Annotated in this window: 59 protein-coding genes (1 of these 59 running past the window's edge); 10 read left to right on the top strand and 49 right to left on the bottom strand. The window is 67.1% G+C overall.

What is annotated here, in order from left to right; translation table 11 throughout:
• Positions 1-173 precede the first annotated feature (173 nt).
• Positions 174-1673, bottom strand: a complete 1500-nt coding sequence (locus A5651_RS23125; RefSeq protein WP_066986581.1) for a GMC family oxidoreductase — start codon at positions 1671-1673, stop codon at positions 174-176.
• Positions 1674-1729: 56 nt separating this feature from the next.
• The gene (locus A5651_RS23120; RefSeq protein ID WP_066986578.1) at positions 1730-2377 is read right to left on the bottom strand and encodes an aquaporin; all 648 of its coding nucleotides are present in this window, start codon (positions 2375-2377) and stop codon (positions 1730-1732) included.
• 211 nt (positions 2378-2588) lie between these two features.
• On the opposite strand from A5651_RS23120, the gene A5651_RS23115 reads away from it, so the two are divergent.
• A complete protein-coding gene (locus A5651_RS23115; RefSeq protein ID WP_066986681.1) occupies positions 2589-3242 on the top strand; it encodes a response regulator transcription factor in 654 nt (217 codons plus the stop codon).
• Here A5651_RS23115 and A5651_RS23110 read toward each other — a convergent pair.
• Positions 3220-3669, bottom strand: coding sequence for a response regulator (locus A5651_RS23110; protein WP_231988797.1), 450 nt, complete (start codon positions 3667-3669; stop codon positions 3220-3222). The genes A5651_RS23115 and A5651_RS23110 overlap by 23 nt on opposite strands.
• Before the next feature lie 52 nt (positions 3670-3721).
• Here A5651_RS23110 and A5651_RS23105 point away from each other — a divergent pair, with 52 nt between their 5' ends.
• Positions 3722-5329, top strand: coding sequence for a DUF4118 domain-containing protein (locus A5651_RS23105; protein ID WP_082943934.1), 1608 nt, complete (start codon positions 3722-3724; stop codon positions 5327-5329).
• 192 nt (positions 5330-5521) lie between these two features.
• Entirely contained in the window at positions 5522-5710 is a 189-nt protein-coding gene (locus A5651_RS23100) for a hypothetical protein (protein WP_156663121.1), read from the top strand.
• Between the two features lie 7 nt (positions 5711-5717).
• On the opposite strand, the gene A5651_RS23095 is transcribed toward A5651_RS23100, so the two are convergent.
• Positions 5718-6026: a DUF4229 domain-containing protein gene (locus A5651_RS23095; protein WP_066986572.1), complete on the bottom strand. Its 309-nt coding sequence runs from the start codon at positions 6024-6026 to the stop codon at positions 5718-5720.
• A 52-nt stretch (positions 6027-6078) separates the two neighbouring features.
• Between A5651_RS23095 and A5651_RS25580 the strand changes: the two genes are divergently transcribed.
• Positions 6079-6243, top strand: a complete 165-nt coding sequence (locus A5651_RS25580; RefSeq protein WP_156663120.1) for a hypothetical protein — start codon at positions 6079-6081, stop codon at positions 6241-6243.
• Positions 6244-6252: 9 nt separating this feature from the next.
• Here A5651_RS25580 and A5651_RS23090 read toward each other — a convergent pair whose 3' ends face one another.
• From A5651_RS23090 to A5651_RS22995, 20 genes are all read right to left on the bottom strand, one after another.
• On the bottom strand, positions 6253-7332 hold the full coding sequence (locus A5651_RS23090; protein WP_066986569.1) for a MinD/ParA family protein: 1080 nt from the start codon (positions 7330-7332) through the stop codon (positions 6253-6255).
• 94 nt (positions 7333-7426) lie between these two features.
• Positions 7427-8461, bottom strand: a complete 1035-nt coding sequence (ccsB, locus tag A5651_RS23085; protein WP_066986566.1) for a c-type cytochrome biogenesis protein CcsB — start codon at positions 8459-8461, stop codon at positions 7427-7429.
• Positions 8462-8608: 147 nt separating this feature from the next.
• On the bottom strand, positions 8609-10207 hold the full coding sequence (locus tag A5651_RS23080; RefSeq protein ID WP_066986563.1) for a cytochrome c biogenesis protein ResB: 1599 nt from the start codon (positions 10205-10207) through the stop codon (positions 8609-8611).
• Positions 10204-11031 carry a cytochrome c biogenesis CcdA family protein gene (locus A5651_RS23075; protein WP_066986560.1) on the bottom strand — a complete coding sequence of 276 codons (828 nt, stop codon included), beginning with the start codon at positions 11029-11031 and terminating at the stop codon, positions 10204-10206. Before A5651_RS23075 ends, A5651_RS23080 begins: the two co-directional genes overlap by 4 nt.
• Positions 11028-11624: a TlpA disulfide reductase family protein gene (locus A5651_RS23070; protein WP_066986557.1), complete on the bottom strand. Its 597-nt coding sequence runs from the start codon at positions 11622-11624 to the stop codon at positions 11028-11030. The genes A5651_RS23075 and A5651_RS23070 overlap by 4 nt, the downstream gene beginning before the upstream one ends.
• Positions 11621-12229, bottom strand: a complete 609-nt coding sequence (locus A5651_RS23065) for a histidine phosphatase family protein (protein WP_066986554.1) — start codon at positions 12227-12229, stop codon at positions 11621-11623. The genes A5651_RS23070 and A5651_RS23065 overlap by 4 nt, the downstream gene beginning before the upstream one ends.
• On the bottom strand, positions 12226-13527 hold the full coding sequence (gene hemL, locus A5651_RS23060) for a glutamate-1-semialdehyde 2,1-aminomutase (protein ID WP_066986676.1): 1302 nt from the start codon (positions 13525-13527) through the stop codon (positions 12226-12228). Before hemL ends, A5651_RS23065 begins: the two co-directional genes overlap by 4 nt.
• 136 nt (positions 13528-13663) lie before the next feature.
• On the bottom strand, positions 13664-14047 hold the full coding sequence (locus tag A5651_RS23055; RefSeq protein ID WP_066986551.1) for a nitroreductase/quinone reductase family protein: 384 nt from the start codon (positions 14045-14047) through the stop codon (positions 13664-13666).
• A gap of 38 nt (positions 14048-14085) precedes the next feature.
• On the bottom strand, positions 14086-15465 hold the full coding sequence (locus A5651_RS23050; RefSeq protein WP_066986548.1) for a cytochrome P450: 1380 nt from the start codon (positions 15463-15465) through the stop codon (positions 14086-14088).
• A 101-nt stretch (positions 15466-15566) separates the two neighbouring features.
• Positions 15567-16172 carry a TetR/AcrR family transcriptional regulator gene (locus A5651_RS23045; RefSeq protein WP_066986545.1) on the bottom strand — a complete coding sequence of 202 codons (606 nt, stop codon included), beginning with the start codon at positions 16170-16172 and terminating at the stop codon, positions 15567-15569.
• Positions 16147-17013 carry an oxygenase MpaB family protein gene (locus A5651_RS23040; RefSeq protein ID WP_066986542.1) on the bottom strand — a complete coding sequence of 289 codons (867 nt, stop codon included), beginning with the start codon at positions 17011-17013 and terminating at the stop codon, positions 16147-16149. Before A5651_RS23040 ends, A5651_RS23045 begins: the two co-directional genes overlap by 26 nt.
• 64 nt (positions 17014-17077) lie before the next feature.
• Positions 17078-17317 carry a hypothetical protein gene (locus tag A5651_RS23035; RefSeq protein WP_066986539.1) on the bottom strand — a complete coding sequence of 80 codons (240 nt, stop codon included), beginning with the start codon at positions 17315-17317 and terminating at the stop codon, positions 17078-17080.
• Positions 17314-17805 carry a DUF3093 family protein gene (locus tag A5651_RS23030; RefSeq protein WP_066986537.1) on the bottom strand — a complete coding sequence of 164 codons (492 nt, stop codon included), beginning with the start codon at positions 17803-17805 and terminating at the stop codon, positions 17314-17316. The genes A5651_RS23035 and A5651_RS23030 overlap by 4 nt, the downstream gene beginning before the upstream one ends.
• Positions 17802-18176 carry a hypothetical protein gene (locus A5651_RS23025; RefSeq protein WP_066986534.1) on the bottom strand — a complete coding sequence of 125 codons (375 nt, stop codon included), beginning with the start codon at positions 18174-18176 and terminating at the stop codon, positions 17802-17804. Before A5651_RS23025 ends, A5651_RS23030 begins: the two co-directional genes overlap by 4 nt.
• A 22-nt stretch (positions 18177-18198) precedes the next feature.
• Entirely contained in the window at positions 18199-18606 is a 408-nt protein-coding gene (locus tag A5651_RS23020) for a hypothetical protein (RefSeq protein WP_066986531.1), read from the bottom strand.
• 61 nt (positions 18607-18667) lie between these two features.
• Positions 18668-19648, bottom strand: a complete 981-nt coding sequence (hemB, locus tag A5651_RS23015) for a porphobilinogen synthase (protein ID WP_066986529.1) — start codon at positions 19646-19648, stop codon at positions 18668-18670.
• A 47-nt stretch (positions 19649-19695) separates the two neighbouring features.
• Positions 19696-21357 (bottom strand): bifunctional uroporphyrinogen-III C-methyltransferase/uroporphyrinogen-III synthase, encoded by a 1662-nt coding sequence (locus A5651_RS23010; RefSeq protein ID WP_066986526.1) that lies wholly within the window; start codon positions 21355-21357, stop codon positions 19696-19698.
• Complete coding sequence (gene hemC, locus A5651_RS23005) at positions 21354-22310, bottom strand: hydroxymethylbilane synthase (protein ID WP_066986523.1); 957 nt, start codon at positions 22308-22310, stop codon at positions 21354-21356. Before hemC ends, A5651_RS23010 begins: the two co-directional genes overlap by 4 nt.
• Positions 22311-22313: 3 nt before the next feature.
• Positions 22314-23714: a glutamyl-tRNA reductase gene (locus A5651_RS23000; RefSeq protein WP_066986520.1), complete on the bottom strand. Its 1401-nt coding sequence runs from the start codon at positions 23712-23714 to the stop codon at positions 22314-22316.
• Positions 23715-23778: 64 nt separating this feature from the next.
• A complete protein-coding gene (locus A5651_RS22995; RefSeq protein ID WP_066986673.1) occupies positions 23779-24030 on the bottom strand; it encodes a glutaredoxin family protein in 252 nt (83 codons plus the stop codon).
• A gap of 60 nt (positions 24031-24090) precedes the next feature.
• Between A5651_RS22995 and A5651_RS22990 the strand changes: the two genes are divergently transcribed.
• On the top strand, positions 24091-24978 hold the full coding sequence (locus tag A5651_RS22990; protein WP_066986519.1) for an HAD family phosphatase: 888 nt from the start codon (positions 24091-24093) through the stop codon (positions 24976-24978).
• A gap of 36 nt (positions 24979-25014) precedes the next feature.
• A complete protein-coding gene (locus A5651_RS22985; protein ID WP_066986517.1) occupies positions 25015-25551 on the top strand; it encodes a MaoC family dehydratase N-terminal domain-containing protein in 537 nt (178 codons plus the stop codon).
• A 30-nt stretch (positions 25552-25581) separates the two neighbouring features.
• Here A5651_RS22985 and A5651_RS22980 read toward each other — a convergent pair whose 3' ends face one another.
• From A5651_RS22980 to A5651_RS22945, 9 genes are all read right to left on the bottom strand, one after another.
• Positions 25582-26652, bottom strand: a complete 1071-nt coding sequence (locus tag A5651_RS22980) for a lysophospholipid acyltransferase family protein (protein WP_066986669.1) — start codon at positions 26650-26652, stop codon at positions 25582-25584.
• 39 nt (positions 26653-26691) lie between these two features.
• Positions 26692-27789, bottom strand: a complete 1098-nt coding sequence (locus A5651_RS22975) for an SDR family oxidoreductase (protein ID WP_066986514.1) — start codon at positions 27787-27789, stop codon at positions 26692-26694.
• Between the two features lie 31 nt (positions 27790-27820).
• A complete protein-coding gene (locus A5651_RS25085; RefSeq protein WP_003402602.1) occupies positions 27821-27922 on the bottom strand; it encodes a 30S ribosomal protein bS22 in 102 nt (33 codons plus the stop codon).
• A gap of 153 nt (positions 27923-28075) precedes the next feature.
• Positions 28076-28336 carry a helix-turn-helix domain-containing protein gene (locus A5651_RS22970; RefSeq protein ID WP_066986511.1) on the bottom strand — a complete coding sequence of 87 codons (261 nt, stop codon included), beginning with the start codon at positions 28334-28336 and terminating at the stop codon, positions 28076-28078.
• 139 nt (positions 28337-28475) lie between these two features.
• On the bottom strand, positions 28476-29348 hold the full coding sequence (gene proC / locus A5651_RS22965; RefSeq protein ID WP_066986508.1) for a pyrroline-5-carboxylate reductase: 873 nt from the start codon (positions 29346-29348) through the stop codon (positions 28476-28478).
• Positions 29349-29377: 29 nt separating this feature from the next.
• Positions 29378-30220 (bottom strand): thioesterase family protein, encoded by an 843-nt coding sequence (locus A5651_RS22960; protein ID WP_066986505.1) that lies wholly within the window; start codon positions 30218-30220, stop codon positions 29378-29380.
• 13 nt (positions 30221-30233) lie between these two features.
• Positions 30234-31079, bottom strand: coding sequence for a sugar phosphate isomerase/epimerase (locus A5651_RS22955; RefSeq protein WP_066986501.1), 846 nt, complete (start codon positions 31077-31079; stop codon positions 30234-30236).
• A gap of 14 nt (positions 31080-31093) precedes the next feature.
• The gene (locus A5651_RS22950) at positions 31094-32074 is read right to left on the bottom strand and encodes a hypothetical protein (RefSeq protein WP_066986498.1); all 981 of its coding nucleotides are present in this window, start codon (positions 32072-32074) and stop codon (positions 31094-31096) included.
• Positions 32071-33072: a Ppx/GppA phosphatase family protein gene (locus tag A5651_RS22945; RefSeq protein WP_066986495.1), complete on the bottom strand. Its 1002-nt coding sequence runs from the start codon at positions 33070-33072 to the stop codon at positions 32071-32073. The genes A5651_RS22950 and A5651_RS22945 overlap by 4 nt, the downstream gene beginning before the upstream one ends.
• Before the next feature lie 132 nt (positions 33073-33204).
• Here A5651_RS22945 and A5651_RS22940 point away from each other — a divergent pair, with 132 nt between their 5' ends.
• Positions 33205-33981: a hypothetical protein gene (locus A5651_RS22940; RefSeq protein ID WP_066986492.1), complete on the top strand. Its 777-nt coding sequence runs from the start codon at positions 33205-33207 to the stop codon at positions 33979-33981.
• A gap of 5 nt (positions 33982-33986) precedes the next feature.
• Here A5651_RS22940 and regX read toward each other — a convergent pair whose 3' ends face one another.
• From regX to A5651_RS22910, 6 genes are all read right to left on the bottom strand, one after another.
• On the bottom strand, positions 33987-34673 hold the full coding sequence (gene regX / locus A5651_RS22935; RefSeq protein WP_066986489.1) for a two-component sensory transduction protein RegX: 687 nt from the start codon (positions 34671-34673) through the stop codon (positions 33987-33989).
• A 17-nt stretch (positions 34674-34690) separates the two neighbouring features.
• Positions 34691-35869: a cell wall metabolism sensor histidine kinase WalK gene (locus A5651_RS22930; protein WP_066986487.1), complete on the bottom strand. Its 1179-nt coding sequence runs from the start codon at positions 35867-35869 to the stop codon at positions 34691-34693.
• A 130-nt stretch (positions 35870-35999) separates the two neighbouring features.
• The gene (locus tag A5651_RS22925) at positions 36000-36749 is read right to left on the bottom strand and encodes a phosphoglyceromutase (protein ID WP_066986484.1); all 750 of its coding nucleotides are present in this window, start codon (positions 36747-36749) and stop codon (positions 36000-36002) included.
• A gap of 61 nt (positions 36750-36810) precedes the next feature.
• On the bottom strand, positions 36811-37314 hold the full coding sequence (locus A5651_RS22920) for a YbjN domain-containing protein (RefSeq protein ID WP_066986482.1): 504 nt from the start codon (positions 37312-37314) through the stop codon (positions 36811-36813).
• The gene (gene mshA / locus A5651_RS22915) at positions 37311-38645 is read right to left on the bottom strand and encodes a D-inositol-3-phosphate glycosyltransferase (protein ID WP_066986480.1); all 1335 of its coding nucleotides are present in this window, start codon (positions 38643-38645) and stop codon (positions 37311-37313) included. Before mshA ends, A5651_RS22920 begins: the two co-directional genes overlap by 4 nt.
• A 36-nt stretch (positions 38646-38681) precedes the next feature.
• Positions 38682-39971, bottom strand: coding sequence for an ROK family protein (locus A5651_RS22910; RefSeq protein ID WP_066986477.1), 1290 nt, complete (start codon positions 39969-39971; stop codon positions 38682-38684).
• A gap of 234 nt (positions 39972-40205) precedes the next feature.
• Between A5651_RS22910 and A5651_RS22905 the strand changes: the two genes are divergently transcribed.
• Positions 40206-40952 (top strand): SDR family oxidoreductase, encoded by a 747-nt coding sequence (locus A5651_RS22905; RefSeq protein ID WP_066986473.1) that lies wholly within the window; start codon positions 40206-40208, stop codon positions 40950-40952.
• Positions 40953-40954: 2 nt separating this feature from the next.
• Here A5651_RS22905 and A5651_RS22900 read toward each other — a convergent pair whose 3' ends face one another.
• Entirely contained in the window at positions 40955-42262 is a 1308-nt protein-coding gene (locus A5651_RS22900) for an Ig-like domain-containing protein (protein WP_066986666.1), read from the bottom strand.
• A 15-nt stretch (positions 42263-42277) separates the two neighbouring features.
• A complete protein-coding gene (locus A5651_RS22895) occupies positions 42278-43330 on the bottom strand; it encodes a UDP-N-acetylmuramate dehydrogenase (RefSeq protein WP_066986470.1) in 1053 nt (350 codons plus the stop codon).
• Positions 43331-43356: 26 nt separating this feature from the next.
• On the opposite strand from A5651_RS22895, the gene A5651_RS22890 reads away from it, so the two are divergent.
• Both A5651_RS22890 and A5651_RS22885 read left to right on the top strand, forming a co-directional pair.
• Positions 43357-43866 (top strand): DUF2505 domain-containing protein, encoded by a 510-nt coding sequence (locus tag A5651_RS22890; protein ID WP_066986467.1) that lies wholly within the window; start codon positions 43357-43359, stop codon positions 43864-43866.
• Positions 43867-43886: 20 nt separating this feature from the next.
• A complete protein-coding gene (locus A5651_RS22885; RefSeq protein WP_082943927.1) occupies positions 43887-44402 on the top strand; it encodes a DUF2505 domain-containing protein in 516 nt (171 codons plus the stop codon).
• Here the strand turns inward: A5651_RS22885 and A5651_RS22880 are convergent.
• From A5651_RS22880 to A5651_RS22845, 8 genes are all read right to left on the bottom strand, one after another.
• A complete protein-coding gene (locus A5651_RS22880) occupies positions 44399-44806 on the bottom strand; it encodes a hypothetical protein (protein ID WP_082943926.1) in 408 nt (135 codons plus the stop codon). The genes A5651_RS22885 and A5651_RS22880 overlap by 4 nt on opposite strands.
• Positions 44807-44821: 15 nt before the next feature.
• Positions 44822-45310, bottom strand: a complete 489-nt coding sequence (locus A5651_RS22875) for a hypothetical protein (RefSeq protein WP_066986459.1) — start codon at positions 45308-45310, stop codon at positions 44822-44824.
• Positions 45307-46581, bottom strand: a complete 1275-nt coding sequence (locus A5651_RS22870; protein ID WP_066986456.1) for a cytochrome P450 — start codon at positions 46579-46581, stop codon at positions 45307-45309. Before A5651_RS22870 ends, A5651_RS22875 begins: the two co-directional genes overlap by 4 nt.
• Before the next feature lie 58 nt (positions 46582-46639).
• Positions 46640-47236 carry a TetR/AcrR family transcriptional regulator gene (locus tag A5651_RS22865; RefSeq protein WP_066986663.1) on the bottom strand — a complete coding sequence of 199 codons (597 nt, stop codon included), beginning with the start codon at positions 47234-47236 and terminating at the stop codon, positions 46640-46642.
• A gap of 74 nt (positions 47237-47310) precedes the next feature.
• The gene (locus tag A5651_RS22860; protein WP_066986454.1) at positions 47311-47745 is read right to left on the bottom strand and encodes a nitroreductase family deazaflavin-dependent oxidoreductase; all 435 of its coding nucleotides are present in this window, start codon (positions 47743-47745) and stop codon (positions 47311-47313) included.
• 21 nt (positions 47746-47766) lie between these two features.
• Positions 47767-49017, bottom strand: coding sequence for a cytochrome P450 (locus A5651_RS22855; RefSeq protein ID WP_066986451.1), 1251 nt, complete (start codon positions 49015-49017; stop codon positions 47767-47769).
• The gene (locus A5651_RS22850) at positions 49014-49799 is read right to left on the bottom strand and encodes an SDR family NAD(P)-dependent oxidoreductase (RefSeq protein ID WP_066986449.1); all 786 of its coding nucleotides are present in this window, start codon (positions 49797-49799) and stop codon (positions 49014-49016) included. Before A5651_RS22850 ends, A5651_RS22855 begins: the two co-directional genes overlap by 4 nt.
• 3 nt (positions 49800-49802) lie before the next feature.
• Positions 49803-50002, bottom strand: the end of a protein-coding gene (locus tag A5651_RS22845) for an amidohydrolase family protein (protein ID WP_066986446.1). 1057 nt of this gene lie beyond the right edge of the window; 200 of the gene's 1257 nt are visible here — the last part of the coding sequence; its start codon lies beyond the right edge, outside the window — the gene reads right to left on this strand; the stop codon is at positions 49803-49805.

Raw genomic sequence — 50002 nt, 5'->3', positions numbered from 1 at the left:
GTCTTGCCAGCCGAGTGCGCCGGACATCGCGGATGCTGGCGAACAGCTCGAACAGCAGCAGCACCGCAGCGTCGAGCCCCGAGGGTGAGCAGGGAGACCTTCGGCTCGATCCGGGTGGTGGCGATCCGGTCGACAAACTGAGGCAGATCCTGCAGGACGCTGCCGGCTGAGTGTCACTCGCTTCTGATCAGGTCCGCGGCACGTTCGGCGATCGCGTAGACCGTCGCCACCGTGTTGTTCGACGGAATCGAGGGCATCACCGAGGCGTCGACCACACGAAGACCGTCGAGCCCATGCACGCGTAACCGGCTGTCCACCACCGATTCCGGCCTTCCGCCCATTGCGCAGGTGCCGACAGGATGGAAGTACGACGCGAACGTGTCCCGCACGAACTCGCGAAGTTCCTTCTCAGCCGTCACCGACGGCCCCGGCGCGATCTCGGTGTCCCGCCACGCGCTCAGCGCCGATGCCATACCGATCTCGCGGGCGATGCGAAGGCCCTCGATCATTGTCTTCATGTCGCGGTCGTCACCGAAGTAGTTAGGATCGACGACGGGGGCGTAATCCGTTGTGGGACCAGATAACCGGACTGTCCCGCGGCTTTCCGGCTGCAGGACCGACACGGCGAGCACATAGCCGTTGGTTCCGCCGAGCCCGGGCACGTCCGCCGAGTCGACACCGAAGATCTGGATGTCAGGCGCACCGTAATCACCGTGGCTGCGAATCAGCCCAAGCAGCTCGCCGTGGTTGTGCCGTCCCGGCGGCACCGGCCGCGCAGATCGGTAGACGACCGGTGTCAACGGGTGATCATGCAGATTGGCGCCGACTCCGGGCAGGTCGAGCACAACGTCGACGCCGACCTCGCGCAGATGGGCCTGCGGTCCGATGCCGGAGGCCATCAGCAAGTGCGGCGATCCGATCGCGCCTGCGGCCAGGATGACCTCACCGCCCATGACGCAGCTGGGAGCGTCAGAGCCGACGGTGTATTCCACTGCGCGACAACGGCCGCCGCTGATGCACAATCGATGAACCTTGACGTCGGTCATCACATCGAGATTCGGCCTCTTCAGTGCAGGAACCAAATAGGCGTCGGCGGCGCTCTGGCGTCGCCCATCGACGATATTCAGGTCGGAGAAGCCGAAACCGGTCTCGAGTCCGGCGCTCACGTCGCCGGCATGACTGTACCCGCATTGGATCGCCGCACAGAGGCACGCGGTGAGCACCGGATTGGGCGGATCAGCCGGCGTCACGACAAGCGGGCCGTCGGTTCCGCGTAGCGCAGGATCACCCTTGAGTGCGGTCTCACTGCGCTTGAAGTAGGGCAGCAGATCGTCGAAGCACCAACCTTTCGGCCAGGACGCGTAACTGTCGCGGTGCCCCCGAGCGAAAACCATCGCGTTGATCGACGAGGATCCGCCTAGCCCGCGGCCCCGGGCGACCGGAGCGGTCCTTCCCGTCGCCTGCTGAACTGCGGTCACGTCACCCCAATCCAACGGGGTGCGAACCAGGCTGGGCCAAGCGGGCGGATTGGTGACGGCGTCGGGCAATTCGCGGCCGCCGGCCTCCAGCACCAGGACCCGCACCCGCTCATCCTCCGAGAGACGCGCTGCCAGAACGCATCCCGCTGTCCCTGCGCCGACGATGACGTAGTCATAGCCGCTGGTGTGTGGCATAGGCATTTCTTGGTATTCCTTCCTTTTCGATTGACCCGGCCGTCGCACTGCCCGCATCAGCCCTCCAGATGAGCCAATGAGCCGAAGGTCAGGAAAGTGACGCCGGCCAACAGGCCGGCGACGACCTGGCCGACCAGATAGACCCACACGGTCACCCACGAGAACAGTCCCGCCGTCAGCTGGTGGATCACGGCCGCGGCGTTGAGTGCGCCGGACGATAGCGCGGCCACGCTCAGCGCACCGATGATGGCGCCCACGCCGGCCGCGAGATCGTAGGCCGCCGACGGCTTGGGTACGGCGGTTGCGGTCAGGCCGAGCACGGCATAGCTCAGCAGGAAGGCCGACGCAAACTCCGTGACGAAACCTGCGACCAGCGCGTGATCTGTCAGCAAGAGGCTCACGATCGACATGCGGTCGGCGTCGACGATCACCCGCACCACGACCGCGGCCAGCAATCCGCCGCCGACCTGCGCCAGCCAATGCATTGTCGCTGCGCGCAGGCCGATCCTGCCCCGCATGAACATCGCCAGCGTGACGGCGGCGTTGAACTGCCCTCCGGCGAGATGTCCGGCGGCATAGATGACCACCATCAAGACCGCAGCGACACCGATGGAGACCAGCGGGTAGGCGCTCAAGACGGCCACCCCGGCGGTCGCCACCAGAATGAACGTGCCGATCGCCTCGACGACGGTGGTCGTGGCCACCCTCGCGCCCGTCCGCTCCGCGGACCCCTCTACAGGGTGCGAATGGGAAAAGTTCATGGTTGAGTACTTTGGCGGCTCTGGGCCCCCTCGTCGCCATGGCTGGCGGCCATCCTGGCTACCTACTCACCCCAATCCCGAATACCGGCTAGCTGGGTTGACCGCATTCTGTGAACCGGCTGTGCTCGGTGCCGTGGCGTTACAAGATTTCCTTGTGGCAGAGGCGCGGGTCATCATCGCCGACGACGATGTGCTGTTGCGTGAGGGGCTGGCGAGCCTGCTCGACCGTTCGGACTTCGACGTGGTCGGGGTGGCCGGCGACAGCGCCGAACTTCTGACGTTGGTGCGTGAACACCAACCAGATCTGGTGATTGTCGACATTCGGATGCCGCCGACCCACACGACTGAAGGGCTCGACGCGGCCCGGGTGATCCGCACCGAACTGCCCGGTACCGGAATCCTGGTGTTGTCGGCGCATGTCGAGGTGGAGCATGCGATGGAGCTGCTGCACGGAGAGCACGCCATCGGGTACCTGCTCAAGAGCCGCGTCACCGACGTCGGCGACTTCCTCGACACGCTGCAGCGGATCGCCAGAGGAGCATCGGTTGTCGACCCCGCGGTGGTTCAGGAGCTGCTGTCTGCCCGTCGCCGCGACGATCCGCTGGCCGTTCTCAGCGCACGCGAGCTCGAGGTGCTGGCACAGATGGCCGAGGGACGGTCTAATGCGGGTATTGCCCGCCGCTTGTGGGTCACCGAAGGCACCGTCGAAAAGCACGTCCGCAGCATCCTGGCCAAGCTGGGACTCCCCGAGACCGCTGACGACCACCGCCGGGTGCGGGCCGTGATCACGTACCTGGAGGCTCGTTGACATGACCGAGAGAATCGCTTTGGCTACACACCAGCTCGGCGATCGAGCACGGCGTCAGGTCGAACTTCGACAGAAACCCGACCGCGGGGCTGGAATCGATCAGCTCCAGGAAATCTTGTTCGGCGTGGCTTGAAATCAGAATCACCGCCGGGGGTTTCGACCAGCCGATTCGGCAGAGTCGCTCGGCCAGATCGAAGCCGCTCTCGACGCCGAGGTCGATATCGACAAGCGTGATGTCGGGGCGGAGTTTCGCGAACGACTTCAACGCCTCTGCGCTGTTGGAGACGGCGTCGACGACGGCGGCGCCCGCGCGTAGCAGCATGGTCCGCGCGGCGTCACGGAAGCCGGCACTGTCGTCGACGATGAGGCAGCGCGCGGCCTGACACCCCATGGCACCAGCATCGGTGAACATGGCGCTGCGGCGCATTCCAGCTGACCGGAATTTTGTGCGCCCGACCGTGGTTAGGGACTGTGAGCTGATGGGCAAGGCACGGGAGGCACTAGCGCCTGACCAACGAGATCCAGCGTCGTCGTCACCTCGAGGACCGCTGGCGAGGTTGCTACGCCCGACGCCCGCACCGCTGCACCTCGGCATTGCCGTGGCGGCCGCGTTCATCGCCCTCGAGACGCTTCTGGTCTACTGGCTCAAACAGGTCGCCCCGGAGACCGCTTACGGGGCACTGTTTCTGCTCGGCGTGCTGGTGATCTCGGCCGGCTGGGGCTTCGGATTGTCGGTCGTCACTTCGGTATTGAGCGCTGTTGTGTATTTCTACTTCCACCTGGAGCAGAGCGGCTCGATCGTGGTCAGCGATGCTCGCGACTTCGTCGCTCCACTGGTGTTCCTTCCCGTCGCACTGGCGGCGAACGTCCTTGGCAGGCAGGCGCGGTTGCGGGCCACCGAATCCGAGCAGCGCCGACACGAGGCCGACGTCGCGGCGTCACTGGCCCACGCGCTGGCAGAGCAACAGGCTTCGCTGCGCCGCGTCGCCACGCTGGTGGCGCGGGGACTGCCTCCGGCTCAAGTCTTTTCGGCAGCGGTACTGGAGCTGTCCGATTCTCTCGGGGTCGCGAACGTCGCGCTGCTGCGCTATACACCTGACGGCGCATACATCGTCGTCGGCGCCCGCGACGAGCGGGGCAACCCGATAATCGCGAAAGGCGAACGGCTTTCGCTTGACGGCGACACTGTCGCAAGCAGAATCCGACGAGAACGTCGGCCGGCACGACTCGACAGCTTCGACGGCGTGGAAGGGACGACTGCGGCACGGATTCGAGGGGGCGGCCTGCGGTCCGCCGTCGGCGCACCGGTGATCGTCGACGACAAGATCTGGGGTGCCTTGATCGTTGGCTGCACCAGCCGTGAACCACTTCCCCCCGGCACCGAGGAAAGCATCGGAGACTTCGCCGATCTGGTTTCCACGGCCATCGCCAACGCCGAAACGCGGGCAGAACTCACCGCGTCGCGCGCTCGGATCGTCGCCGCAAGCGATCAGGCTCGGCGTCGTTTCGAACGCGACCTCCACGATGGGGCTCAACAGCGGGTCGTGTCGCTGGGACTGGAACTTCGGGGCGTCGAAGCGTCGGTGCCGCCCGATCTTCCGCAACTGCGAGAGCAGATCTCGAACGCCGTCTGCGGCCTGGCCGCCGTCGCGGCTGATCTTCGGGAGATTTCGCGAGGCATTCACCCGGCGATTCTGTCGCGGGGTGGTCTGTGTCCGGCCATCCATGCCCTGGCTCGACGGTGTCCTGTGCCGGTAACCGTCGATATGAATGTTCACGAAAGAATGCCCGAACCGGTCGAGGTCGCAGCCTATTACGTGGTGGCCGAAGCCCTGACCAACGCGGCAAAACATGCCGGGGCCTCCGAGATACGGGTGCATGCCAGCGCCCGAAGCGGAAACCTCCACCTCGTTATCGGTGATGACGGGGTCGGAGGGGCCACCGTCGGCGGCGGTTCTGGGCTGATCGGCCTCAAGGACCGCGTCGAAGCGCTCGCGGGTCGGCTCGATGTGGTCAGTCCATTCGGCTCGGGCACCATGGTGACCGCAAGCATTCCCCTCAGCTGCTCGGGAGTCGAAACGGCGTAGTTCCGGTGCCGCGCATGTCAGCGTCGATGGTTGCGATGAAGCAACACATCGTACGGACCAACGAAGGGATTCTCGGCGTGCGGTGGCGCGGCAGTGATTTGAGCACTTCCGCTGGTTTGGCACTGCGTCGTCCGTTGGGCAACCTGAACGCACGCCGGACCCGCCGGGGCGGCCGCCGCGATCGGTGCGGGCGTGATGGCAAGTGCCGTCACCGCTGAGGTCAAGAGCATTGCGATCGAGCGCTTTGGTGTCGTCATGAGATCACTGCTTCCGGTGGTGGCGGATCTGACGCCCTCAAACATCGCGCACGACGATTGCGATGTCGTCACCGCTAACCACCAGATGCACTGTCCGCCAGCGGGAGTCCTCGATTACCGCTAGCCTCCGGTCACTCTTTGGACGGGTCCTCGCCACGCAATCGCGCCTGAAGCTGTTCTCGGTCCTGACGCCGTCGCTCGTCGACCGCGGCGATGCTCGCCGTCGCACGCCGACGCAGCGGAGCGAACAGCCAGATGCCGAGCGGCAGCGCGATCACGATGGCGAACAGCAAAGCGATCACGAGTGGAAATTCGCGCACGCCCAGCAGATGCGCGCCGCCGAAGATCACTGCGGTTAAAACAGCGACGAGCAGAATTCGGGCCAGCGTGTAGGCCAGCACATCGAAGACGAGACGGGATCCGGGGCGCGACTCAGACACGGCCCGAGCCTACCGACGGCGCGTATATTCAGACCAAGGAGGTTTTTCTGCGTTGGCTTATCTGCTCCTCGTTCTCGTCTTGGCCGTGCTGATTTATGCCGGCTGGCGGCTGACGCGCGCCGCGGCCAGCCGGCCTCGGACGCGCACGATCGGCCCCGATGACGACCCCGACTTCCTGCGCCGGCTCGGGCACGGTGACAATCCCCGCCCCAAGTAAGCGCGCTCGTCAGTAGAGGTCGTTGGACCGCCGGGTGCTCGGAAAACCGTCGGCCACCACCGCGGCCAGCTCGATGAGCGCCTCGCGGGTGTCTCGCCGTAGGCGTTCCAGGCTGATCTCGGCGCCCTCTTCCAGATGCGGGTCGAACGGCACCAGCCGCACGGCGCGGCACCGGCGGGAGAAGTGGTCGATGACCTTGCTCATATCGACCTTGCCCGACCGCGGACGCACGGCGTTGATGACCGCGATCGAGTTCTTCACCATGTCCTCGTGGCCGTGCGCGTCGAGCCAGTCCAGTGTCGCCGACGCGCTGCGGGCGCCGTCGACGGAGCCGGAGCTGATGACGATCAGCACGTCGGCCTTGGCCAGCACCGCCGACATCGCCGAATGCATCAGCCCCGTTCCGCAATCGGTGAGCACCAGGCTGTAGAAGCGCTCCAGCACCTCCAGCGTCCTCGTGTAATCGTCGGCGCTGAATGCCTCGGACACCGCCGGGTCGCTCTCGGAGGCCAGTACCTCCAGCCGGCTGGGCCCCTGCGACGTGTAGCGGCGGATGTCGCTGTAGCGCTCGATGCCTTCGGCGTCGCGCAGCAGATGGCGCACGGTGGCCGGCGTCTCAAGCGGCACTTTCTGGCTCAACGTCCCGCGGTCGGGGTTGGCGTCGACGGCGACGACACGATCACCGCGGACGGTCGCGAACGTCGCGCCCAGCGTCGCGGTGATGGTCGTCTTGCCGACGCCACCTTTCAGCGACAGCAGCGCGATCCGGTAGCACCCCTCCAGCGGCCGGTTCACCTGGGCGAGAAGGTTGTTGTGATGGACGGCCTTCGGGCCTTCGCCCAGGTTGATCGTCTTGCCGGAGGCCAGGTAAAGCCACCGCCGCCAGCCCGCCGAGGGCGGCCGCTTGTTCTGCCGGAGCAGCGCGGACGTCGACAGCTCGGGGTAAGGCTGGTGTGCGACCGCGGGCCGGCTCACCGGGATACCCGTCGGTGGCGTCGGGTCGGTCCACTCCTTCGGCGGCGACTCGTCGTTGGCCGGATCGGTGAACCGCTGTTGCGATCGGAAGGCGGGCGATGAATGGTCAGACAACGGCTAGCCCCTTCTCATTGGACGGATCAGCGGTGCTTATTCAGCCGACGCTTATCTGATTGTCGGCTCAGCCGACGCTTATCTGATTGTCGGCTCAGCCGACGCCGGCATACGAATGCAATCCGACAGTGACGAGGTTGATGAAGAACAGGTTGAACACCATCGCGACGAACCCGGCGACGTTGATCCACGCCGCCTTCTTGTCCCGCCAGCCCGCAGTCGACCGGGCGTGCAGGTAGGCGGCATAGACCACCCACGCGATGAACGACACGGTCTCCTTGGGGTCCCAGCCCCAGTAGCGGCCCCAGGCCTCCTCGGCCCAGATCGCGCCGAAGATGACGCCAAAGCCGAACACGGGGAACGCGAAAATCGTTGTGCGGTACGCAATCTGGTCGAGTGTCTGGGCGTCGGGCAGCCGGTTGACGATACGGGCGACGGCGCCGTCGGCGTCGGCAGCGCCCAGCGGGGACATCTTGACCAGGAACAGGATGCTCACCACGCCCGCGACGAGGAACACCCCCGAGCCGAGGCTGACCACCGACACGTGGATGGGCAGCCAGTAGGACTGCAGTGCGGGCATCACGGGTGCGGCGTTGGTGTACAGCCAGCGGCCCGACACGGTGAGCAGGATCAGCACCGGCACCAAGACGAACACCCACAGCGTGCGGTACTGCGGCCGGCGCAACACGATCGCGCCCGCCACCAGTCCCGAGAAGCAGGTCAAGTTGATGAACTCGTACATGTTGCCCCAGGGCACCCGTTCGGTTGCGAGGCCGCGCAGCACGATGCAGCCGAACAGCAGCGCGATACCGGCGTAGACCAGGACCAGCCCCGACCGCCCGATGCGCTCGTCGAACGGGCGCCGCGGCACGTCGTCGACGACGCCGGGGATGGCGCTGTCGGCGCTCACCCTGGACCCATCTGCTCTCCCCCTGTCCTCGGGGTAGGAGGTGCCCCCGCGCGTGCGCGCCGCGACGCTGACGAGTTCTTTCTGGACGACATTTCTGGTGCGGGCGTACGCCAGTTCGACGGCCAGGAACAACAGCGCGATCACCAGCACGATGATCGATGACGTGAAGGCCCAGTCCGAGTAACGGGCCAGCCCAATATCGATGTGCTCGGTATTCATGCGCGATCCGCCTTCGCTTCCCGCTCGGTATTCATGCGCGATCCGCCTTCGCTTCTCGCTCGGTATTCATGCGCGATCCGCCTTCGCTTCTCGCTCGGTATTCATGCGCGATCCGCCTTCGCTTCCCGCTGGGTATTCATGCGCTTCCTAGACCTTCTCTTTTGACGGCTCTGCGGTATCGAGACCGTCGAGCAGCCGATGCGTCAACCGCTCGAACTCGTCACCCCAACCGGAGTTGTCGGTGCGCGCCAGCCCGCCCAGCTCGACGCTTACCGTACCCGGACCACTCAGATGTTCCACGCTCCTCGCGTCCGCGGGTGTGATCCGAACCCAGACCCGTCGCCGACGCACGATCAGGGAGACCAGCAGTCCCGCCATCATCGTGAGCGCGGAAACCAGCACCCACACCTGCGCCGGATCGTGGGAGACCTGCACGTTGATGAACGGCACCGCCCCGTCGAACCGCACCTGCGTGCCGTCGTCGAGCAGGGTCTGCTCGCCGGCGCGCAGGTTCACCCGCGCCACCTTGTTGAGCCGCTTCTGCTCGATCAGCCGCGGGTCGAGGTCGAACAGCGACTGCGGGCGCCCGGTGTCCAGCCCGGCGTCGCCGCGATAGATGTCGATCGCCACCGCGGGATCTTTGAGCGCCGGGAAGCTCGACGACAGAAGCTTGCCGTGAAGGAACTCTGTCGGCGCGAACAATCCTTGAATCGCGATCTGGTGCTTGCGGCGTTCGTCGGCATCGGGATACGTCCCGCCCGGCGGGTCGAATCGCATCACCCCCGAAGACAGCAGCGTGACCGGGTCGTCGGGTCGCCACTGCAGTGTCTGCGTGCGGGTCTGCCCGCCGGGGAAAGTGACGGTGAACGTCGGCGCGTAACCGTGGCCCTGCAGATAGATCCGATCGCCCCCGATTCGCAGCGGCTCGTTGACCTTGAGCCGGTAGGGTCGCCAGGTGTCGCTGTCGAGGTCGGTGCCGGCCTGATAGTCGATGTTCGCGGCGAACGACAGCGCCTGGCCAGACGGCAGATAGTGCGCGTCGAAGTCGTTGACGCGCAGGCAGATCGGGCTCAGCGAGGTACCGTCGACGGTGTTGCCGGCCCGGAAGGAGTCGAAGACCGCAGGCGACGCCGAACAGAAGCCGGGCCCGCCGTCGGCGATCACGATGACGTTGCCCTCGTAACCGAACAGCTTGCCGACGGCCACCGCGATGAGCAGTCCGAGCAGCGCAAAGTGGAAGACGATGTTGCCGAACTCGCGCAAATAGCCTTTCTCGGCGGAGATTTCGGTTGCGTCGCCGTCGGTTCGGGTGATGCGTCGCCATCCCGTCAGCCGGTGCGACACCGCTTCCACGACGGTGTCGGGTTCGCCCGCAACCACGGCGTGGTGATGCTTGGGCAGCCGGCCCAGATTGCGGGGGGCCGCGACGGGTGTGGCCCGCAGGCTCTTGATGTGCTCGGCGAGCCGCGGCGTCAGGCAGCCGACGAGCGAGACGAACAGCAGCGCGTAGATCGCGGTGAACCAGAAGCTGGAGAACACCTCGAAGGCCTGCAGACGATCCAGCCACGGCCCGATCGTCGGATGCTCGGCGATGTACTGCTCCACCTTGGCTTCGTTGAGGCTGCGCTGTGGCAACAGCGCGCCGGGGATCGCTGCGAGCGCCAGCAGGAACAACAGCACCAGGGCGGTGCCCATGGACGTCAGGGTGCGCCACGTGTTGCGCGCCAGTGCGAACGCGCGCCTCATATCGGCAGCCTGACGTCGCTGACGAACGCGTCACGTACCCAGGAGACGAAGTCGTTCCAGACGCCTGTCACCAGCGCGGTTCCGACCAGGATCAACAGCACGCCGCCGAAAATCTGGATCTGCCGGGTGTGGCGCCGCAGCCAGCCCAGACCTTCGACGGCCCACGACGAACCAAAGGCCAAGAGCACGAAAGGAATTCCGAGCCCGAGGCAGTATGCGACGACGAGCAGCACACCGCGGACGACGTTGGCACCGTCGGTGGCCGATGCGACCGCGATGACGCCCGTCAGCGTCGGGCCGAGGCACGGCGTCCAGCCCAGCGCGAACACCGCGCCCAGCAGCGGTGCACCGCCGATCGTCGACAGCTGCCTGGGGGCGAAACGCGTGTCCCGCTGCAGCAGCGGAATGAACCCGACGAAGACCAGGCCCATCAGGATGGTGACCACACCGCCGATGCGTTGCAGCAGTAGCTGATTGCTGATCAGCGCGCCGGTCATGCCGAGCACGGCGACAGTGCCGAGGATGAACACCGCAGTGAAGCCGGCGACGAAGAGCAGCGCCGCCCCGGCAACTCGCAGACGTGCCGCCCGCGCCGAGATCGACGTTTTTGCGGATTCTTCTCGCACTTCTTCGCCCATGTGTAGGTCTGGGCGTATGTGAGCGGGGCGTTCCTCGACGCCGACGACCGCGGCGAGATAGGACAGATACCCGGGCACCAGCGGCACGACGCACGGCGAGGCAAACGACACCAGCCCGGCAAGCAACGAGACACCAATTGCCGCCAGAAGCGGTCCGGCGGAGGCGATTTCACCGAAACCGGTCATGTCTTCGCGGCCGGTTCGGCGGCCACCCGCTCCACGACCGGTTGCAAATCCGACGCGAGCAGTTCCCGCAGGAACACCGCCGCGACCCGATGCTGGCGGTCCAGCACGACCGTCGACGGGATGACCGTGGTCGGATACTTGCCGCCGAAGGCCATCATGGTGCGCATCGACGGGTCGTATATCGACGGGTAGGTGACATTGCGGTCGGTCACGAAGTCGCGGGCGGCGTCACGGTTGTTGTCCCGGACGTCGATTCCCAGAAATGCCACGCCGTCGGCTTTGGTGGCGTCGTACACCTTCTGCAGCTGACCGATCTCCGCGCGGCACGGGCCGCACCACTGACCCCAGACGTTGACGACGACGGCCTTGCCCGCGAAGTCGTCGAGCGAGACGGTCTTGGCGGGGTCGGTCAAGCCGGGACCGGCTAACTTTCCTGGGCGACCGCGGCTTTCAGGCGGATCATAGAAGATGTCGGTTTTGCCGCCGGGGGCCACGAACTCGAAGGTGCCGCCTTGGGCGACGGCGTCGTCACCGGTAGAGCAGCCAGCGAGTGCGACCAGCGCCGCACCCGCGATGACCGCCCACCACTTCACTGCCCTGCCAGCTCCGAATATCCCCAGCCGACGTAGGTGTCTCCGTGGAAGTAGAACGACGTCAACGAGGCAAGGTTGCACAACCGACGGGTCGGAAAGTGGTGCAACGGCTTTCCCGTCACCGCCCGCCGCAGGGTCTCGACAGGAAGCTGATGGCTGACGCACACTGCTTCGTGGCCGGCCGCCTTGATGCGAGCGCGGTGCAGCGCCGCTGTCATGCGTGCGGCGATCTCCTTGTACGGCTCACCCCACGACGGCGTGCGCGGGTTGCGCAGATGCCACCAGTTGCGGGGATCGCGGAGGGCGCCGTCGCCGGGCGAAACCCTCTGGCCCTGAAAGATGTTGGTCGACTCGATCAGGTCGTCATCGGTGTCGATCGGCAAGCCAAGCCGCTCGGCGATCGGGGTCGCGGTCTCTTGCGCGCGCTCCAGCGGCGAGGCGACGACGTAGACGATGTCGCGGTCGCCCAGCCAGCCTGCAACCGCGCGCGCCTGGTCCCTGCCCCGCTCCGACAGGTGGTAATCGGGCAGGCGGCCGTAGAGGATCTTGTCCGGGTTGTACACCTCGCCGTGCCGCATCACGTGCACGACCGTCTTCGCCGTCATTGCTGCCGGGCCTCTGCTGCGGCACGCGCTGCGCCCGGCAACGCTGCGGCGATCCGCTCGAACGCCGCGTCGTCGAGTGCGGCCGAGACGAACCACGTCTCGAATGCACTGCACGGCGGGTAAATGCCCGCGTCGAGCAATGCGTGGAAGAAGGGCGGATACCGCCAGGTCTCGGTGGCCTTGGCCGAGGCGAAGTCTGTCACCGGATCGTCGGTGAAGAACAAGCTAAGCATGTTGCCTGCGCGCGAAATACGGTGTGCCACACCGGCATCAGCGAGTGCACCCGACAACAGATCGGTCAGCCGGTCGGCGTTGGTGTCCAGCTTGGCGTACACGTCGTCGTCGGCGGCGCGCAATGTCGCCAGGCCTGCGGCCATCGCGACGGGATTACCCGACAGTGTGCCCGCCTGATACACCGGCCCGAGCGGGGCCAGTCGCTCCATCACCTCAGCGCGGCCGCCGAACGCCGCCGCGGGCAGGCCGCCGCTCATCACCTTGCCGAACGTGAACAGGTCCGCGTCGACGGCATCGATGCCGTACCAACCGCATCGGCTGACCCGAAAGCCCGTCATCACCTCGTCCATGATGAGCAACGCCCCGTGCTCGGCGGTAATGCGGCGCAGCCCGGCGTTGAAGCCGGGCAGCGGTGGGACGGTGCCCATATTGCCTGCACTGGCCTCGGTGATGACGGCGGCGACCTCGTCGCCGAAGCGCGCGAACGCGTCCTCGACCGCCGCGGCATCGTTGTACGGCAGGACGATGGTGTCCGCGGTTGCCGCGCCGGTGACGCCGGGCGAGGCGGGCAGACCGAGTGTCGCGACACCTGATCCGGCGTCGGCGAGCAGCGCGTCGCTGTGGCCGTGGTAGCACCCGGAGAACTTGACTATCTTGGCGCGGCCGGTGAACCCGCGGGCCAGCCGGATGGCGCTCATCGTCGACTCGGTTCCGGAGTTGACGAACCGCAGCCGCTCGACGGGCGCGACCCGGCCGATGATCTCGGCGGCGAGCTCGCTCTCGGCCGGAGTGGGGGCTCCGAACGACAGGCCGCCTTGTGCGGCGCGCTGGACGGCCTCGACGACGGCGGGATGGGCGTGGCCGAGGATCATTGGCCCCCACGAGCACACCAGGTCGATGTAGCGGTTGTCGTCGGCGTCGGTCAGCCAGTAGCCCTCGGCCGAGGTGATGAACCGCGGCGTGCCGCCGACCGCGGAGAAGGCGCGCACGGGCGAGTTCACGCCGCCGGGGATGAGGGCGCACGCGTCGGCGAACAGCTTCGCAGAGACGTCAGTGCCGGACATGGCCACCAGTGTCCCAGCTGGCTCGAAAGCGTCAACTACAGGGTGTAGGAGCGGCGGCTCCACCCATTTCTGCAGGAGGGTCGTGATCGCGCAGCGGGAACTGCCACTGCGCAGAACCCGGCGCGAGAAGTCCGACTCAGGCCGGCGTCAGCGCGAACGTCGGGTGGTCGGCGTCCGAGGGCAGCTGCTTCCAGTAGCCCTCGACGACCTTGCCCGCCAACGGCCGGTAGGCGGCGATGACGGGGCCGCGCTCCTCGACAGGCACCTCTGTGGCCACGTACTTCGAGCCATCGAGCGTCACGGTGGGGTTGGCGCGGATGTTTTTCACCCATTCGGACTCGCCGCGGGTGGACACCAAGTACTTCACGCCGCCGACCTCTGGCACGACCACCGGGATGTGCTGCGGCTCCTTGCTCACGCGCTTGGTCACCGTCAGCGTCTGGCTGTTGCCGACGCCGGTGGCCATCGCGACCCGGTTAAAGATCTTGCGGACGAACCACGGAGGCTTGAGGTAGGCCATAGGTCGAGTGTGGTCGCGGCGCGCAGCGGCCGCAATGGCTATGCCCGTGCGCTCACGCGTGCGCGGATCGGGCCCTTGGCCACGGTGGTGAAGGGCACCTCGACGGGAAAGTCGTCGTCGAGCGATCGAATTTCTTTGGTCCGGATGATGGTCGCCAGCGCCAGCGTCGTCTCCAGGCGTGCGAAGTGCTCACCGATGCACGAGCGCGCGCCGCCGGCGAACGGGATGAAGTGCCAGCGGTCGCGCGCTTTTGTGGCTTCGGGCGCGAACCGGTCGGGGTCGAACTTCAGCGGGTCGGGCCACACCGACGGATCGCGGTGCAGTGCATAGATTCCCACCAGCACGAGGGTGCCTGCCTCGATACGGTAGCCATCGACGGCGATGTCCCGCACCGCCATCCGGCCGACGCCGGCGGCGGGTGGACACAGCCGCAGTGCCTCGTGCAGCACCTGCACTGTGTAGCAGAGGTGTGGCACGTCGGCAGGGGTGAGCTCGCGATCGCCGAGCCTGCGGACCTCGTCGGCTATGCGGTCCTGCGCGTCGCGGTGGTGGCCCAGCACCCACAGGGCGTAGGTGAGCGCCGTCGCGGTCGTGTCGTGGCCGGCGAGCATAAAAATCAGCAGGTCGTTGATGATGTCCTCGTCGGGGATCGACCGGCCGGTCTGGGGATCGGTGGCCCCGATCAAGGCATGCACGAGCGGCGCATCGAGGCTGGGGTCGGCCCGGCACGCCTGCAGCATGTCTTCGGTGACTCCGCGCATCGCGGTCACCGCCCGCCGTGCCTTGGCACGAGCGGGCGTCGGCAACCAGCGCGGCGCCCGCACAGGGCGCAGGGCGCGGTCGGCGGTGTACGACGACGCGACGTGCATGTGCGCGGCGATCACGTCTTCGCGGTCGTCCAGGTCGAGGCCGAGCACGCATCGGCCGAGCGATCGCATGGTCACGCGCCGGCAGTCGACGTCGAGGTCCACTTCCCCAGTCTCCGGCCATCTTTCGCACAGCGCCTGTGCGGCCCGCGACATGTGACCGCCAAACGTGCGGACGTTCGCCTTGGTGAAGACCGGCTGCAGCGCACGTTTACGGGGCAGCCACGGCTCGTTCGGCAGGACGAACAGGCTGTCGCCTGCCAGCTGCTGCACTTCCTCGTGAACGACGCACCGTTCGGCGGAGGCGTCGTTGCGGCCGAGCACGTCGCGGATTCCGGTGGCCGAGAAGACGGCGACCACTGGGGGAAACAACCATTTCGGCCCGATCTGGATGCGGGTGACGGGGCCGCCCGCTTCGCGCACCACTTCCTGTCCGGCGTCGAGATTCCTTATCGCCTTCAGCAATTGCCGGATCGACAGCGGATTCTTCGGGGCAAGTGGCAGCCCGCTGATGTCGCTCACCGCCGGTGTGGTCAGGTCCGAGGGGGTCATCACCGACTAGCTTAGGCAGTTCGCCGTTGCGAACCCCTCGCGAGCAGACGTACATGCACGCGACACGCCGACGAAAGTAGTGCGTTTGCGTCTGCTCGCGCTTAGGCAGGGACTGCCCGCAATGCCGCTGGAAGGCTGGGCAGGAAATGCTTGGTAGCAAACGCACGGATGTCGTCGGCGGTCTCCAGCGGTTGCGCGCCGGGCAGCAGTAGCGCCATCGCGGCATACCGCAGGATCGTGTCGGCCAGGTCGTTGACGGCCTCGGCGCCGATGCGATCGGCGAACCCGTCGGGGAAGATCTCGCGCAGTGCGTCGGCCATCCGCTCGATGGCGGCGCCGTAGTGAGTGCGGGCCAGCTCGAGGACGAGCGCAGGCTCATCGCTCATCATCCTGTTCAGCACGCGGTGCCTGCGGAACCGCAGAATCGACAGCGTGAATGCTTCGACATAGTAATTCGACTGCGGCCCAGCATTTTTCAGCTCCGCGGCGATGTCGGCGAACAATGCCACGTTCTCGCGTTCGACGACGGCGGCGGCCAGGTCGTCCTTGTTCGAGAACCGCCGGTAGATCGTGGTTCGGCTGACCCCGGCGCGGCGGGCGACGTCTTCGAGCGCCACCCGGCGCAGGCCGTACCGTTCGAACTCGACGACCGCCGCGTCGAGGATGGCTTCGGTGGCCGGATCAGGCAGCCGGTCGCGAGCGGGCATATCCGGCCTGGGCGAACTTGTTGTAGCGCAGCCGCATCGGCAGATGATCCCACACCCAGGTGACCGGACGCGACCGCCACATCGCCGCAAATCGCTGATAGCGCCGCTCCTGGCGCTCACTCCACGGCAGGCCGAGCAGCTCGCGGGTGCGCGGCGGCATGCCTCCGGTGGTCAGGAACGCCGCGACGGGGTCGAAGACCTTCGCGATCACTCGCCACAGGGGGGCGGGCACGCCTTTGGGGCACGGAAAGCCTTTGGTGACATAGCCGACGCCGTACTTGGCCGTAGGGTGGGCGACGACGATCTCGTCGATCATCCGGTCCCAGTACCGCTCGAATTCCGCGTAGTCGGCGGGCATCACCCGGTCGCTGACCCCGTAGCGGCGATACCAGGTCTTCGACTCGAGATAGATCTGCTCCTTCTCTTCGCGGCTGAGCCGCTTGACGAAGGTGTCGGCGAAGTACAGCACCTGGTCGACGAACGTGGCGTGCGCCCAGAAGTACGTTTCCGGAGCCAGCGCGTGATAGCGCTCGCCGTCCGGCATCGTGCCCTTGATCTCGGTGTGGAAATCGCGCACCTGCTGGCCCGGATTGTCGCCGTCGCTGCCGTACACCGTCATGAAGATCGGCGGCAGCGACCGTTTCACCCGCGCCGCGGTGTCGTCGAAGAACACCGAGTGGTCGAGCACGCCCTGGCCGAGCTCGGCGAGCATGTTCTGCAGCACCGCGGGCCGCGGACCGATCAGGTACATCCGGTTGTCACCGAAATAGCGCCATACCAGCGACTCCGGTCCCAGCGGCAGCGCGTCGAGCTGCTGCGGGGTCTCCGCCAACTCCGTCATGTGAAACAGTGTTACAAATCTTGCACTTTGTACCAAGGGTTCTGTGAGCGGCCTCACTAAAAAGTCAACGAGCGCGATGTCGCCGCAGGCGCGCGATGCCGTCTACGGCCAGGACCCCCGCGACCGTCGCCAAGATCAACATGAGAACCAGCAGCGGCGGGCTGTAGGCCACCGACGTCGTCTGCGGCTCGCCGGACAGGATCGGTGCGACGGTGACGAGCGATTGCGCAGCGAACCAGCACCACACCGCCAAGGCCAGCGCCACCGCGGCCAACACCAGCTCGACGACGGCGCGCCGCCTCATGGCCTGGTCTCCGGCGGAATGCGTTCGTCGACCAGGTGCACCAGCTGCGCCCGCAGCTGCTGGTGCTTGCGCGCCCAGGCCTGGGCGGTTCGGTCGTTGGTCAGTTTGAGGCCGATCCCGGTGCGGCCCTTCGGGACACCGGTGAGCTCCCCCAGCGCGCGCGCCGACATCCATTTGTGCTCCTCTTTGCCCGTCGGCGCCGGGTAGACCCGCACGATGTCATCGATCGAAATGCGTTCGGCGCCCTCACGCAGGGTCGTCGGCGTCAGCTCCACGGAGGTGTGAATGCGCGCCGCCTTGACCTGCACGGCGATGAAGCCGGATACCAACACGAAGAAGGCGATCGGCACCACCCACTGCACGCCCACGCCGGCAGATAGCTGAATCAGCATCATCGCCACACCCGACGCGGGCCCCGCTGCCACCCACCACCAGCTCGCGCCCTGCTCATAAAACAGGACGTCTTGCGGCTCGCTGCACTGCGTCACGGTAACTCCTGGTAGAAGTCTGCCGCGGAGGGCCGTGTGATCAGCGCGATGGCGGCGATCAATGGCAACACCGCGATCAGCGTCAGGATGTGAATGACGCCCAGCACCGAAAGCAGCGCCACCAGAACGATGATCGCCATCGACAGCGCCAGGGCGGCTCTGCGGAAGCGTGGATCACCGACGCGGCTGCGGCCGGCGAGGAAAGCGATCCCGGCACCGGCCAACGCCGTCAGAACGCCTGCGCCGCGGAAGAGGGCTGGCAGCCCAATCGAGGCGGTGATCAGGCCGCCGACGATCAACAGCAGCGACGCGGCGGCCCAACACCAGAACGCGGCGTTGACGGTGCGCGGCCGCGGCGACGGTGCTGACATGGTCGGCAAGCCTAGCCAAGCATCAGCGAACGAAGAACGCGTGGGCGTCCTTGCGATGCAGAAGGAACACTCCCCCGGCGATCAGCACGGAGCCCACGATCGCGCTGACCGCATACAGCACCGCGGCGGCGGTCGGCCGGTCGACGGAGAACAGGCTGGCTCCGGCGTACACGATCGAGGCGACGCCGCCGCCGGTGAGCACCGTGCGGGCCCACCGGTAGCCCTGCCGCATCAGGAACAGGAACGTCACCACGACGGCCGCCAGCACGACCACGAACACCGCTGAGAAGACGACGACGACCGTCGGCGGCCGCGGCTTCACGGCGCCTATTAGGTCCACGACGTAGCCGACCACCATCAACGGCACCGCCACCAGCCACAGCCAGAATCCGGTGTCGACGTCGGTTGGCCTGGGTTCCACTCCGCTCACGCGGTTGCCTCGCCCGCTCGGCCCCCGCGTGCTGTGGCGATGGTTCGCTCGCAAGCTTCGCTCACGCCAGCCAACCGGCCACGTCGGCCGCCCAGTACGTCAGCACGATGTCGGCGCCCGCGCGCCGGATGCTGGTCAGCGACTCCAGCGCGGCGGCCCGCCCGTCGATCCAGCCGTTGGCCGCCGCGGCGCTGATCATCGAATACTCGCCGGAGATCTGGTAGGCGGCCACCGGCACCGGCGAGATCTCGGCCGCTGCCGCTACCACGTCGAGGTAGCCCATCGCGGGCTTGACCATGATGATGTCGGCGCCCTCGGCGATGTCGAGGTGGATTTCGTGCCGCGCCTCGCGCGCGTTCGCCGGATTCTGTTGGTACGTACGGCGATCCCCGCTCAAGCTGGACGACACCGCCTCGCGGAACGGGCCGTAGAAGGCCGACGCGAACTTCGCCGCATACGCCAGGATCACCACGTCGGTGTGCCCCGCGGCGTCGAGGCCCTCGCGGATCGCGGCGACCTGGCCGTCCATCATGCCGCTGGGCCCAACCACGTGCGCGCCCGAATCCGCCTGCGCCACCGCCATTTCGACGTAGCGGGCGTTGGTCACGTCGTTGTCGACACGGCCCGCCGCGTCGAGCACCCCGCAGTGTCCATGATCGGTGAACTCGTCGAGGCAGGTGTCGGCCATCAGCACGGTCGAATCGCCGAGATCCTTCGCCAGATCACGCAATGCGACGTTGAGGATGCCTTCCTCGGCCACCCCGGCGCTGCCTGCGGCGTCCTTGTCCTCGGCCCGCGGCACCCCGAACAGCATCAGCCCGCCCACCCCGGCGTCGACCGCATCGGCGGCCGCCTTGCGCAGCGAGTCGCGGGTGTGCTGGACCACGCCGGGCATCGACGCGATCGGCCTCGGCTCGGCGATGCCGTCGGCGACGAACATCGGTAGCACCAAATGCCGCGGCTCCAAAGAGGTTTCCGCGACCAGACGACGAAGCGCCGGTGTCGACCGCAGTCGACGCGGCCGGTGACTCGGATAGGGCATGTATCCCTCCGTGACGCAGTGAGGTTCTTGCTCCTCGCGTCCGCAATCTAGCGGCGGCGGCTCTTCTTGCGCGGCGGCGGCAGCGCACCTTCGGCCCGCAACCGGGCGGCGTGCTCGGCGAGCGCCTCCACCAACGGACCTACCGCGGCGACCTCGGGTTGCACGTCGACGCGCAGACCGAATTCCGCTGCGGTCTCGGCGGTTTTGGGGCCGATGCAAGCGACGATCGTGCGCGCATGGGGCTTGCCGGCGATGCCGACCAAATTGCGCACCGTCGAGCTCGACGTGAAGCACACCGCGTCGAAGCCACCCGTCTTGATCATCTCGCGGGTGTGCGCAGGCGGTGGTGCGGCACGCACCGTGCGGTAGGCCGTGACGTCCTCGATCTCCCACCCGCGATCGCGCAGCCCTTCGGCCAGCGTCTCGGTGGCGATGTCGGCACGCGGCAGCAGTACACGGTTCACCGGATCGAAAACGTCGTCGTAGGGCGGGAATTCGTCGAGTAAGCCCAGCGAGGACTGCTCACCCGAGGGCACCAGCTCGGGATTGATCCCGAACGCGCGCACCCGGTCTGCGGTCGCTTCGCCGACGCAGGCGATCTTCACGCCCGAGAAGGCCCGCGCGTCAAGACCGAACTCGTTGAACTTCTCCCACACAGCGCGCACCGCGTTGGTGGAGGTGAACACGACCCACTGGAACCGGCCGTCGACCAGACCCTTGACGGCGCGTTCCATCTGCGCCGGGCTGCGCGGCGGCTCGACGGCGATGGTGGGCACCTCGATCGGCAAGGCGCCGTGGAACACCAGCTTTTCGCTCATCTCGCCGGCCTGGTCCTTGGTGCGGGGCACCAACACGGTCCAGCCGTACAGCGCACGGCTCTCCCACCAGTTGAGCTTGGCGCGGTTGGCCACCGTCTTGCCGATCGTCACGATCAGTGGGCCGGTCAACGGACCCGCGGGTTCGTTGGCGCCGATGGCCGCCTTGTCGTTGAGACCGCCGAGCGTGGTCTCCACCGAACGCTGCTGGCACGTGGTGCCCTGCGCGGTGACGACACACGGCGTGGTGTCGGCAAGACCATATTCGATGAGCGTGCTGGCCGCGTCGGCCAGATGCGACGCGGTGGCTTGCAGGATCAGCGGTCCGGGTGCGGCCGCGAGCGCCGCCCAGTCCACGTCGCCGCGGACGTCGGCCTCGGTGTGCGACGACCCCAGCGGCAGCCCCGCGTAGGTCGGTACGGCCGTCGTGGCGGGCAGGCCCGGCACGATCTCGAACGGCAGGTGTGAGCGCGTCAGCGCGTTGATCTCGGTGATGACGGCGTCCACCGACAGCGGATCTCCCGCGACGAGCCGAACCACGTCCACCCCGGTGCGGGACTCGGTGGCCAGTGTCTTGGCGACCTCGGCGGGATCACCCAGTGCGGGGCGGATGTCCGGTCCCCCTGGAATCGGCGTCGTGGCCGGCACCACGTCACCCGCGTCCTGCGAAATGGCCTGCACGTCGGCGTCGGCCGCCGGTGCGGGGCCCGACGGGGGCGGCAACTCGGACCCGCAGAGGGCCAGCACCGCCTCCGGTACATCGGGGTCGGTGAAGATCAATGCAGCATTGGCGAGCACCGTGCGCGCCCGCGTCGTCAGCAGGCCCGGATCACCGGGCCCAGAGCCGATGAATGTGATGCGGCCGGGCTTCTGCTTGCGCCCTCGGGTCGTCATGTTTCTCTTCCCGTGCCTCTCCCAGCTTCGCCCAACAGATCGCGAGCCCCCAGTTCGAACAACTCCGCGGCGACCGAGAGTCCAAGCTCTCGTGCCCGCTCGGGAGTTCCGATCCCGGACGCACGGATCACGTCGGATCCATCCAGCGTCGCCACGCAGCCGCGCAGCGACAGCTCTTCGAAGACGCGGCCGTCCTCATCGATCGACTCGACCACCTCGGCAATCGCGCCCACCGGTGCGGAGCAACCCGCCTCCAGTTCGGCGAGCAGGACGCGTTCAGCGGTGACTGCGGCGCGCGTGTCGGCGTCGTCCAACTCCGACAGCAGCGCGGCGAGCTCGGTGTCGCTGGCGCGGCACTCGACCGCGAGCGCACCTTGAGCCGGCGCTGGCAACATCTGCACCGGCTCCAGAGTCTCGGTGACATCCCCCAAACGCCCGATGCGGGCCAGTCCCGCTCGGGCGACGACGACGCCGTCGAGATCACCGTTGCTTACCCTGTTCAACCTGGTGTCAAGGTTGCCTCTTAGGGGGCGGATTTCCAAACCGAGACCCAATGCTCTAAGCTGCGCCGCCCGCCGCGGGCTCGAGGTGCCGATCACCGAGCCGGCCGGCAATTCCCCCAGCACAAGACCGTCGCGGGCCACCAGGGCGTCGCGGGCGTCCTCGCGCGGGGGGATGGCGGCGATCGTGAACCGCTCATCGGATGCGGTCGGCAAATCCTTGTACGAGTGCACGGCGAGATCGACCCGGCCGTCGTTGATGGCTTCTCGTAGCGCCGCGGTGAATACGCCCACGCCGATGTCGGCGATCGGCTCGCTGGACCGGTCGCCTTCGGTGCTGATGATCACCAGTTCGGCTTTATGCCCCGTGGCCGCCAGGGCGTCTTTGATGACGCTCGCTTGGGTCGTGGCCAACAGGCTGCCTCGGGTGCCTATCCGGATGAGGTCTGCCAAGTGCTACTCAGATTTGTCGAAATTGGTTGTTCCAGTGATGAATTGGGCACCGTCGGTGACGATGGGAAGCTCGGGTCCCGCGACCGCTTCCACCGCCTGGGGGTCCAATTCGAACAGCTCGCGCAGTGCCTCTGCGTAGCTGTCGCCGCCGGGTGAGCTGGCCAGTTGTTTGACCCGCACAGTGGGCGCGTGCAGCAGCTTGTCGACCACGCGGCGCACGGTGCGCGCCACCTCGTCGCGCTGGGCCGCCTCGAGTCCGGGCAGCCGGTTGTCCAGCCGCAGCAGCTCCGCCTCGACGACGTCGGCGGCGCGCTGGCGAAGCGCGGTCACCGTCGGCGTCACCTCGGCCATCCGCTGTCCGGCCAGGTAATTCGCCACTTCCGCGGCGACGATCGCGCGTGCGGCTGCGGTGTCCGACGAGGCCGCACGGGCCGCTGGATCGCGCTGGATCCGGTCCATGTCGACGACGAACACGCCGGGCAGGCCTGCGACGGCGGGGTCGACGTTGCGGGGCATGCCGAGATCGCAGATCACCAGCTGCTTGGGCTCTTGTCCGTGGGCCAGGCCGCGGTGCACGTCGGCCAGCGACACCACTGGGCGCACCGCGCCGGTGCAGCTGACCACGACGTCGGCGTCGCTCAGCACGGGCGGCAGGTGGTCGAACGGGAACGCGTCGGCGGTGACGCCCAGGTCGCGCACCTTCTCGGCCAGCTTTTTGGCCCGCGGCAGCGATCTGTTCACGATGTGGATTCGCTCGACGCCTGCACGCACCAGATATTTCGCCGACAGGGCGCCCATCGCACCCGCTCCGATGACGACGGCGCTTCGACCGGCCAACCCGTTGTTGGATGTCGCCGCCCCTGCGGCTCCGGAAAGCTTGCCTTCGGCCATGTCGAGCGCCACGGACACCACCGATGCGCCTGCGGCGTCGATCCCGGTTTCGGTGTGCACGCGCTTGCCGACTGACAGCGCGCGCTGCGCCAACTCATGGAGGGTGCGCCCGACGGTGTGGTTGGACTCGGCGGTGGCATACGCGCGGCGGACCTGCCCGAGGACCTGCTGTTCGCCTACGACGGCTGAATCCAGGCCGCTGGCGACGGCGAACAGATGCTCGACGGCGGCTTCCGCGTAGCGGACATAGGCATATTTGGTCAGGTCACCGAGGCCCATGCCGGAGTGTTCGGCGAGCACTTGCCCGATCACCGATAGTCCGCCGTGGAACGCCTCGACAACGGCGTACACCTCGACCCGGTTGCAGGTGGACAACACCATCGCCTCGGTCACCAGGGAGGACTGCAGCACCTGCTCAACGATTTTGGCTTGATCGGCCTCGTCGGTGCTCAATTGCTCGAGGATCGACACCGGCGCGCTGCGGTGCGAAACCCCAAAGAGCAGGACGCTCACGGCCTCATCACCACGTTGACCAGGTTAATCGCTACTTGGTTAGGTCACCAAATTCGTGACGCGGCTAACCGTTGTTTCGCTCCTGGAAATCGGCTCGCAACCTGGGCTCGTCGAGTTCCCAGTAGCTGTGCTCCCTGCCGTCGAGCATCACCACCGGCAGCCGGTCGCCGAACTCCGCGCGCAGTGCGGGGTTGCCCGCTGCGGCGGCGGCGTCGACGTCGGTGACCGTCACGTCGAACTCGAGCTCGCCGGACAGCTCCGCCAGCCGTGCCGCCGTGCGTTCGCACAGCGAGCAGCCGGCTCTGGTCAGCAGCATCACCTGCGCGCGGCTCACGGCCACCAGTATCGGCGCCAGCCGGTGACTTAGTGTTGATGGGTGCCCATTCGCGATGGTGACGAGGCGGCCGTGCAGGCGTTGGCGGGCGACGCCAGCGCCGAGAATGCGGTCGCACATCTTGTCGACGAGCAGGAGGAGCCACCGACCGCGCCGCCGCCGGATCTGACCGCGGCCGCGTTCTTCGACGTCGACAACACCTTGGTGCAGGGTTCGTCGTTGGTGCATTTCGCTCGAGGCTTGGCCGCGCGCAAGTACTTCACTTACGGCGATCTGGCCCGATTTGTCTACGCGCAGGCCAAGTTTCAGCTGACGGGCCGCGAGAACAGCGACGACGTGGCGGCGGGCCGGCGCAAGGCGCTGGCGTTCATCGAAGGCCGCTCCACCGCGGAGCTGATGGCCGTCGGTGAAGAGATCTTCGACGAGATCATCGCCGACAAGATATGGCCGGGCACGCGCGCGCTGGCGCAGATGCACCTCGACGCGGGCCAGCAGGTGTGGCTGGTCACCGCGACGCCTTACGAACTCGCCGCGACGATCGCCAGGCGGCTGGGTTTGACCGGCGCGCTGGGCACCGTCGCAGAATCGGTCGACGGCGTGTTCACCGGCCGGCTGGTCGGTGACATCCTGCACGGCACCGGCAAGGCCCATGCGGTGCGATCGCTGGCCATCCGCGAGGGCCTGAACCTGCGCCGCTGCACGGCCTACTCCGACAGCTTCAACGACGTGCCGATGCTGTCGCTGGTCGGCACGGCGGTGGCCATCAATCCCGACGCCGACCTGCGCGACCTGGCCCGTGAACGCGGTTGGGAGATCCGCGATTTCCGCACCGCCCGCAAGGCTGCCCGGATCGGGGTGCCGTCGGCGCTGGCGCTCGGAGCCGCCGGCGGGGCGCTGGCCGCGATCGCCTCTCGACGCCACGACCGATGAATCGACGCTCGTCGCGCTGATAGGCTCGCGCCCGCCATGGCCATCGCTCAAGACATCGTCGGAACGCACTACCGGTACCCGGACTATTTCGAGGTCGACCGGGAGAAGATCCGGGAGTTCGCCGCTGCCGTCAAAGACCACCACCCCGCCCACTACGACGAGGCCGCGGCCAAGGAGGTCGGCTACGACGCGCTGATCGCGTCGCTGACGTTCCTGGCCGTCGCGGGGCGCAAGGTGCAGCTGGAGATCTTCAAGCAGTTCGCGATCCCGATCAACATGGAGCGGGTCCTGCACCGCGACCAGAAGATCAAGTTCCACCGGCCGATCCTGGCCGGCGACAAGCTGTTCTTCGACTCCTACCTGGACTCGCTGATCGAGGCACACGGCACCGTGGTCGCCGAGATCCGCGGGGAGGCCAGCGACGCCGACGGCCAGCCGGTGATCACCAGCGTGGTGACCGTGATCGGCGAGGCCGCCTACGACGAGGAGGCCGACGAAGTCAGCGCGGCGATCAGGGAACGCCGCGACGCCGCCGTCGCGAAGATGATTGCCGGGCAAAGCTCTAACGGTTAGCCCACTGTTACGCCGACAGGACGGGCGATATCAGCCGAGGAACATATTCCTGCGGTTGGCCAGCAATTGATAAAGCGTCTGCTGGATGGTTTCTCGGACCTGGTCGGTCAATTCGAAAGTGACCATCGGATCGTCGGCAGCGGCGTCGTCATAGTCGGCGGTCTCGATCGCCTCGCCGAACTGGATGTGCCACTTAGACGGCAGCGGGATGAGCCCGGCTGCCCCGGCCAAGGGGAACAGCGGCGTGATCGGGAAGTACGGCAGCCCGAGCACCCGGGCCAGCAGCTTGACGTCACCGATCATCGGGTAGATCTCCTCGGACCCGACGATCGAGCACGGCACGATGGGCGCCTTGGCCCTCAGCGCCGCGGCGACGAACCCGCCTCGACCGAATCGTTGCAGCTTGTAACGGTCCTTGAAGGGTTTGCCCAGGCCCTTGTAGCCCTCGGGAAACACGGCGGTGAGCTCGCCGGCGGCCAGCAGCCGGTGCGCATCGGCGGTGCAGGCCATGGTGTGGCCGGCCTTGCGCGCCGCCTGACCCATCACCGGCATGTTGAATACCATGTCGGCGGCCAGCAGTCGGAGGTGACGCTTGGCGGGGTGGTGGTCGTGGACGGCGACCGAGGCCATCAGCCCGTCGACCGGCAGGACGCCCGCGTGGTTGGCCACCACGAGGGCCGCACCGGTTTCGGGCAGGTTCTCGATGCCGCTCACCTCGACGCGGAACCAGTCGTTATAAAGCACTCTCAGCAAAGGCAGGAAAATGGCGTCGTTGAGGTGTTGATCGAAGCCGAATTCGTCGACGGTGTAATCGCCGGACATTCGCTTGCGAACGAATTCAGCAACGGCGGCGATGTGTTTGGCGAGTTCGTTCGGCGCTCCTTCGTCGATGGGCGCCGCACCCGACACGCCGGCCCGGCGCTCGTCGATCTCGCGGACGACGGCGGCGATCTGCTCGGCCGACGCGCGTGCGCCGGGATCGGTCAGAAGCGACGGATGTCGACGCGCACTATCGGCACGGGACGCGGCGCGCCGCTGCGCGGCCTGCCGACCCGTATTCGAGTGCAGCGGAATCACTTTCGCCTTGGGTTCGCCCGCCACGTTCGATACCTTCTCCCCACCCGCCATCGATCCAGAGTTTTAACGTCCCCAACGCTGCGCCGCCGATACGGCGCGACTCTCCATTGAGCGTACCCACCGCGGATCAATGATCGGAGTCAATCCACGGCCACGTACGTAATCGTCGAAAGCCTCCGGCGTGGTCCACTTCGGGCTATAGCCTAATTCATTTCGCATGCGCGTGGTATCCATCACTCGGCCATAGCTCAAGTAGTCCAACTGCTCGCGATCGAGTTCGGTGTAGCGCGTCGCGCGCCACAGCGAATCGACTGCGGCCAACGCGAACCGGGGCACCGGAAGTGCGACGCGGCCGGCGCGGCGGATGGCCTGAGACATCATGATGATCCCCGAGGCGCCGATGTTGAACGTGCCCGCTTTCCCCGCCACCGTCGCGCGTTCCAGCGCTCCGAGGGCGTCCTGCTCGTGCAGCAGCTGCAGCCTGGCGTCGTGGCCGATGACAGTCGGCACCACGGGACCCGCCAGGTATCGCGACAGCGCGGTGTCCATCGCCGGGCCGATCATGTTGGCCAGCCGCAGGATGGTCAGCGTGATGTCCGGGCGCCGCCGCGCCAGCCCCCGCGCGTAACCCTCGATGTCGATGCTGTCGCGGGCGAAGCCTTCGCCGGGCGGCCGCCTGCTGCTGGAGTCCTCAGTGAACAGCACCGGATCGAACGCGCTGGAGCCGTACACCTCCGACGTCGACTTCACGATGACGCGGCGCACCGAGGGGGCCTTCTGGCAGGCGGCGAACAGCTGGATCGCCCCCATCACGTTGAGCTCCTTCAACGCGGCCTTGCCGCCGGAGCGCGGCGCGTACGACGCGGCCGCGGCATGCACCACGGTGTCGACGTCGCCGTTGCGGATCACCTTCGCGATGAAGGGATTGCGAATGTCGGCGCGGACGAACTCGGCGCGTCCCATCCGGCGCAGCAGGTCCTTGCTCGGCGCTATCGCATCGACCGCGATGACATGGCTGATCGACGGGTTCTGCGCCAGCCGGGCGGTGAGATAGCCGCCCAGAAAGCGGCAGGCGCCCGTGACGAGCACGACCTTGGGATGCTGCAGGGTGTCGTCGGTGCGCCCCGGGTTGCGGCCCCCGGAGCGATCTTGCGAATCCATCCGGTTCAGCCTATCGACGGAGCAGGGGAAACTACTTGCCGAGTTTTCTGCGCTGCACCCGGGTGCGACGAAGCAGCTTGCGGTGCTTCTTCTTCGACATGCGCTTACGCCGCTTCTTGATGACTGAACCCATGAACTCCGCTACCTAGACGTGTGAAGACGTGTTTTGACTCGACCGGCCACTTTACCGGGCGGGTGCTGCGGAAAGAAAACGGCGACCGCCGACGGGCTCCTCAACGCGGCTCACACCGCTTGATCGTTACCCGGCCGGTGTTGATGCGCCGGCTCAGCCGGCGTCGAAGTACGACGTCTCCAGCAAGTCATGCACGGCCTTGGCGTGTACGCGGAACGACCGGCCGACCCGCACCGCGGGGAGCTCGCCGTTGTGCACCAGGCGGTAAACCGTCATCTTGCTGACCCGCATGAGGCTGGCCACTTCGGCGACGGTGAGAAACTGAGCCCGTGGCGGCTGGTCGGAAGCCGCGTCGTTGCGTGCATGCTTCGCGCTCGCCGAATCCCGCCCCGATGGCCCATTCATAGACGTCATCGCAACCCAATCCTTCAGGCACGGGCTGTTCCAGCGGCTTCCCCACCGCTGGGTACGACCCCGCGCTTACACGAGGAGAATAGCGGGGTTATTGGGGTTATTGCGACGGGTGTGGGGTAATCGATCCAAATTCGTTGAATTACCCCGATGAGATTCCGAGCTGCGAAGATTGGCGTCTGGCGGCCTCCACGGCCTCGGCCAGCGCGGCCCGCACGCCGCCCTTGTCGAGTTCCCGCAGACCAGCGGCCGTTGTGCCGCCCGGGGAGGTGACCGTCGCCCGCAGCTGGGCCGGCGTGGTGTCCATCGCGGTCGACAAGGCGTAGTCGCTGGCCGACTGTGCGGCGTCGAGGCGTTCGAGCAGCATCGCCGCCGAACCGGCCATCGTCTGCGCTACCAGATCGGTGGCCACCGAACGGCTCAGGCCGGCCGCAACGCCCGCGTCGACCAACGCCTCGACCACGTAGAAGAAATAGGCGGGCCCCGAGCCCGACAGCGCCGTGACGGCATCCATCTGCGACTCGGCGACGGTCAGCACACCGCCAACAGCATCGAAGATCGCCGCCGCCTCCTTGAGCTGCTCGACGGTCGCGAACCGGCCGGGCGCCAGCGCGCTCACGCCGCCGCCAACGACGACGGGCGCGTTGGGCATCACCCGGATCACGGGTGCGCCCGCGGGCAGCTTGGATTCAAGGTAGTCGGTGGTGACGCCCGCGGCCACCGTCACGAAAACCTGTTCCACACTTTGACTTTCGGCGTGTGCGGCCGCGTCGGCGATCTCCTCGATGATCACCGACACATCGGCGGGCTTTACGGCGACGATGATGAACCCGGCGTTCTCCGCGGCGTCGGCCACCGTGGTGACCAATACCGAATACGTTTCCGACAGGTACTTCGCCCGCTCCGGCGACTTCTCGGCCACCACGAGGTCCTTCGCCTGGCGGCCTGCGCGCAGCAGCCCCGCCAGCAGCGCTTCGCCGATACTGCCACCGCCGATGATCGCGATCCTTGCCACGGTCAAAGCATTGCAGACGGGCGTGCGGATTACTGAGCCGGCGGCACCATCGCGAGTTGGCGGGTCTGCACGACGATGTGGCCCTCGCAGTCGACGACGACGTGGTCCTCGTCGAACCAGTCCTGACCGATCTGCACAGTGGTGCACACGATGCGCAGCCAGCCGTCGGCGGGCAGCGTGCGCAGAAACGCCGTCAGTTGCACCGTGGGCGCCCAGCCGAATCGGTTGACACCGAACGTCACCGGCGCCGACACATCGCCGCACAGCAGCGCGAACAACGGGTCCGGCGCGACACCTTTGGGCCGCACCCAGTACTCGATGATGGGCGGCCCGCCGTCGCTGCGCGGGGCCAGCGTTGTCAGCGACGGCCGGATATCGCACCCGTGGGCAAGGTTGACTACGTCGGCCATCGGATGGCCCGGGCCGATCGGTTCTAGGCCCGGCGGCGGCTCCGGCGGCATGAGCGCCACCACCGGATTGACCGACAGCAGCGGCTGCACGTGATGCTCCGGCTCGCCCATCGTGACGGCCGCCCGCACGGCGGTCCGATCGCCTTGGGAGAGCTCGACGTCGAGCAGGCCCACCCGGCGGCCACGCTTGCGCACGGTCGTCGTCACGCGCATCGGGCCGGGATCCGGCGCCCACAGGAAGTTTCCCGAGATCGCGATCGGCCAGGACGCGTCGTTGCCGGACTCCAGGCCGTACTCCAGACGGGCCGCATTCGCACACAGCGCCAACATCGCGCCGCCGTGCACCTTCGGCCCCGATCCCCTCGGCCCGATCGTCCAGTGTTCGTTCAGCTCGCCGTCGTAGCGGCCGTCACCGGCCGGCGTGAGCGCCATGGCGTCGGTGAACAGAGTGGATGCTGACATTCCGTCCTTAGGTTCAGCGCAGCAGGTGCTTGCGGGCGAATTGAAGCGATTCGTCGAGCAGCGTTTCCCGCTCGGCGGCGGTGCGCGCGCCCGAGGTGGTCACCTCGAGGATGACATGTCCCGAAAAGTCGCTTCCGGCAAGCATTTCGCAGACTTCCACCGTCGGTTGAGTACCGCGGCCGGGCACCAGATGCTCGTCGGTCGAAGCGCCGCTGCCGTCGCACAGATGCAGATGGACCAGACCCCCGCCCATCCGGCGGGCCATGTCGATGGCGTCGGTGCCGGCCGTCGCGGTGTGTGACAGGTCGAGGGTGTAGTGGGCGTGGTTGCCGTCCAACGGGTCATAGGACGGCGCGAACGCCGATATGCCGGGTCCGGGTCTGCCGCCGCGCTTGCGCATGCGCTCGATCGAGGTTTGCCCCGCCCCGAAGAACCGGTCGGCGCGGAACGGGAACATGTTCTCCACGGCCACCATCACATCGCTGCCCGCTTCGAGCTCGGCGACCTGTTCGGTGAAGCCCTCAGCGTAGCGGCGCTGCCAGCGGAACGGCGGATGCACCACGACCGTCTGCGCGCCCAGCTGCTCGGCGGCGCGCACGCTGCGGTCCAGCTTGGGGATGGGGTTGGCGCCCCACACCCGCTGTGAGATCAGCAGGCACGGCGCATGCACCGACAGCACCGGCACCGAATACTTCTGCGACATCTTCTCGATGGCGTCGATGTCCTGGCTGACCGATTCGGCCCACACCATCAGCTCGACACCGTCGTAACCCAGCCGTGCCGCGTACTCGAAAGCGGCCTCGGTCCTCAACGGGTAGACCGAGGCCGTCGACAGACCGACCTTGATGGCTGGGCGCACGATCGCTCAGGCGGCTAACCCGATTGCAGCAACGCCAGCGGCCCGAGCGTGACCAGGGCGCCGACCGCCACCGCAATCAGAGTGCTGCCGATGTCCTCGGTCTTGCGCACGATGCGAACGCCGACCACCAGGCCGAGGATGACCAGCACGGACAGCACCAACGCGACGATGTTGTTCCACTTCCACAGCTGGTCGAAGGCGATGAACAGGCCCGCTCCGAAGAGCACCGCGACGATGCACTGGCCGACGACGAGAGCGCCGCGGGCCAACGACGACATCGGTGACTCGGCCTCGACGTCGAAGTCGTCGCCCTCGAGGTCCTCCTCCTCGTGCTCGACGTCGGCGTCGCCGAACTCGAGGTCGTCCAGGCTGGGGCCGCCGCGGTGGGCGGTGCCGGTTTCGCCGCCGAACAGCGTTCCGCCCGACGAGCGAAGATACGACGGCAACGCGTCGTCGTCGGTGTCGGTGGCGGGGGCCGTCGCGGTCCGGGCCTGATCCGATGCGACGGCTTCGACCGCGTCGTCGTCATCGATGTCGACAGGATCGGGGCTCATCTCCTCGGCGCCGACGCGGCCGGGATAGCGCTTGGGGCCGAGGCCCGTGTACTGGGGGCGCCGCGGCGGGGGTTCGAAGAACAGCGGCTGCTCTTCCCGCTCCTCGAGGTGGGCGGCGTAGTCGGCTTCCTCTTCGGTCAGCGCTGCCTGGTCGGAGGCGGTCTCGCGAACGTCGGTGTCCTCGTCGACGTGCTCCGCGGCGCCCTTACCGGCCGCGTCGACGTCGTCGGCGACCGGTGCCTCGTGGGCGGTCTTGGGGGTGTCATCGGTGATGATGGGGATCTCACCGGTCAACTCAGCGACCGTGACGGCGTCGGAATTGCCGCGACGGCGCCTGCGGCGCCCGCCGACCGGCGGAGCTCCGATCGTTCCGTTCTTTGCCAGCAACTCCGCGACCGATATCGGCCTGGTGTTGCTGTAGCTGTCTTCTGGTCCTGTCATCGTGTGTTGCCTCTGGGCTTGGCGGGCCGGGAGTCTGCCTCCCGTACAGACGTCTCCACCAGTGCGGTTCCGTCGGCTTCGCTATCGAGTTTCCGCAGAATCAGGCCTTCCCGCAATGCCCACGGGCAGATGTCCACGGTGTCTATCTGAAGGGCCCGCATGCTCGCTTCCGCAACCAGTGCGCCTGCGACGATCTGCGGCGCCCGTTCGGCACTCACCCCTTCCAACTCTGCTCGGTCAGCCGCGGTCATCCTAGAGATGAAAGCTATGAGCTGCCTAAGGCCGGTCGCGGTGAGCGTGCGCTTGACCCGCGGGCCGGCCCCCGACGGAGCGGCACCGGTCAGGCGGGCCAGCGACCGGAACGTCTTGGACGTCGCGACCGCCAGGTCGGGGGTGCCGGCCTTGAGCAGCTCGGCGGCGGGGTCGGCGAGCTCGGTGGCCAGCCAGTCCCGCAGCATGCCCACCCGCCTGCGGCCCGGCGGGTCGTCCGGCAACCATTCCCTGGTCAGCCTTCCCGCGCCCAAGGGCAGCGACAGCGCCGCCTCGGGTTCTTCGTCGACTCCGTTGGACAGTTCCAGCGAGCCGCCGCCGATGTCGATGTTGATGATGCGGCCGGCGCTCCAGCCATACCAGCGGCGCACGGCGAGGAAGGTGAGGCGGGATTCATCGACCCCGCTGAGCACCTGAAGGGACACCCCGGTTTCGGCCAGCACGCGGGCCAGCACGTCCTCGGAATTCTTGGCGTCGCGCACCGCGGAGGTCGCGAAGGCCATCAGCTCCGCGCAGCCCGAGCTGGCAGCGATCTTGGAGAATTCCTCGATCGTGTCGATGAGCTTGTCGGCGCCTTTGCGGGACAGCTTGCCCGATGAATCGATGGCCTCGGCCAGGCGCAGCGAGGCTTTGGTGGAACTCATCGGCGTCGGATGGCCGCCGCGGCGAGCGTCCACCACCAACAGGTGGACGGTGTTGCTGCCCACGTCGAGCACACCCAGTCGCACTCACTCAACCTAACCGGTCGTGGAGTGAACTGCGTGCGCGGACCGCGGTGTGGCGTGGGATCAGAAATCCGCGGACGTTCGCGGCCGTGGCAACTTAGCGTTCGACAGAATTCGGCGCTAGCGTTGACACCTGTGACGGCACATCATCCCGGCGAGGTGGAACTGGATTTCGCCCGCGAATGGGTGGAGTTCTACGACCCCGACAATCCCGAGCATTTGATCGCCGCCGATATGACGTGGCTGCTGTCGCGTTGGACGTGTGTGTTCGGCACACCGGCGTGCAAGGGCACCGTCGAAGGCAGGCCAGACGACGGCTGCTGCTCCCACGGCGCTTTCCTGTCCGACAAGGACGACCGCAAGCGCCTGGACCGCGCGGTGAAGTTGCTGACCGACGACGACTGGCAATTCCGGGACAAGGGCCTGGGCCGCAAGGGCTATCTCGAGATGGACGAGTACGAGGACGAGCCGAACCTGCGCACGCGCAAGTACAAGGGTGCCTGCATTTTCCTCAACCGTCCCGGGTTCAAGGCCGGCATCGGCTGCGCACTGCACACCAAGGCGCTCAAGCTCGGCGTCGAGCCGTTGACCATGAAGCCGGACGTGTGCTGGCAGCTGCCGATCCGCCGCACGCAGGAGTGGGTGACGCTGGCCGATGGCACCGAGATCCTCAAGACGTGGATCACCGAGTACGACCGCCGCGGCTGGGGCGAGGGTGGTGAAGACCTGCACTGGTACTGCACCGGTGACCCGAACGCCCACGTCGGCACCAAGCAGGTATATCAGTCGTATGCGCCCGAGCTCACCGAGCTGCTGGGCGAGAAGGCGTATGCGGAGCTGGCGGCAATGTGCAAGCGGCGCAGCGGTTTAGGGCTGATTGCCGTGCACCCGGCCACCCGCGCCGCCGAATAGCGCGCTCAGCCTTCGAGCTTGTAGCCCAGCCCCCGCACCGTCACCAGGTGCACCGGGTTGGCGGGGTCGGCCTCGATCTTCGACCGCAGGCGTTTGACGTGTACGTCGAGGGTCTTGGTGTCGCCGACGTAGTCGGCGCCCCACACCCGGTCGATGAGCTGGCCGCGGGTGAGCACCCGTCCGCTGTTGCGCATCAGGTATTCGAGCAGGTCGAATTCCTTGAGCGGCAACGTGATCGGCTGACCGTTGACGGAGACGACGTGACGCTCGACGTCCATCCGGACCGGCCCTGCCTCCAACACGCCGTCGATGATCGACGACTCATCGGGGTCGGCGCCGCGGCGCAGCACCGCGCGAATGCGCGCGATCAGCTCGCGCGCGGAGTACGGCTTGGTGACATAGTCGTCGGCGCCGAGTTCCAAGCCGACGACCTTATCGATCTCACTGTCGCGGGCGGTCACCATGATGACCGGCACGCTGGAGCGGGACCGCAACTGCTTGCACACGTCGGTGCCGCTCATCCCCGGCAGCATCAGATCGAGCAGGACGATGTCGGCCCCGACCCGCTCGAACTCGGCAAGGGCAGAAGGTCCGTCGGCCACCACGGTGGCTTCGAAACCCTCCTTGCGCAACAGGAACGCGAGGGGATCCGCCAAGGACTCCTCGTCCTCGACGATCAACACGTTGGTCATGGACGTTCAATTTCCTCTCATTGGTCTGACCGGTTGTCCGACTCGCCGACGCGATCCGGATAAGCGGGGATCGACAGTGTGAAGGTCGATCCGGTGCCCGGCTGACTCCACAGCCGAATGGACCCGTTGTGGTTGGCCGCAACATGTTTGACGATCGCGAGCCCGAGGCCGGTGCCGCCAGTGGCACGCGACCTCGCCTTGTCCACGCGGAAGAACCGCTCGAACACTCGCTCCTGATCGGCGGCGGCGATGCCGATACCCCGATCCGTCACGGCGATCTCGATGTTGTCACCCCGGCGCCTGCGGCTGATGGACACCGGAGATCCCTTGGGTGAGTAGGCGATTGCGTTGGACACCAGGTTGGCCAGCGCTGTTACCAGCAGGGGTTGGTCGCCGAGCACTTTGTATCCGGTCGGCGCGTCGGTGGTGATGGCGATCTCGGCGTTGTCGGCCACGACCTTGTAGCGCGACAGCGCCTCGGCGACAACGGTGTCGACATCGACGGCTTCCAGGTCGGGAAGCGGTTCGGCGCCCTGCAGCCGGGACAGCTCGATGAGCTCACCGACCATGTTCGCCAACCGGTTGGATTCCACGACCATCTTTTGCGCGAACCGGCGCACGGTCTCGGAATCGTCGGCCGACGCGAGCACCGCCTCGGCGAGCACACCCATGGCCCCGACGGGCGTCTTGAGTTCGTGGCTGACGTTGGCGACGAAGTCGCGGCGGGTGGCCTCCATCCGCGCGTGCTCAGACTGGTCGTCGACGTAGACGACGGCGAACCGGCGGTCCTCCTCGGTCAGCAGGCGGACATGGCCGCGCACCGACAACCCGGAACGCCCGGCCGGCGCGCCCCTGCGCGGGGAGAGGTCGACCTCACAGTCTTCACCCGTGGCGAGAGTGCGCTGTGCCGCCAGCCAGGCGCGGTCGTCGAGCAGGCGGTCGCGCACCAAGCCCAGTTCGCGGGCCCGGGCGTTGTGATAGACGACGTCACGGTAGGTGTCGACCACGACGATGCCCACCGGCGACAGCGAGACGATGTGGGCCAGCATCTCCGAAACGGTGATGCCGGACTGTTCGGCAGCCCGCCGCTGCCTGCGCTCGAGGAGCCTCGGCACCAGACCGGCGCCGACCACGACACCGATCACCAGCGCGAGCAGTGCCACGACCGCCAGCAGCAGTGCGGAAACCACACTCACGAGCAAATCGTACGAAACTGATGAACGTCATCCCAGCAGCGTGCGGCCAAATCGGGACATGTCACACAGCCAAGCGCAGGTGTTCGGCTTGCGTTCACCTGCTGTTTGCCCCAGACGGGGCGTCGGTGGGCTACTTGGCGCCTTGGCTCGCCACCGCCGCGGCGCCCGCCGCTGCCGCCTCGGGATCGAGGTAGGTGCCGCCGATGATCTTCGGGCGCAGGTCCCCGTCGAGGTCGTAGCGCAGCGGGATGCCGGTGGGGATGTTCAGCCCGACGACGTCCTCGTCGGACATCTGGTCGAGATATTTGACCAACGCACGGAGCGAATTGCCGTGCGCGGCGATCAGCACCGTCTTGCCTGCCCGCAGATCGGGGACGATGGTCTCGGTGTAGTAGGGCACGAACCGGGCGACGACGTCCTTGAGGCATTCGGTCTTCGGCGGTCCGCCAGGGATGTCGGCGTAGCGGGGATCGCCGTCCTGGCTGTATTCACTGCCCGATTCGATCGGCGGCGGCGGCGTGTCATAGCTGCGCCGCCACGCCATGAATTGCTCTTCGCCGTATTTCTCCTTGGTCTCGGCCTTGTTGAGGCCCTGCAGCGCGCCGTAGTGCCGCTCGTTGAGCCGCCAGTCGCGGTGCACGGGGATCCAGTGCCGGTCGGCGGCGTCCAGCGCCAGGTTCGCGGTGGTGATCGCGCGCCGCAGCAGCGACGTGTACAGCACGTCGGGCTGACGGTCGAGTTCCTTGATCAGCTCGCCGGCGCGGACGGCTTCTGCTCTGCCCTTGTCGGTGAGGTCGACGTCGACCCACCCGGTGAACAGGTTCAGCGCGTTCCATTCGCTTTCGCCGTGGCGGAGCAGGATCAGCGTGGAATCTCCCATGGCGAAGAGACTATCCCGGTATCCGCGGCTCACGCTGGCCGCGCCGAGATGGACGAAAGGATTAGTCGTCGTCGATCAGATGCTCGAAGGCCTTCAGGTTCTTCAGTGATTCACCACGCTTGACCCGCCACTCCCATTCCTTCTGGATCGATGAGCGGAAACCCAACTCCAGCAACGTATTGAAGTCGTTGTCGACGGCCTCGAGCACCTGGCCCAGCACGCGGTCGACCTCGTCGGGGGTCACCGACGCCAACGCCATCCGGCCGACCAGATAGATGTCGCCGACATTGTCGAGCGTGTAGGTCACCCCGTACAACCGGCGGTTGCGCTTCAACAGGAACCGGTACACGCCCTCGTGGTTCTCGTCGGGCTTGCGGCACACGAACGCCTCGACGCGTACCGAGTGCTCGCCGATCGACAGGATCGTGTTGGTCTTCAGCCGCCGCTCACCCGGCAGCTCGACGATGATGCCGGGCAGCCCGCCGTGCGCGCCTTCGTGGCGCGTGCACACCAGCCCGCTCTCCTTGCAGGCGTCCTCGATGACCTGCGCCGGATCGGTCGTCACGCCCGCACGCCCCGTCGCATCGAGAACCGGCGGCCGTTACGACGCGCTGCGCCGTTGCGTGCCTGGTGGCGCGCGCGGTAGTCGCCGATCGCGAGCTCGTAGCTGGCGAGCAAGGCGTCGACCGTGTGCGACCACGAAAAGGTGGCGGCATGCTCCACGGCCGCGCGGCTCATCGTCGCGGGCCCCCGGTCGAAGAGCGCGGCCATCGTGTGCGCCCAGTCGTCAGGGCGGTGGCCGTCGACCAGCGCCCCCGTGACGCCGTCGCGGACCGCGACCGGCAACCCGCCTACAGCGGCGGCCACCACCGGTGTGCCGCAGGCCTGCGCTTCGACGGCGACAAGGCCGAAGGATTCCGAGTAGCTGGGAACCGCGACCATATCGGCCGCGCGGTACACGTTGACCAGTTGGTCGCGGGTCTGGGGAGGCAAAAATGTCACCCGGTCGGCAATGCCCAGTTCATCGGCCAACCGCAACAGCCCGTCGGGTGCGGCCAGCCCGCTGCCCGACGGCCCGCCGGCCACCAGCACCCGCAGATCGGGCACCTTGGCGGCGGCGCGCAGTAGCACATCGGGCGCCTTCAACGGCTGAATGCGGCCGACGAACGCCACCACCCGATCGGTGTCGCGGAGGCCGAGCGCCGCGCGAGCGGCGTGTTTGTCGCCGGGTGTGAAGGTGTCCAGGTCGACGCCGGGGTGGACGACGTCGATGCGCGACGGGTCGGCGTGGTGTAGCGAAATCAGTTGCTGAGCTTCGTGTTCGGTGTTGACGATCAAGCGGTCGGCCTCGTCGACCACCTGCTGTTCGCCCACCGCGCGCAGCGGTGGTTCGGGGGCGTCGCCGTCGGCGAGCGCCGCATTCTTCACCGCCGCGAGGGTGTGTGCGGTGTGCACCAGCGGGACCGCCCACCGGTCGCGCGCCAGCCAGCCGACCTGACCCGACAACCAGTAGTGCGAGTGCACGATGTCGTAGTACCCCGGCTCGTGAGTGGCCTCGGCGCGCAGCACGCCCGCGGTGAATGCGCACAGCTGTGTCGGAAGGTCGTATTTGTCCAGGCCTTCGAAAGGACCGGCGACCACGTTGCGCACGAGCACGCCGGGAGCCACCCGAACCGTCGGCTGGTCGGCCGACGAGGTGGCCCTGGTGAAGATCTCCACCTCAACTCCGCGGCGGGCCATCTGCAGCGCGCTCTGCAGCACGTAGACGTTCATGCCGCCCGCATCGCCGGTGCCGGGCTGCGCAAGCGGGGAGGTGTGCACGGACAGCACGGCCACTCTTCGCGGAGCCGCAACGGCGGCGACATTCGACCGGGGCAAATCCGTCGCTAGGCGCACACAGACATGTCTACACCGTGCCCCGTTCAAGCGAACCTAGGCCGTGGCCTCCGGCCTGCGGATCAGTGCCCGGCGCATCGCACCGATGGGATCGGCGTAGATGCCGCCGAGAGACACCACACCAGCGCCGGCCTCCTGCACGCGGTTGCCGAACGAGGTCACCCGAATGTCGCGGGCCGGCAGCACCGACCGCCGGCGGTAGGCCTCCTCGACCACGCTCATTCCCTCCGGATACTCGGTGAACGCCTGACCGCCGACGACCAGGTCGTCCGGGTTGAGCATGTCGCGCAACAGTGCGACGGCCTCCCCCAGCACCCGCGCCCGCTCGGCCAGCAGCGCGCTCGCCTGTTCGTTGCCCTGCCGGGCCACTCGCAGCACCGAAGCCATGGTCGACGACGGCCCCTCGGCCGGGATCACCCGCAGCTTGCGTGCCGCGATGAGCACTGCCTCGTCGCTGACCGTCGACTCCAGCTGGCCGGTGCCGCCCAACAGATCCGAGTGCGCCGGCAGGCCCGCGATGGTGCCCGGGCCGCTGGTCGGCGAATGCACCCGGCCGCCGATCGACAGCGCGTAGCCCACGGTCTCGCGGGCATAGACGTACAGGCTCGTCGCGGGATGCGCCCCGCGCCGCGTACCCAGCAGCAACTCTGCGCCGGCCATGGCGTCCACGTGCGAGGCAATGGACACCGGCAGCCCCAGAGTTTCGGCGATCACCGGGCCGACGGGCGCATCCGACCAGCCGAGCCGCGGATGGTCGAGGTAGCCGGTGGCGCTGTCGACGACGCCACCCGCGGCAACACCCACCCACAGCGGGCGGCGGCGGTGCCAGCGGCTCAGGTAGCGCCGGGCGCTGTCGGCGAGGGAGGCCAGCGCGGCAGCCTGGGCGCCGCGGGGCGTCGGCGTCTCGACGACGTCGAGTGTGCGACCGAACAGGTCGGTGGCCACGATGCTGGTGGTCCGTGCGCCGATGTGGATGCCGAGCGTCAGGAACGGCTCATGGTTGACCTCGACGGGCACCCGCGGCCGGCCGATGGCGCCGGATACGGCCAGGTCGGCGCGTTCCCGCAGCACTCCGGCGTCGAGCAGGGCGGTGACCTGACGGTTCACCGTCGCGATCGACAGCTGGGTGACCTTGGCGATGACGTCGCGGGCGATCGGGCCGCGCGAGCGGGCGGCGTTGAACACCGACGCCGCCGCCGCATCAGCGACGCACAGCGACGGCGCGACGATGTGGTGGCGGGACAGCAGCGCCCTGCCGGGGTGGGCAGCCGGAGCCTGCCGAGGGTGGGCGGTGGATGAAACTTGGCGGAGAGCGGTGGTGCGCACGGGGTGTCCTCATCGGTAGTCGGCTGGTTTGGGCTGGGCCACACCTGGCGACTCAAGAGGACGAGGGAACGTCCGGACTTCGGTCAGGCGCGGCGGATTGCGCGGCAACAACAACAACAGGCGCGCCGCGCGCCGATCAGCTGACATGTCCTGGTCACGCCGTGAACTTAGCACAACCAACTAGCTCCACGCTCATTGAGCTCACCCAGCGACCCGCCCTCTACAGTTGGTCGCATGACAACACCCGATGCCGACCGCCGGGTCGCGGTGGTCACCGGCGCCAGCGCGGGCATAGGCGCAGCAACAGCGAAAACCCTTGCTGCCCAAGGGTTTCACGTTGTCTGCGTGGCGCGCCGAGAGGAGCCCATCACGGCACTGGCCGCCGAGATCGGCGGCACCGCTTCCGTCACCGACGTCACAGATGAGCAGGCCGTCTCAGCACTGACCGACCGCCTGGACCGCGTCGATGTGCTGGTGAACAACGCAGGCGGCGCCCGCGGACTGGAACCGGTGCTCGAGGCCGACATCGACCGTTGGCGGTGGATGTGGGAGGCCAACGTACTGGGCACGCTGCGAATGACGCGCGCGCTGCTGCCCAAGCTCATCGATTCCGGTGACGGCCTCATCGTCACCGTGACATCAATCGCGGCGATCGAGACCTACGACAACGGTTCGGGTTACACGTCGGCCAAGCACGCCCAAGGCGCGCTGCACCGCACCCTGCGCGGCGAGCTGCTGGGAAAGCCGGTGCGGCTCACCGAGATTGCGCCCGGCATGGTGAAGACAGACTTCTCACTGCGCCGGTTCGACGGCGACACCGAACGCGCCGACGCCGTGTATCGCGGCGTTACGCCACTGGTTGCGGAAGACGTCGCCGAGGTGATCGGGTTCGTCGCGTCGCGGCCGTCACACGTCAACCTGGACACGATCGTGATCCGGCCGCGCGATCAGGCCAGCGCGTCGCGCTTCAACCGCCGGTAGGGCTACCGGCCGGGGGGACGCCCGTTGACCGGCTGCGGCGCGTCTGACGGAGTGACCGGCGCCTTGCTGGGGATCGATGCCGGCGACGCCTCCGACGACAGCGCCGACATCGCCACCCAGTCGTCCCACGAGACTGCCCAGTCCCAGATGTCGCCGTCGGCGTAGGACAGTTGGATCGACGTGCCAGTGACCTCAACCGGATCACCGTAGATCGCGCTGTTGAAGTACTGCTGGGCGTTTTCCAGGTTCAGGTTGATGCAGCCGTTCGTGACGTTCGTATTGCCTTGCGCCCCAATGCTGTTGGGGTTGCAGTGGATGAACTCGCCGTTGTTGGAGATGCGCACGGCGTAGCGTTCGTGCACGTTGCTGTAGCCGGCGGCCGGATTGGACATGTAGAAGTCTTCGTACTTCTCGCTGACCACGTGGACACCGCTGCGGGTGATGTTGCGCGGCAGGTCACCCTCACCGTAGCTGCACGGGAAGTCCATGATCACCGCGCCGTCGCCGTCGAGCACCTGAATGCGGTGCGACGACGCTTCGGCCTTGACGACCTGGCGGCGCCCGATCGCGAAGTTCAGCGAGACGTCCTGGCCGCCGTACGCATCCTCGCCGAACTTCACGCCGTAGAGCTTCGCGTCGACGGTCACCTTGGTGCCTGCCGGGTAGTACTCCTTGGTGCGGTAATGGACCCGCGAACCGCCGACCTCGTCGGGCAGCCACGCCCAGCTGCCCTCGACGGGCGGGTCGGTGGTGACCTTCAGCGCTTTCTCCACGTCGGCTCGGTACTCGTCGTCGATCGCCGCATCGAACTGGATGATCACCGGAGCCGCGACGCCGACGACCTGGCCGTCTGCGAGCTGAAACTGGCCGTTGACCGTCGTCGTCGGGTTGATTGTGGTGAACGCGCCCTCGACCGGCACGGCCTTGCCGTCGCGGCCGACCACCGACCCGGACCACTTGTATTCGACGCCGTAGCCGAGCGGCTCGGTGGCGGTGAAGGTGGTGCGCTCACGGTTGACCGCGCCTGCCACCGCCTTACCGTCGGGATTGGTCAGGCTGACGCGCTGGAACCAGCCGTCGCGGACCTCGACCCGCACGGGGGCCGTCGGCAGCACGTCGGAGGCGTCGTTGGTCGGGGTATAGGCCAGCGACGGCGCCGGTGGAGCCTCGGCGCCCTGCGACGATGTGTTGGACTTGCCCGAGCACGCGGCCAGCACACTGGGCGCGACCACGCCGACCGCGAGCGCGGTCAACGCCCGCCGCCTGTTCAGCTGCGGCGGTGTCGGTTCTGATGTTGGGCCGGCACTCACGTATTCCAAAGATACCTAGAGGCGCGTCCCGACCAGGGTCGGCTCGGGTGTGAGTTCGATCCCGAATTCGGCCTTCACACCCTCGCGCACCGTCCTGGCCAGCGCAATCACGTCGGCTGCGGTTGCGTGGCCGCGGTTGGTCAGAGCCAGCGCATGCTTGGTCGACAGCCGCACGGGAGCCTCGTCGCCGGGGTAGCCCTTGCCAAAGCCCGCGTGCTCGACGAGCCAGCCCGCGGCCAGCTTGACCCCGTTCGGGGCGGGATAGTTGGGCACGGGGACGGTGGATCGCTGCTGGATCCGCGCGAGGTCTGCGGCTGTGACGACCGGGTTGGTGAAGAAGGAGCCGACGCTCCAGGTGTCGTGGTCGGCCTCGTCGAGCACCATGCCCTTGCGCGCGCGCAGCGCCAGCACCGCCTTGCGGACCGCGGCCGGATCGCTGCGCGCGCCCACCTGCGCGCCGAGAGCGGTGGTCAGCTCCCCATAGCGCAGCGGCGCGCTGCGACCGTCGGCGTGCAGCGCGAACGACACCTCCAACACGATGTTCGCGTCGGAGTGCTTGAGAACGCTTGTCCGGTAACCGAATTCGAGTTCGGCGCCGTCGACCCACCGGTCCTCGCCGGTAGCACGGTCGAGCAGCCTGACCCGTTGGATCGTGTCGGCGACCTCGGCGCCGTACGCACCGACGTTCTGCACCGGCGTCGCACCTGCCGAACCCGGGATGCCCGACAGGCATTCGAGGCCGCCGAGTCCGTGCTCGATTGCGGCGACTACGACGTCGTCCCAGACGGCGCCGGCCTCGGCCCGCACGATGTGGCCGTCGATGCTGATTCCCGTGTTGGCCAGCCGGACCACCGTCAGCTCCGGGATGTCATCGGCCAGCACGACGTTGGAGCCGCCCGCCAGCACCAGCGCGCGGTCGCCGTTGAGGGCGCGGATCACGGCAATGATCTGCTCGGTGGTCTCGGCCGTGATCAACCGTCGGGCGACCGGACCGACGCGCAGCGTGGTCAGCGGTGCGAGCGGGACGCGTTCGGCGACCGCCACACCCCCTAGGCGCGAACTGACCACGGCCCGTAACGGTAGCCTGGCCAGCTATGCCCCGATCATTCGACATGGCCGCCGAGTACGAGGGCAGCGTCGAACAGGTCCACCGGGCATTCGGCGATCGGGCGTACTGGCTGCAGCGGTTGGCCGATTCGGGCGCCGATCAGGCCACGCTGGACGAGATGACGGTCGCCAAGGATGGCGGCATCGATGTCGTGACCACGCAGGTGTTGCGCGTCGACCGGCTGCCCGGCATCGTGACGCAGTTCCACCCCGGCGACCTGTCTATCGTTCGCGAGGAGACATGGACCCCGGTCACCGACGGCACGGCGACGGCCACCGTGACGGGCGCGATTCCCGGTGCGCCTGTGTCGCTGACGGGCAAGGCGGAGCTCGCGCCGACCGACAATGGCGGCGCGCGCCTGCAGTTCACCGCGACCGTCGAGGTGCGCATCCCGCTTGTCGGCGGCAAAGTCGAGAACTTCATCGGCAGCCAACTGGTCGAGCTTCTGATCGCCGAGCAGCGCTTCACCACGGCGTGGATCAAGGAAAACTTTTAACGCTCTTCTAACCTGGTGTTATGGCGCGACGGATGGACTACAGGATCGCGTTCGGCGCGCCCGCCGAGAAGATCTACGGCGACTTCACCAGCCGCGTCTACTGGGAAACCCTGATGGACGCGTACCGATTTCTGACGCCGCAGTCCGAGATCACCACGTTCTCCTCCGACGGGTCGGGCACCGACATCGTCTTCAAGCAGAACCTGCCACGCATGTACCTTCCGCCGATCGCGCGCAGCGTCATGCCAGGGGACATGATCATCACGCGCGAGCAGCATTTCGACCCGTACGACCACGTGAACAAGCGCGGCACCGGCACGTACCGGGCCAGCGTGCCGCACGGGCCGGGCCGATTCGGCGGCAAATACCTGCTGACCGAAACCGACACCGGCAGCGAGCTTCGTCTCGTCAGCGTCTGCAAGGTGTTCATCCCGCTCATCGGCGGCGCTCTGGAAGACCTGATCCTGCATCACATCAAGCAACTCTTCGATGCCGAAGAAGCGTTCACCGCTGACTGGATCAACAAGCACCACTAGCGGTTGTCGCGGCTATCGACGTGTCGGCGGGCCACCGATTCGATGTGGTCCATCAGCGTCTGCAGCTCCGCGGCGGGGTGCAGCTCCAGCGCTTTCGTGTCTTCTTCGTAGATCAGCACATGCCCGGCCGAAAAGAAGTACGCCTCACCGGAACTGGCGACTTCGTCCGGCCGATCGGAGCCGGGGTAATGACAGCGGATGCGGCCGGTAAACACGTACCCGTAATGAGGGCACGGGCATACCCCGCCGGGCAGACCCTGATACAGCGCTGTGTGGTCGCCGACTCCGGTGGTGGTGTAGCCGACCTCCATATCGCCCCACTGGGCGGATCGAAAACCGCTGCCGCACAACGGCCAGCGGCCGCCGCCACCGGCCGGTAGGTCGTCGAGCCTGCTCACCGGCATGATTCACCTCCGCGCTCAGTCCAGCTTCTCCAGCCGGAACGGCAGTTCGATTTCGAGTCTTTCGTTGATGCTGCAATTGCCACTGTCACCCGACGTCCTGTCGAATCCGGCGAACGTATGCGAACCCGGCGAGAAGCCGGCGGACTGATCGACGGGATAGAACTGGTAGCGCTGGTGGCCGGTGAACAAACGCCCATCTGCACACGGCTCCCAGTTCGACAACTCCCGCTTGACGAGGTACTCCCCGGTGGTTGTCGAGATGCCCGCCGTCCAGCCCGCATCACTGGTCACCGTGCCGCTGCAGGTCACGACGTCACTGCACGACATCTCGATGGTCCAGGTGCTGCGGGTGGTGACCTCGTCGTGGAAGACGTCGTTGGTCGCGGCCCATTCGCCGTTGGACACCGCGGCGTACGTGCCGTTGAGGGCGGCGTCGGCATGCACCACCGGCGCCCCGAGCACCGCGATCACCGGCACTGCGCACAACGCGACCGCTGGTCTCATCGCGCCGGGGTGAATCGCAAATGCAGGTCGATCAGCCCACGCAGGATGAAGGTCGGCTCGTAGGTGAACCGGGGCTCGTCGGTTGAGCCGTGGAATCGCTCGTCGACGGCAATGTCGGTCATGCGCGCAAGTATTCGTTCCAGTGAGACCCGACCCTCCACCCGCGCAAGCGGAGCGCCGGGGCAGGAGTGCGCACCGCGTGCGAACGCCACCTGCTCGCGGACGTTCTTGCGGTCCAACCGAAACTCATGCGGGCATGCGAACTTCTCCGGGTCCCGATTGGCCGCCGCCGCAGAGAGCATCACGATCGTGCCTGCCGGAATATCCACACCGGCCAGAGACGTCGACCGGACCGCAAGGCGGAACTGTGTTTTCACCGGGCTCTCCATCCGCAGCGTTTCCTCGATGAAGATCGGCACCAGGCTGGGATCGTCGCGCAGAGCCTTCTGCAGTTCGGGCCGTTCACACAGGATGCGCATGGCCGCGCCGAGCAACTTGGCCGTGGTCTCCTGACCGGCGCCGAACAGGAAGCTCGCGGTACGCACCACTTCCTTGACAGCCGGCTGCGAGCCGTCGGGGTAGCTGGCCTGGGCGAGGTCGGTCAGCACGTCGTCGCGGGGTTCGGCGCGCCGTTCCTCGATGTAGGCGCTGAACTTCTCGTCGAGGAACTCCAGCGGGTTGATTGCGGCGGTATCGCCCTCGAGATTGCCCATCAAGTGTGGGCTTGCCAATGCGGCGCGGAACTCATCATGGTCTTCCCGCGGGACGCCCAAGAGGTCGGCAATCGCCAAGAGCGAGAACGGCTTCGAGTATGCGGTGAGGAATTCGCACTCCCCGGCACCGACGAACTCGTCGAGTTGTCGGTCCGCGAGCTCCCACAGGAAATCCTGGTTCGCCTTCAGCCGGCTCGGCGTCAACAGTCGGGTCAGCAGCGACCTGGCGCGTGTGTGGTTCGGCGGATCCATAGCCACCATGTGCTCATGCAGTGGCATCTGCGTGCGGTGCGCCTCGATCTGCTCGCTGATGTCGTCACCTTCCGGGGTGAACGGCAGTCCGGCGAACGGTCCACCCACTGACACACAGTTCGACCACTGCTCGGCGTCTTTGAAGACCTCGAGCGTTTCGCCGTACCGGGTGACCGCCACGACGCCGTGATGGGGTTCTTTCACCGCCGGCCCCATCTGGCGCAGATGATCGAAGTACGGATGGGGGTCAGGAACGAACGCTGGGTTGGTGAAGAAGTCCATGGTGTCGAAATCGAAATCGGTCATTGACCAATACCTTTCGGCTGGGCGGGCAGAGACGTTTCCGGTGCGTCGGAAAGGAGTGTCAGGACTGGACGCGGCCGCCGAGCGCGGTCAGGCAGAACCGCCACAACTGCTGCTTGACCACATCCATCTCGGCGGTGTTGTGCTCGGCGAAGGCGTAGTAGTGGTAGACGGCCCGAACCAGCTCGGTGATGAACCACGAATCCCATTCGGAATTAGGAGGATTGAGCTGCCCTGCCGCCACGGCCGCATTCAGCTCGGTGCGCAGCAGGTCGACGAACGGCTTCTCCGCCTCGGCGAGTTCCTTGGGAAACTGCCGGTGCAGCCGCCACCGCATGGACACGACGAAGCGGGACATCGCGGCGTTGTGCGGGTCACCCTCCAGGCGCTCCAGCGTAGTCAGGAGCAGGTAGCGCACCCGCTCCAGCGGATCGGGCATGTCTGCAACCGTCTGCGCCCACCGTTCACACGCCTCGGTCATGGCGTCGCCGATCACTGCGAGCAGCAATTCGTCCTTGCTGGAGAAGTAGCGGTAGAACGTCTGCAAAGCGACGCCGGCCTCGGCGACCAGCTCCTGTGTGGTGAACTCGTCGCCCTTGGCGGCGATCAGCCTGCGGGCGGCGTCGAGCATGACGCGCACCTGTTCGGCGATACGCATCCGCGACCGTTGTACGGCCGCCGACCGCTCCACGGCCCGATCGACCCACGACACCGAAGAGATGCTATCGGTAGTCATGCCGGTGACAGCTTCACGACAGGGATCTCCCGGTCGGTGCGGGACTGGTAGACGTCGTAATTCGGCCAGATTCCGGTCATGATCGCCCACAGCCGGGGCTTCTCGTCTGCGCCTGCGGTGCTGGCCACCACCGGTATCCGCTCCTCGCGCACCTGAATCGTGGCGTGGGGGTCGGCTTGCAGGTTGAGGTACCAGTTCGGATGCCGTGGTGCCCCTCCCATCGACGCCACCACCAGGTAGTCGTCACCGTCACGGCCGAAGATCAGCGCTGAGGTGCGCGCGGCACCGCTGCGCCTGCCGGTCACGGTCAACAGCAGCGTCGCCACGCCGTTCCACAAGTAGCCGACCTCTCCGCCGGTGTCCCGGTAGGCGACGACGTGGTCGGCACCGACGAGCGCCAGATCCGGCGGCTTGTAGTCCTGTTCGGTCATTGGGTCCTTTCCGTCTTTCGTTCACGTGCGGTCGAAGACGACGGGGATCGCGGTCGCACCGCGCTCATACATGCCGACGAACCGCGGCGGCTCGGCATCGGGGTCCAGACGAAGCGTGGGCAGCCGGTCCAGCAGTGCCTCGATCGCCACCGCCATCTCGGTGCGGGCCACGTGCATGCCCAGACAGATGTGGGCACCTTGACCGAAACCGAGGTTTGGCCGTAATGGACGGAAGATGTCGTAGTCGTCGGGCCGGTCCCATCGCGCCGGATCACGGTTGGCCGCGCCGAGATTGATGTGCACCACCGAACCGGCCGGCATTTCGACGCCGCCGAGTTCGGTGTCGGCGACAACCCAGCGGGAGAACATCGGGTCGGTGGGCATCCACCGCACGGATTCTTCGATCGCGGCTCGTAGCAGCGACCGGTCCTCGCGGACCGCCTCTAGCATGTCGGGACGTTGCAGTAGCGCGGTCAACGTCGTGCCCATCTGCTTCCAGGTGGTGCCCGAGCCCGCGCCGAGGAGGAGCAGCACGAACGAGTCGATCTCACGGTCGGTCAGCTGCGTGACACTGCCGTCCTCGTCGGTGATCTCAGCCTGCACGAGGACGCTGATCAAATCGTCCTGCGGGTCGCGCCGCCGCGCTGCGACCACCGGTTTGATCAGCTCGACAACCCTTTCGGGATTGTGCGTCAGCGCCTCGCGCACCTCGAGTGCCTGCTCGACAGGCAGCCCGAAGCTACCGGTGATGGTGAGGATCGGGATCGCCGCACAGAAGTCGACGTTGAGCTCGGCACGGCCGTCGCGCTCGAAGCCGTCGATGAGCAGGTGCACGGTTTCCGCGATCCAATTCTCGGCCCACCATCTCCCGTTCGACGACAGAAAGGACGGCTGAACCAGCGCTCGGTAACGCCGGTGCTGCGGACCGTCCATCGACAGCATGCTGTTGGTGATGGTCAACGGACCGCCGTCGATGTCGACAGGTTCGGGCGAGGAGGCGAAGACATCCGGATCCCGGTGCGCAGCAAACGAAGTCTCGTAGTCGAAGGTGGTGAAATGGGGGCGGTCGGCGTAGGGCAGGCCGTGGAAGTACATCGGGTCGGTGCAACCGGTCAGCTCGTGCAGAATGCCCGGCAGCACCGGTCCTTGTTCGCGCAGCCGGTGCCACACGGGATACGGATCGTCTCGGTAGGTACCACCGCTCAGCGAGTTGTAGGAGCTGCGCAGGTCGAACAGCTCCCGCAGTCTGTCCCGGTCCAGGGTGACGGTCATCTGGCCACGTATCCACCGTCGACAGGTAGCCCCACCCCGGTGATGTTGCGCGCCGCGTCAGAGCAGAGATACAGTGCCGCCTCCGCGCAGTCCTCGGCGGTGATCGCCTTACCTAGCGGATGCTGGGCGCCGACCTTGTCGGCAATCGCCGCCTGCTGCGCGTCGTCGATCTCGAGGCCTCCCGCGGCCATGAAACCGGTCAGCGGCATGGCCGCTGGGCAGATCGAATTGCATCGGATCCCGAACGGAGCACCTTCGATCGCCACGGCTCGGGTCAGTTGCAGCACGCCGCCTTTCGTCGCGCCGTACACGGAGCCGCCCCACGACACCAGCCCGGCGACCGATCCGGTGTTGAGGATGACCCCGCCGTCACCCTGCTTCTTGAACTGCAGTACAGCGTATTTGCAGCCGAGGAACACGCCCCCGAGGTTGACTGCGACCAGGCGATTGAAGTCCTCGAGGGTGTGATCCTCGAACGTCATCCCGAGCCGGGGCGTGGGGATACCGACATTGTTGAAACAGATGTCGAGCCTGCCGAACCAGTCGACCGCCGCAGAAATCATCCCACGCACCTGCTCCTCGTCGGCGACGTCCACGCCGACCGGGACCGCGGAGCCGCCCGCGGCCTCGACGAGGCCGACCGTCTCCTTGGCATGGTCGAGATCGATGTCGGCGATGATCACCCGTGCGCCCTCCTCCGCGAACCGCAGCGCCGAGGCCCGGCCAACCCCGGAGCCGGCTCCAGTGACGATGGCGCTCTTGCCATCAAGCCTTTTCGCCACGGCTCATGCACTCGTCGTCGTCGGCGCGGGCGGTTCGGCCGGGGTGAAGCGGTATAGCCGTTCGGCGTTGCCGCGCAGCAGCTTGTACTGGACCTCAGCCGGCAGGTCCCTCATCGTGTTGCGCGCGACCTCGATGCAGTTCGGCCACGTGGAATCCGAATGCGGGTAATCGGTTTCGCACATGATGTTCTCCTCGCCGAGCT

The sequence above is a fragment of the Mycobacterium sp. 1274761.0 genome, from assembly GCF_001668615.1.
Lineage (GTDB): Bacteria > Actinomycetota > Actinomycetes > Mycobacteriales > Mycobacteriaceae > Mycobacterium.
The sequence above is the reverse complement of the archived record's forward strand: the minus strand, read 5'-3'. Positions and strand labels throughout refer to the sequence as shown.

Coding starts and splice junctions, on each gene's coding strand:
- A5651_RS23125 (WP_066986581.1), bottom strand. CDS start 1,673: ATGCCACACACCAGCGGCTATGACTACGTCATCGTCGGCGCAGGGACA.
- A5651_RS23110 (WP_231988797.1), bottom strand. CDS start 3,669: ATGCGCCGCAGCGCCATGTTCACCGATGCTGGTGCCATGGGGTGTCAG.
- A5651_RS23105 (WP_082943934.1), top strand. CDS start 3,722: ATGGGCAAGGCACGGGAGGCACTAGCGCCTGACCAACGAGATCCAGCG.
- ccsB (WP_066986566.1), bottom strand. CDS start 8,461: ATGAATACCGAGCACATCGATATTGGGCTGGCCCGTTACTCGGACTGG.
- A5651_RS23080 (WP_066986563.1), bottom strand. CDS start 10,207: ATGAGGCGCGCGTTCGCACTGGCGCGCAACACGTGGCGCACCCTGACG.
- A5651_RS23075 (WP_066986560.1), bottom strand. CDS start 11,031: ATGACCGGTTTCGGTGAAATCGCCTCCGCCGGACCGCTTCTGGCGGCA.
- A5651_RS23065 (WP_066986554.1), bottom strand. CDS start 12,229: ATGACGGCGAAGACGGTCGTGCACGTGATGCGGCACGGCGAGGTGTAC.
- hemL (WP_066986676.1), bottom strand. CDS start 13,527: ATGTCCGGCACTGACGTCTCTGCGAAGCTGTTCGCCGACGCGTGCGCC.
- A5651_RS23055 (WP_066986551.1), bottom strand. CDS start 14,047: ATGGCCTACCTCAAGCCTCCGTGGTTCGTCCGCAAGATCTTTAACCGG.
- A5651_RS23050 (WP_066986548.1), bottom strand. CDS start 15,465: ATGACCCCCTCGGACCTGACCACACCGGCGGTGAGCGACATCAGCGGG.
- A5651_RS23045 (WP_066986545.1), bottom strand. CDS start 16,172: ATGCCCGCTCGCGACCGGCTGCCTGATCCGGCCACCGAAGCCATCCTC.
- A5651_RS23040 (WP_066986542.1), bottom strand. CDS start 17,013: ATGACGGAGTTGGCGGAGACCCCGCAGCAGCTCGACGCGCTGCCGCTG.
- A5651_RS23035 (WP_066986539.1), bottom strand. CDS start 17,317: ATGAGGCGGCGCGCCGTCGTCGAGCTGGTGTTGGCCGCGGTGGCGCTG.
- A5651_RS23025 (WP_066986534.1), bottom strand. CDS start 18,176: ATGTCAGCACCGTCGCCGCGGCCGCGCACCGTCAACGCCGCGTTCTGG.
- hemB (WP_066986529.1), bottom strand. CDS start 19,648: ATGCCCTATCCGAGTCACCGGCCGCGTCGACTGCGGTCGACACCGGCG.
- A5651_RS23010 (WP_066986526.1), bottom strand. CDS start 21,357: ATGACGACCCGAGGGCGCAAGCAGAAGCCCGGCCGCATCACATTCATC.
- A5651_RS22995 (WP_066986673.1), bottom strand. CDS start 24,030: ATGCTGCTGACCAGAGCCGGCTGCTCGCTGTGCGAACGCACGGCGGCA.
- A5651_RS22985 (WP_066986517.1), top strand. CDS start 25,015: ATGGCCATCGCTCAAGACATCGTCGGAACGCACTACCGGTACCCGGAC.
- A5651_RS22975 (WP_066986514.1), bottom strand. CDS start 27,789: ATGGATTCGCAAGATCGCTCCGGGGGCCGCAACCCGGGGCGCACCGAC.
- A5651_RS25085 (WP_003402602.1), bottom strand. CDS start 27,922: ATGGGTTCAGTCATCAAGAAGCGGCGTAAGCGCATGTCGAAGAAGAAG.
- A5651_RS22970 (WP_066986511.1), bottom strand. CDS start 28,336: ATGACGTCTATGAATGGGCCATCGGGGCGGGATTCGGCGAGCGCGAAG.
- A5651_RS22960 (WP_066986505.1), bottom strand. CDS start 30,220: ATGTCAGCATCCACTCTGTTCACCGACGCCATGGCGCTCACGCCGGCC.
- A5651_RS22950 (WP_066986498.1), bottom strand. CDS start 32,074: ATGACAGGACCAGAAGACAGCTACAGCAACACCAGGCCGATATCGGTC.
- regX (WP_066986489.1), bottom strand. CDS start 34,673: ATGACCAACGTGTTGATCGTCGAGGACGAGGAGTCCTTGGCGGATCCC.
- A5651_RS22925 (WP_066986484.1), bottom strand. CDS start 36,749: ATGGGAGATTCCACGCTGATCCTGCTCCGCCACGGCGAAAGCGAATGG.
- A5651_RS22905 (WP_066986473.1), top strand. CDS start 40,206: ATGACAACACCCGATGCCGACCGCCGGGTCGCGGTGGTCACCGGCGCC.
- A5651_RS22890 (WP_066986467.1), top strand. CDS start 43,357: ATGCCCCGATCATTCGACATGGCCGCCGAGTACGAGGGCAGCGTCGAA.
- A5651_RS22885 (WP_082943927.1), top strand. CDS start 43,887: ATGGCGCGACGGATGGACTACAGGATCGCGTTCGGCGCGCCCGCCGAG.
- A5651_RS22880 (WP_082943926.1), bottom strand. CDS start 44,806: ATGCCGGTGAGCAGGCTCGACGACCTACCGGCCGGTGGCGGCGGCCGC.
- A5651_RS22875 (WP_066986459.1), bottom strand. CDS start 45,310: ATGAGACCAGCGGTCGCGTTGTGCGCAGTGCCGGTGATCGCGGTGCTC.
- A5651_RS22870 (WP_066986456.1), bottom strand. CDS start 46,581: ATGACCGATTTCGATTTCGACACCATGGACTTCTTCACCAACCCAGCG.
- A5651_RS22865 (WP_066986663.1), bottom strand. CDS start 47,236: ATGCGTATCGCCGAACAGGTGCGCGTCATGCTCGACGCCGCCCGCAGG.
- A5651_RS22860 (WP_066986454.1), bottom strand. CDS start 47,745: ATGACCGAACAGGACTACAAGCCGCCGGATCTGGCGCTCGTCGGTGCC.
- A5651_RS22855 (WP_066986451.1), bottom strand. CDS start 49,017: ATGACCGTCACCCTGGACCGGGACAGACTGCGGGAGCTGTTCGACCTG.